This window comes from Pseudomonas sp. MF6776 (genome assembly GCF_016613125.1).
Lineage (GTDB): Bacteria > Pseudomonadota > Gammaproteobacteria > Pseudomonadales > Pseudomonadaceae > Aquipseudomonas > Aquipseudomonas iridis.
This window is the reverse complement of the sequence record NZ_JAENSQ010000015.1, coordinates 57,040-114,710: the sequence shown is the minus strand read 5'-3', so window position 1 is coordinate 114,710 and position 57,671 is coordinate 57,040. Positions and strand designations below refer to the sequence as shown.

49 protein-coding genes, 1 tRNA gene and 3 pseudogenes (2 of these 53 only partly in view) are annotated in these 57,671 nt (G+C 60.3%); 36 read left to right on the top strand and 17 right to left on the bottom strand.

The features are described from left to right. The 5 genes from JJD74_RS18340 to JJD74_RS18320 form a co-directional block, all read left to right on the top strand. Positions 1-149, top strand: partial view of an HlyD family type I secretion periplasmic adaptor subunit gene (locus tag JJD74_RS18340; protein WP_042557032.1) — the 3' portion only. It extends 1,219 nt beyond the left edge of the window; the window shows 149 of its 1,368 coding nt (coding positions 1,220-1,368); the start codon falls outside the window, past its left edge; the stop codon is at positions 147-149. A gap of 256 nt (positions 150-405) precedes the next feature. Next, complete coding sequence (locus JJD74_RS18335; RefSeq protein WP_200616452.1) at positions 406-1,323, top strand: LysR family transcriptional regulator; 918 nt, start codon at positions 406-408, stop codon at positions 1,321-1,323. Positions 1,324-1,514: 191 nt separating this feature from the next. Beyond that, a complete protein-coding gene (locus tag JJD74_RS18330) occupies positions 1,515-3,053 on the top strand; it encodes an MFS transporter (RefSeq protein ID WP_200616450.1) in 1,539 nt (512 codons plus the stop codon). Positions 3,054-3,079: 26 nt separating this feature from the next. After that, entirely contained in the window at positions 3,080-4,150 is a 1,071-nt protein-coding gene (locus JJD74_RS18325; protein ID WP_200616448.1) for an HlyD family secretion protein, read from the top strand. After that, positions 4,147-5,697 carry an efflux transporter outer membrane subunit gene (locus tag JJD74_RS18320; protein WP_200616445.1) on the top strand — a complete coding sequence of 517 codons (1,551 nt, stop codon included), beginning with the start codon at positions 4,147-4,149 and terminating at the stop codon, positions 5,695-5,697. The genes JJD74_RS18325 and JJD74_RS18320 overlap by 4 nt, the downstream gene beginning before the upstream one ends. 53 nt (positions 5,698-5,750) lie before the next feature. Here the strand turns inward: JJD74_RS18320 and JJD74_RS18315 are convergent. Further along, a pseudogene (locus JJD74_RS18315) lies at positions 5,751-6,443 on the bottom strand (slipin family protein); the annotation flags it as partial. A gap of 5 nt (positions 6,444-6,448) precedes the next feature. Further along, positions 6,449-6,652 (bottom strand): annotated as a pseudogene (locus JJD74_RS30860) (NfeD family protein); the annotation flags it as partial. 205 nt (positions 6,653-6,857) lie between these two features. Here JJD74_RS30860 and JJD74_RS31495 point away from each other — a divergent pair. Together JJD74_RS31495 and JJD74_RS18310 are read left to right on the top strand one after the other, a co-directional pair. Further along, a pseudogene (locus JJD74_RS31495) lies at positions 6,858-6,935 on the top strand (aminoacyl-tRNA deacylase); the annotation flags it as partial. Between the two features lie 158 nt (positions 6,936-7,093). Further along, positions 7,094-7,339: a DUF2789 domain-containing protein gene (locus JJD74_RS18310; RefSeq protein ID WP_200616442.1), complete on the top strand. Its 246-nt coding sequence runs from the start codon at positions 7,094-7,096 to the stop codon at positions 7,337-7,339. Positions 7,340-7,342: 3 nt separating this feature from the next. Here JJD74_RS18310 and JJD74_RS18305 read toward each other — a convergent pair whose 3' ends face one another. Both JJD74_RS18305 and JJD74_RS18300 read right to left on the bottom strand, forming a co-directional pair. Continuing rightward, positions 7,343-7,624 carry a type II toxin-antitoxin system RelE/ParE family toxin gene (locus tag JJD74_RS18305; RefSeq protein ID WP_200616439.1) on the bottom strand — a complete coding sequence of 94 codons (282 nt, stop codon included), beginning with the start codon at positions 7,622-7,624 and terminating at the stop codon, positions 7,343-7,345. Beyond that, positions 7,621-7,899, bottom strand: coding sequence for a CopG family ribbon-helix-helix protein (locus tag JJD74_RS18300; RefSeq protein WP_042557040.1), 279 nt, complete (start codon positions 7,897-7,899; stop codon positions 7,621-7,623). The genes JJD74_RS18305 and JJD74_RS18300 overlap by 4 nt, the downstream gene beginning before the upstream one ends. A gap of 202 nt (positions 7,900-8,101) precedes the next feature. On the opposite strand from JJD74_RS18300, the gene JJD74_RS18295 reads away from it, so the two are divergent. The 11 genes from JJD74_RS18295 (at position 8,102) to pgaD (ending at position 22,300) form a co-directional block, all read left to right on the top strand. Then, positions 8,102-8,530 carry a MarR family winged helix-turn-helix transcriptional regulator gene (locus JJD74_RS18295; RefSeq protein WP_042557041.1) on the top strand — a complete coding sequence of 143 codons (429 nt, stop codon included), beginning with the start codon at positions 8,102-8,104 and terminating at the stop codon, positions 8,528-8,530. Further along, complete coding sequence (locus JJD74_RS18290) at positions 8,527-10,590, top strand: FUSC family protein (protein ID WP_047299244.1); 2,064 nt, start codon at positions 8,527-8,529, stop codon at positions 10,588-10,590. Before JJD74_RS18295 ends, JJD74_RS18290 begins: the two co-directional genes overlap by 4 nt. Then, positions 10,587-10,796 (top strand): DUF1656 domain-containing protein, encoded by a 210-nt coding sequence (locus tag JJD74_RS18285; RefSeq protein ID WP_007917703.1) that lies wholly within the window; start codon positions 10,587-10,589, stop codon positions 10,794-10,796. Before JJD74_RS18290 ends, JJD74_RS18285 begins: the two co-directional genes overlap by 4 nt. Beyond that, positions 10,793-11,680 (top strand): efflux RND transporter periplasmic adaptor subunit, encoded by an 888-nt coding sequence (locus JJD74_RS18280; protein ID WP_047299245.1) that lies wholly within the window; start codon positions 10,793-10,795, stop codon positions 11,678-11,680. Before JJD74_RS18285 ends, JJD74_RS18280 begins: the two co-directional genes overlap by 4 nt. Continuing rightward, complete coding sequence (locus JJD74_RS18275) at positions 11,677-13,119, top strand: efflux transporter outer membrane subunit (RefSeq protein ID WP_042557044.1); 1,443 nt, start codon at positions 11,677-11,679, stop codon at positions 13,117-13,119. Before JJD74_RS18280 ends, JJD74_RS18275 begins: the two co-directional genes overlap by 4 nt. A 93-nt stretch (positions 13,120-13,212) precedes the next feature. Next, positions 13,213-13,848, top strand: a complete 636-nt coding sequence (locus JJD74_RS18270; protein WP_047299246.1) for a hypothetical protein — start codon at positions 13,213-13,215, stop codon at positions 13,846-13,848. Between the two features lie 317 nt (positions 13,849-14,165). Further along, positions 14,166-15,671, top strand: coding sequence for a YdgA family protein (locus JJD74_RS18265; protein ID WP_200616435.1), 1,506 nt, complete (start codon positions 14,166-14,168; stop codon positions 15,669-15,671). Between the two features lie 257 nt (positions 15,672-15,928). Further along, the gene (gene pgaA / locus JJD74_RS18260; RefSeq protein ID WP_200616432.1) at positions 15,929-18,409 is read left to right on the top strand and encodes a poly-beta-1,6 N-acetyl-D-glucosamine export porin PgaA; all 2,481 of its coding nucleotides are present in this window, start codon (positions 15,929-15,931) and stop codon (positions 18,407-18,409) included. A gap of 12 nt (positions 18,410-18,421) precedes the next feature. Next, positions 18,422-20,419, top strand: a complete 1,998-nt coding sequence (gene pgaB / locus JJD74_RS18255) for a poly-beta-1,6-N-acetyl-D-glucosamine N-deacetylase PgaB (RefSeq protein WP_047299249.1) — start codon at positions 18,422-18,424, stop codon at positions 20,417-20,419. Between the two features lies 1 nt (position 20,420). Next, a complete protein-coding gene (gene pgaC / locus JJD74_RS18250; protein ID WP_200616428.1) occupies positions 20,421-21,776 on the top strand; it encodes a poly-beta-1,6-N-acetyl-D-glucosamine synthase in 1,356 nt (451 codons plus the stop codon). Next, positions 21,773-22,300, top strand: a complete 528-nt coding sequence (gene pgaD / locus JJD74_RS18245) for a poly-beta-1,6-N-acetyl-D-glucosamine biosynthesis protein PgaD (RefSeq protein WP_042557050.1) — start codon at positions 21,773-21,775, stop codon at positions 22,298-22,300. Before pgaC ends, pgaD begins: the two co-directional genes overlap by 4 nt. A gap of 99 nt (positions 22,301-22,399) precedes the next feature. On the opposite strand, the gene JJD74_RS18240 is transcribed toward pgaD, so the two are convergent. Beyond that, entirely contained in the window at positions 22,400-23,923 is a 1,524-nt protein-coding gene (locus JJD74_RS18240; protein ID WP_200616425.1) for an FAD-dependent oxidoreductase, read from the bottom strand. Between the two features lie 139 nt (positions 23,924-24,062). Here JJD74_RS18240 and JJD74_RS18235 point away from each other — a divergent pair, with 139 nt between their 5' ends. Together JJD74_RS18235 and JJD74_RS18230 are read left to right on the top strand one after the other, a co-directional pair. Then, a complete protein-coding gene (locus tag JJD74_RS18235; RefSeq protein WP_200616423.1) occupies positions 24,063-24,623 on the top strand; it encodes a YbhB/YbcL family Raf kinase inhibitor-like protein in 561 nt (186 codons plus the stop codon). Between the two features lie 352 nt (positions 24,624-24,975). Beyond that, a complete protein-coding gene (locus JJD74_RS18230) occupies positions 24,976-26,397 on the top strand; it encodes an aminotransferase-like domain-containing protein (protein ID WP_200616421.1) in 1,422 nt (473 codons plus the stop codon). Here JJD74_RS18230 and panB read toward each other — a convergent pair. The 9 genes from panB to JJD74_RS18185 form a co-directional block, all read right to left on the bottom strand. Further along, positions 26,382-27,200, bottom strand: a complete 819-nt coding sequence (gene panB / locus JJD74_RS18225) for a 3-methyl-2-oxobutanoate hydroxymethyltransferase (protein ID WP_200616418.1) — start codon at positions 27,198-27,200, stop codon at positions 26,382-26,384. The two genes, JJD74_RS18230 and panB, sit on opposite strands and share 16 nt — an antisense overlap. Positions 27,201-27,242: 42 nt before the next feature. Next, positions 27,243-28,496 carry an ATP-grasp domain-containing protein gene (locus JJD74_RS18220; RefSeq protein WP_042557055.1) on the bottom strand — a complete coding sequence of 418 codons (1,254 nt, stop codon included), beginning with the start codon at positions 28,494-28,496 and terminating at the stop codon, positions 27,243-27,245. Next, a complete protein-coding gene (locus JJD74_RS18215) occupies positions 28,477-29,736 on the bottom strand; it encodes a methylaspartate mutase (RefSeq protein WP_042557056.1) in 1,260 nt (419 codons plus the stop codon). Before JJD74_RS18215 ends, JJD74_RS18220 begins: the two co-directional genes overlap by 20 nt. Positions 29,737-29,738: 2 nt before the next feature. Then, a complete protein-coding gene (locus tag JJD74_RS18210) occupies positions 29,739-31,235 on the bottom strand; it encodes a hypothetical protein (protein ID WP_200616414.1) in 1,497 nt (498 codons plus the stop codon). Then, a complete protein-coding gene (locus JJD74_RS18205; protein ID WP_200616412.1) occupies positions 31,232-32,470 on the bottom strand; it encodes an ATP-grasp domain-containing protein in 1,239 nt (412 codons plus the stop codon). The genes JJD74_RS18210 and JJD74_RS18205 overlap by 4 nt, the downstream gene beginning before the upstream one ends. A gap of 44 nt (positions 32,471-32,514) precedes the next feature. Then, the gene (locus tag JJD74_RS18200) at positions 32,515-32,970 is read right to left on the bottom strand and encodes a cobalamin B12-binding domain-containing protein (RefSeq protein WP_200616410.1); all 456 of its coding nucleotides are present in this window, start codon (positions 32,968-32,970) and stop codon (positions 32,515-32,517) included. Then, positions 32,967-34,208 carry an MFS transporter gene (locus JJD74_RS18195; protein WP_200616408.1) on the bottom strand — a complete coding sequence of 414 codons (1,242 nt, stop codon included), beginning with the start codon at positions 34,206-34,208 and terminating at the stop codon, positions 32,967-32,969. The genes JJD74_RS18200 and JJD74_RS18195 overlap by 4 nt, the downstream gene beginning before the upstream one ends. Further along, the gene (locus JJD74_RS18190; protein WP_047299258.1) at positions 34,201-35,271 is read right to left on the bottom strand and encodes an LLM class flavin-dependent oxidoreductase; all 1,071 of its coding nucleotides are present in this window, start codon (positions 35,269-35,271) and stop codon (positions 34,201-34,203) included. Before JJD74_RS18190 ends, JJD74_RS18195 begins: the two co-directional genes overlap by 8 nt. Positions 35,272-35,336: 65 nt before the next feature. Then, positions 35,337-36,266 (bottom strand): asparagine synthetase A, encoded by a 930-nt coding sequence (locus JJD74_RS18185; protein ID WP_200616405.1) that lies wholly within the window; start codon positions 36,264-36,266, stop codon positions 35,337-35,339. Positions 36,267-36,503: 237 nt separating this feature from the next. Between JJD74_RS18185 and JJD74_RS18180 the strand changes: the two genes are divergently transcribed. The 7 genes from JJD74_RS18180 (at position 36,504) to JJD74_RS18150 (ending at position 43,974) form a co-directional block, all read left to right on the top strand. Continuing rightward, positions 36,504-37,817 carry an MFS transporter gene (locus JJD74_RS18180; RefSeq protein WP_200616403.1) on the top strand — a complete coding sequence of 438 codons (1,314 nt, stop codon included), beginning with the start codon at positions 36,504-36,506 and terminating at the stop codon, positions 37,815-37,817. Between the two features lie 51 nt (positions 37,818-37,868). Next, positions 37,869-39,263 carry an amidase gene (locus JJD74_RS18175; RefSeq protein WP_200616401.1) on the top strand — a complete coding sequence of 465 codons (1,395 nt, stop codon included), beginning with the start codon at positions 37,869-37,871 and terminating at the stop codon, positions 39,261-39,263. A gap of 74 nt (positions 39,264-39,337) precedes the next feature. Then, positions 39,338-40,696 (top strand): OprD family outer membrane porin, encoded by a 1,359-nt coding sequence (locus tag JJD74_RS18170; RefSeq protein ID WP_080963878.1) that lies wholly within the window; start codon positions 39,338-39,340, stop codon positions 40,694-40,696. 129 nt (positions 40,697-40,825) lie between these two features. Next, positions 40,826-42,499 carry a vWA domain-containing protein gene (locus tag JJD74_RS18165; RefSeq protein ID WP_200616398.1) on the top strand — a complete coding sequence of 558 codons (1,674 nt, stop codon included), beginning with the start codon at positions 40,826-40,828 and terminating at the stop codon, positions 42,497-42,499. Positions 42,500-42,528: 29 nt separating this feature from the next. After that, the gene (locus JJD74_RS18160) at positions 42,529-43,110 is read left to right on the top strand and encodes an RNA polymerase sigma factor (RefSeq protein ID WP_200616477.1); all 582 of its coding nucleotides are present in this window, start codon (positions 42,529-42,531) and stop codon (positions 43,108-43,110) included. Then, the gene (locus JJD74_RS18155) at positions 43,107-43,682 is read left to right on the top strand and encodes a hypothetical protein (protein WP_200616395.1); all 576 of its coding nucleotides are present in this window, start codon (positions 43,107-43,109) and stop codon (positions 43,680-43,682) included. The genes JJD74_RS18160 and JJD74_RS18155 overlap by 4 nt, the downstream gene beginning before the upstream one ends. 55 nt (positions 43,683-43,737) lie before the next feature. Further along, positions 43,738-43,974: a hypothetical protein gene (locus tag JJD74_RS18150; protein ID WP_080963882.1), complete on the top strand. Its 237-nt coding sequence runs from the start codon at positions 43,738-43,740 to the stop codon at positions 43,972-43,974. A gap of 76 nt (positions 43,975-44,050) precedes the next feature. Here JJD74_RS18150 and JJD74_RS18145 read toward each other — a convergent pair. Then, positions 44,051-44,127, bottom strand: a tRNA-Arg gene (locus JJD74_RS18145). 441 nt (positions 44,128-44,568) lie between these two features. Here JJD74_RS18145 and gabD point away from each other — a divergent pair. The 3 genes from gabD (at position 44,569) to JJD74_RS18130 (ending at position 48,821) form a co-directional block, all read left to right on the top strand. Beyond that, complete coding sequence (gene gabD, locus JJD74_RS18140) at positions 44,569-46,011, top strand: NADP-dependent succinate-semialdehyde dehydrogenase (RefSeq protein ID WP_042557069.1); 1,443 nt, start codon at positions 44,569-44,571, stop codon at positions 46,009-46,011. A gap of 184 nt (positions 46,012-46,195) precedes the next feature. Continuing rightward, complete coding sequence (gene gabT, locus JJD74_RS18135) at positions 46,196-47,473, top strand: 4-aminobutyrate--2-oxoglutarate transaminase (protein WP_042557070.1); 1,278 nt, start codon at positions 46,196-46,198, stop codon at positions 47,471-47,473. Positions 47,474-47,609: 136 nt separating this feature from the next. Next, complete coding sequence (locus JJD74_RS18130; RefSeq protein ID WP_042557071.1) at positions 47,610-48,821, top strand: response regulator; 1,212 nt, start codon at positions 47,610-47,612, stop codon at positions 48,819-48,821. 133 nt (positions 48,822-48,954) lie between these two features. Here the strand turns inward: JJD74_RS18130 and JJD74_RS18125 are convergent, their stop codons facing one another. Beyond that, on the bottom strand, positions 48,955-49,944 hold the full coding sequence (locus JJD74_RS18125; RefSeq protein WP_047299264.1) for a GGDEF domain-containing protein: 990 nt from the start codon (positions 49,942-49,944) through the stop codon (positions 48,955-48,957). 226 nt (positions 49,945-50,170) lie between these two features. Then, entirely contained in the window at positions 50,171-51,355 is a 1,185-nt protein-coding gene (gene desA, locus JJD74_RS18120; protein WP_200616392.1) for a delta-9 fatty acid desaturase DesA, read from the bottom strand. Between the two features lie 146 nt (positions 51,356-51,501). On the opposite strand from desA, the gene dibA reads away from it, so the two are divergent. From dibA to JJD74_RS18090, 6 genes are all read left to right on the top strand, one after another. After that, positions 51,502-53,421 carry a phosphodiesterase DibA gene (gene dibA, locus JJD74_RS18115; protein WP_042557074.1) on the top strand — a complete coding sequence of 640 codons (1,920 nt, stop codon included), beginning with the start codon at positions 51,502-51,504 and terminating at the stop codon, positions 53,419-53,421. A 204-nt stretch (positions 53,422-53,625) separates the two neighbouring features. Continuing rightward, entirely contained in the window at positions 53,626-53,808 is a 183-nt protein-coding gene (gene oscA, locus JJD74_RS18110) for a sulfur starvation response protein OscA (protein WP_003220508.1), read from the top strand. Positions 53,809-53,956: 148 nt separating this feature from the next. Then, on the top strand, positions 53,957-54,970 hold the full coding sequence (locus tag JJD74_RS18105; RefSeq protein ID WP_042557075.1) for a sulfate ABC transporter substrate-binding protein: 1,014 nt from the start codon (positions 53,957-53,959) through the stop codon (positions 54,968-54,970). Positions 54,971-55,122: 152 nt separating this feature from the next. Next, positions 55,123-55,941 carry a sulfate ABC transporter permease subunit CysT gene (gene cysT / locus JJD74_RS18100; RefSeq protein ID WP_042557076.1) on the top strand — a complete coding sequence of 273 codons (819 nt, stop codon included), beginning with the start codon at positions 55,123-55,125 and terminating at the stop codon, positions 55,939-55,941. 12 nt (positions 55,942-55,953) lie between these two features. Next, positions 55,954-56,826 (top strand): sulfate ABC transporter permease subunit CysW, encoded by an 873-nt coding sequence (gene cysW / locus JJD74_RS18095; protein ID WP_042557077.1) that lies wholly within the window; start codon positions 55,954-55,956, stop codon positions 56,824-56,826. A 3-nt stretch (positions 56,827-56,829) separates the two neighbouring features. Then, positions 56,830-57,671: the 5' portion of a sulfate/molybdate ABC transporter ATP-binding protein gene (locus tag JJD74_RS18090; RefSeq protein ID WP_042557078.1), read on the top strand. The gene runs 148 nt beyond the window's last position; 842 of the gene's 990 nt are visible here — the first part of the coding sequence; its start codon is at positions 56,830-56,832; its stop codon lies beyond the right edge, outside the window.

Genomic DNA, 57,671 nt, shown 5'->3' with positions numbered 1-57,671 from the left:
GCAGCCACCTGGGCACCGATGAGAAGCCGCTGTTGATCATCCCGGGCATGGTGGCGTCGGTGGATATCATCACCGGCAAGAAGTCGGTGTTGAGTTATCTGCTCAAGCCGATCATTCGCGCGCGGGCCGAGGCGTTGCACGAGCGCTAGATCTCCATTGGCCTTAATGGCCTCATCGCTGGCAAGCCAGCTCCCACAGGGTTCTCGGTTGGAACACGATTATGTGTTCAACATCGGGCCTGTGGGAGCTGGCTTGCCAGCAATGGCGTCATTGAAATCACCCCATTTCGCCAATAAGTGACACAAATCGTCACTCACCATTCAGTCCAGACAGGCGCCAACTAACTTTAGGGATGTTTGCTAGCATTGCGCACAGATCAATCCAGATCAGCCAAGAGTGCTCAGCATGCAACTCCCGGACATGAACTTGCTGGTCGCCCTCGACGCCTTGCTCGACGAGGGCAGCGTGGTTGGCGCCGCGCGGCGGATGAACCTCAGTCCGGCGGCGATGAGCCGGACCTTGACGCGGATCCGTGAAGCCATCGGCGACCCGATTCTGGTGCGCGCCGGTCGGGGGCTGGTGCCAACCCCGAAAGCATTGGAATTGCGCGAGCAGGTGCGCGATGTAGTCGAGCAGGCCGCTCTGTTGTTCCGTTCGGCTGACGAAGTGGAACTGAGCACCTTGCGCCGGCGCTTCAGCATCCGCGCCAACGACTTTTTTGTCGGCGTTTACGGCGGCAAGCTCTTCGACACCCTCGACCAAGTCGCGCCGCACTGCGAACTGCGCTTCGTCCCGGAAGGCGATGGCGACGATGAAGCGCTACGCGAAGGGCGCATCGACCTGAGCGTCAGCAACACCCGCCCGGTGACCCCGGAAGTCAAAGTCCAGAACCTGTTTTCCACGCATTTTGTTGGTCTGGTGCGCGAGGATCATCCACTGCTCGACGGCGAAATCACCGCCGAGCGCTACGCCGGGTTCTCCCATATCAGCATGTCGCGCCGGGGCATTGCCCGCGGCCCTATCGATACGGCGCTGAATGCAATGGGCCTGGAGCGGCGAGTGGCGGTGATCGCGCCGAGTTTCCATGCGGCGATGTTCGCTTTGCCGGACTCTGACCTGATCCTGCCGGTGCCCAAGGAAGCGTTGCTGAGTGTGCGGCGATTGGGATTGAAACTGCGCTCATTCGACCTGCCGATCCCGCTGCCGACACTGATGCTGACTCAGGCCTGGCACCCGCGTTTTGACAAGGATCCGGCACACCGTTGGCTGCGTGAAACCCTCAAAAGTTGCTGCGACGAAACCTGGCTCGCTGCCCAACCTTGAAGAGCAAAAGATCGCAGCCTCCGGCAGCTCCTACATTGAAATGCATTCCCTGTAGGAGCTGCCGAAGGCTGCGATCTTTTGATCTTGCATAGTTGCGTCAGGCGCACTTATAACCTGCCAACAAGTCAATTTTCGTCAGCACTAAGCCCGACTAAGATGCTCCGGTATTTTTCCCTCCGGAGTTTGCACTCATGACATCCCTGACGGTCCCGGCGACTCTTGCTGCGGCCAGCCCGGCGACGGCGGTCACGCCCCCGGTGTTCGGGGCGCGGATCATCATCGGGCTGGTCGGCGTGCTGCTGGCGGTGCTGGTGTCGGGCCTCAACGAGATGGTGACCAAGGTCGCCCTGGCCGACATTCGCGGCGCGTTGAATATCGGTTACGACGAAGGTACCTGGCTGGTTGCCAGTTACACCGCCACCTCGGTCGCGGCCATGGCCTTCGCGCCGTGGTGCTCGGTGACCTTTTCGTTGCGTCGCTTCACCCTCTGCGCAATCAGCCTGTTCACCTTGCTCGGGTTGCTTTGTCCGTTCGCCCCGAATTACGAGAGCCTGCTGCTGATGCGCACCTTGCAAGGGTTGGCGGGCGGCGCGTTGCCGCCGATGCTGATGACTGTTGCGCTGCGCTTCCTGCCGGCCAATTTCAAACTTTACGGCCTGGCCGGTTATGCGCTGACCGCCACTTTTGGCCCGGGCCTGGGTACACCGCTGGCCGGGTTATGGACCGAGTACGTCGGCTGGCAATGGACGTTCTGGCAAATCATCGTGCCGTGCCTGATTGCCATGGTGATGGTGGCTTACGGCATCCCGCAGGATCCACTGCGCCTTGAGCGTCTCAAGGCGTTTAACTGGAAGGCCCTGCTACTGGGCTTTCCGGCGATCTGCATGTTGGTGATCGGCCTGTTGCAGGGCAATCGGCTGGACTGGTTCGAATCGAACCTGATCAGCGCGTTGCTGATCTCGGGATCGCTGCTGCTGGTGGCGTTTCTGATCAACGAGTGGTCGCAGCCGATTCCGTTTTTCAAGTTGCAGATGCTCGGTATCCGCAACCTGGCGTTCGCGCTTATGACGCTGGCTGGCGTGTTGATCGTGCTGCAAGCAGTGGTGTTGATTCCGTCGAGCTATCTGGCGCAAGTGCAGGGTTATCGGCCGGTGCAGACCGCGCCGATCATGCTGATCGCGGCGTTGCCGCAGTTGATCGCGCTGCCGCTGGTGGCGGCCCTGTGCAACCTGCGCTGGGTCGATTGCCGTTGGGTGCTGGGGATTGGTTTGAGCATGCTGACGCTGTCCTGTCTTGGTGGGTCGCTGCTGACTTCGGAGTGGATTCGCGACAATTTCTATGTCCTGCAATGGCTGCAGATTTTTGGCCAGCCGATGTCGGTACTGCCGCTGCTGATGCTATCGACCGGCAGCATCCAGCCCATGGACGGGCCGTTCGCTTCAGCGTGGTTCAACACCGTGAAGGGCCTGGCGGCGGTAGTCGCCACAGGAGTGATCGAAGCGCTGACCACATCGCGTCTGCATTTTCACTCGACCATGCTGGTCGACAGCCTCGGCAATTCGCCTTTGGCCGACCGCAGCGACCCGGGCCTCGCCCATCGCCTCCACGAACAAGCGGTGGTGCTGACGTCTTCCGATCTCTATGTGTGCATGGCGGGCGTCGCAGTGACGCTGATCCTGCTGATTTTCTGGCTGCCGACGCGGATCTTTCCACCGCGCGCGCCGACCTGATTGCTGTACTGAAAATGAAGGTTTCCATGACGACTCAAGCAAAGCAAAAACTCGCGGTGGCCCTGGCGGCCACGTTGGCTGTTGGCGTGCTGGTGTATCTGGCGATGCCCGGCCTGTTCGGCAAACGCACTCAGCAGAACACTAACGACGCGTTCGTCTCCGCCGACTACACCCTGGTGGTACCGCGCGTGGCCGGGTTCATCAAGGAAGTGCTGGTGGAAGACAACCAGCAAGTGACGGCGGGGCAGTTGCTGGCGTTGATCGATGATCGCGATTTGCGCGCTTCTGCCGAGGCGGCGGATGCGCAAACCCTGGTCGCCCGGGCGCAGTTGCAGAACGCCAAGGCGACGCTGGAACGTCAGACTTCGGTGATCGCTCAGGCGCAAGCTTCAGTGGTGTCGGCCAAGGCTGAAATGGCCTTCGCCCAGCAAGAATTGAATCGCTACAACCACCTCGCCGGTGTCGGCGCCGGTACCGTGCAGAACGCGCAACAGGCCCGCACCCGCATCGATCAAGCCAGTGCGCGCCTTGACACGGCCAGCGCGAAACTGGCGGCGGAGCGCAAGCAGGTCGACATCCTCGCCGCCCAGCGAGATGCCGCCGAAGGCAGTTTGAAACACGCACAAGCGGCACTGGAAATCGCCAGTTTCGAACTGTCGTACACACGCATCACCGCACCGCAGGATGGCATGGTCGGCGAGCGTGCCGTGCGTGTCGGCGCTTATGTCACGCCGGGCAGCAAACTGCTGGCAGTGGTGCCGTTGAAGCAGGCTTATGTGGTCGCCAATTTTCAGGAGACACAACTGACCGATGTGCAGCCTGGGCAGGAAGTGCAGGTGCGCGTTGATAGCCTGGGTGGCGAAGCGCTGACCGGTCGCGTCGAAAGCATTGCTCCGGCCACCGGCGTGACGTTTGCGGCGGTGAAACCGGACAACGCCACGGGTAACTTCACCAAGGTTGTGCAGAGGATTCCGGTGAAGATCATGCTCGAGCCGGGCCAGCCATTGGCCGAGCGCCTGCGGGTGGGTATGTCGGTGGAGGCGAGTATTGATACGCGTACGGCGGCGACTCCGGTGCGTGAGGTGACTCAGCGATGAATCGAGTTGACCGAACCGACGCCTTCGCGAGCAGGCTCGCTCCCACAATGTGCAATGCGTTCCACCTGTGGGAGCGAGTCTGCTCGCGAAGAGGCAATTTGCAGCGATTGATATCCACAGTCGTGATCGCTGCTGGCCTCACCGCCTGCACCGTCGGCCCCGACTTCCACAAACCCGAAGCCACGCAAATCGCCAACTGGGCAAAACCAGCCAAATCCGCGCCCAGCCAAGCGGTCAGCGAGCCCCTTGACGAGCGCTGGTGGGAAGTCTTCAACGACCCGCAACTGTCGGCCCTGACCCAGCGCGCCGTGCGCAGCAACCTCGACCTGAAACTGGCCAGCAGTCGCCTGCAACAGAGCCGTGCCGCACGTCAGGTCATCACTGCCGAGCGCTACCCGAATACCGCCGCCACCGGCAGTTACGGCCGCAAACGCAACAGCGGCGAAGGCCTGAATGACCCGTCCGGGCACAACGGCGATTCGGCCTTCAACCTTTGGGACGCCGGTTTCTCCGCCTCGTGGGAACTGGATTTCTGGGGCCGCGTGCGCCGGGAAACCGAAGCCGCCGACGCCAACCTCGAAGTCGCCGAAAACGACCGTCGCGGCGTGCTATTGGCGGTGCTCGCCGACACTGCGCAGAACTACATCCAGCTGCGCGGCGTGCAGAACACTCGTGCCGTCACCGAGCAGAATCTCGACGTCGCCCGCCACAGCCTCAAGCTCTCGCAGCTGCGCCTCAATGATGGCGTGGCGACCGATCTGGACGTCGCCGAAGCCGCTGCGCAAGTCGCCGCCATCGAGTCCCGCTTGCCTGCGCTCGAACAGCGCCAGTCGCAACTGATCAACGCGATCAGCCTGTTGATAGGCGAGCCACCGCAGGCTCTGAATAAAGAATTATCCACAGACGCCGCGGTGCCACAGTCGCCTCTCGAAGTTGCTATCGGCCTGCCGTCGCAACTGGCTGAACGCCGGCCGGACATCCGTCAAGCCGAAGCGCGACTGCATGCCGCCACCGCCAACATTGGTGTGGCCAAGGGTGATTTCTATCCGCGCATCACCCTGTCCGGCAACCTCGGTTCGCAAGCGCTGCAGCTCAGTGATTTCGGCTCTTGGGGCTCGCGTGCATTTGGCATCGGCCCGCAATTCAGCCTGCCGCTGTTCGATGGCGGTCGCCTGCGCGGCGTATTGCAGTTACGCGAAGCCCAGCAACAGGAAGCAGCGATCGGCTATCAGCAGACCGTGCTGCGTGCCTGGCACGAAATTGACGATCAACTGACCGCCTACAACGCCAGCCAACGCCGCCGCGACAGTCTCGCCGAGGCCGTACGCCAGAACCAGATCGCCCTGCGCACCGCGCAACAGCAATACGTCGAAGGCGTGGCCGACTTCGTCAATGTGCTTACTGTGCAAGGTGCGTTGCTCGCAACGCAGGAGCAATGGGTGGAGAGTTCGACCGGGGTTTCGCTGGCGATGGTCGGGTTGTATCGGGCGTTGGGTGGGGGATGGGAGTCGGTGTATCCCGCAGAAGTTGTCACCAGTAATCCGTAGAAAAGGCTTTAGCCATCGACAAAAAACCCATGGCGCACAATAGAGGGATGACGTCAGGATTTTCCCGACAAGTCCGCCATGCCCTTGAGCAACTCAATCGGTAGCGGAAAGACAATCGTCGAACTCTTGTCGCCAGCAATCGAGGTCAAGGTCTGCATGTAGCGCAGTTGCATGGCACCGGGCTGGCGGCCGAGCATTTCGGCGGCCTGCATGAGCTTTTCCGAGGCCTGCAGTTCGCCTTCGGCGTGGATTACCTTGGCCCGCCGTTCACGTTCTGCCTCGGCTTGTTTGGCGATGGCGCGCACCATCGACTCATTCAGGTCGACGTGTTTGATCTCGACATTGGCGACCTTGATGCCCCAGGTATCGGTTTGCGCGTCGAGCACTTGCTGGATGTCGATGTTCAACTGCTCGCGCTCGGCCAGCAGTTGATCCAGTTCATGTTTACCGAGCACGGCGCGCAACGTGGTCTGCGCCAGTTGGCTGGTGGCGGAGAGGAAATCTTCGACCTGGATGATGGCCTTCTGCGGATCGAGCACGCGGAAATACAGCACCGCATTGACCTTCACCGAAACGTTGTCGCGGGTAATTACATCCTGCGGGGGCACATCGAGAACCACGGTGCGCAGGTCGACCCGAACCATTTGCTGCACCACCGGAATCAGCAGGATCAGCCCTGGGCCTTTGACCTGCCAGAAACGCCCGAGCTGGAATACCACCCCGCGCTCGTATTCACGCAGGATGCGAAACTCAGCGCGCCGATGACGAACATGATGATCCCGCCCAGGCCAATCACGCCGTAATTGGGCAGCGCGGCTTCGGCAATCAAAAAAACGATACCCAAGGTGATCAGCCATAAGCCGACAGGGCTCATCGGCGGCAATGAGGTGTCGGCGGCGAAGGCCGACCCACTCAGCAGGAGTAACCAGACAAACGCACAACATCGGCTGTTCACGTGACCCTCCGCGAGAATCGTGGGGTGGTTGTTTGAGTCTAGTTGAGCCTCGCGCTGCCTGAATATTGATCAGTGTGCGGATGTGTCCGGTGAGCGGATTTTCCCTCGCCTGCAGCCTGTCGAACTAGACTCAGAGACACGGCGACAACCCTCCAGCGCAACTCCGAGTTGCATCATGCGAATGGCCAAAAAGGTGTAAAGCAGCCTGGTCCGGGCGCATTGCGAATATGACATCGTCGCCCACCGCCACTCGTCCAGCAGCCTGGAGACCGCACGGGTTAGTCCATGCGCAGGTGCGGGAGTTGAGTCGTTAGGTTTTGTACCGGTCTCGCTGACGCTTTCGCGAGCCGGCTCGCTCCCACCGAGATCGAGTTCAACCTGTGGGAGCGAGCCTGCTCGCGAAAATTCTTCCACTCACCGCGTCATTCAAGGACTTCATCAATGGAAAACCCAAACCACAGCCTCCCGTCGCTATTCAAACAACTGGGCCTGGACAACGACCCGGTCAGCATCGACCAATTCATCGCCACCCATTCCCCCCTCAAACCAGAGCTGCATCTGGCGGACGCGTTTTTCTGGAGCAAAAGCCAGGCGGATTTTTTGCGGGACGAGATTCTCGATGATGCGGATTGGGCAGAAGTGGTGGATCAGTTGAATGTGTTGTTGCGTAAGGGACGGGAGAGGTAGTCACTACCCTGGGAAAGGCCACGCCCGCGCTGTATGAACCAGCGCCATTATCCAGATCACATCTGGATCGAGTTGGTAGACGAGACGATAACTGGAGTGGGGGATTATTTCGCGAGTGCCAGAAATGATGCCGGCCGGACCGATTTTGGGGTTTTGGGATATTCGGGAAGCCGCTTCAGTGAAGCGGCGATCCATTTCGAGAGCCGCTTTGGGGTTTTCGGCGTGAAGGTAGTCCCAAATATCTTCACGATCCTGTACTGCATTTTTAGTCCAGATAATCTTCATCCTTGATTTTCTACCCGCCGGCGCCTGGCGGCGAATTGTGCATCAACTTCTTCGTTGGACATGCCTTCACCGGCCGCCATTGCTTCTCGTGCCAGATTGACCTTACGTTGCAAAAAGACTTCGTACTCTCTGGCTTCCTGTTGAGCCTGAACAAACTGACGCATCATTTCTCGCATGATCTGCGACGCGGGACGGTGTGAGGCTTCAGCCTCTGCCATAAATTGGTCGCGCAATTCTGGCTCGAGTTTCATCGTAAAGACGGCATGTTTTGACATCTTGTGTCTCCCTGAAAAAGGTCTTGTACTGACGAGGTATATACATCGTAGGGATCTATATAGGAACTTTGCGGTGCCTCCCTGCGACCAATGGAGAGATTTGTTTCAAAACTTGACTGAATTTCCCCTCCAATGCGATATTGATAGTTAGCAAACTAACAGTATCTATTTTCCCGTGCCCAATTCCCTCGACGCTCTCCAGATGAACATCAGCAGTGCCATGGTGGTGGCCGCCAGGCATTGGCGGAAGATCTGCCAGACCACGCTGGTCAACTATGGAATCTCCGAAGCCTGCGCCGTCCCGTTATTAATGATCGGGCGGCTGGGCGAGGGTGTGCGCCAGGTGCAAGTGGCACAGGCGGCCGGGATGGAGAGTCCGTCGCTGGTGCGACTGCTCGATCAGTTGTGCCACGCCGGCTATGTCTGTCGCACCGAAGACACACAGGATCGCCGCGCCAAGTGCCTGAGCCTGACCGACACCGGTCGTGAGTTGGTGCAAGCGGTGGAAGTCGAATTGGTGCGTCTGCGTCACGAAGTACTCGAAGGCATCGACCAGAGTGATCTGGAGGCTACGCTTCGGGTACTCAGAGCTTTTGAGGCGGCCCATCCGCCCGTGGTGGTTAATTCTTGAACGGTTTTTTTTCAGGCATTCCGCCAGCCCGGGACTGGTTCTACGGGATTCGCACGTTTGCCGCATCGATGCTCGCGCTGTACATCGCCATGCTCATGCAAATGCCGCGTCCCTATTGGGCGATGGCCACGGTTTACATAGTTTCCAGCCCATTTCTCGGGCCGACCAGTTCCAAGGCTTTGTACCGCGCCATCGGTACTTTTCTCGGTGCGGCGGCGGCGGTGTTTTTTGTGCCGATGTTCGTCCAGAGCCCTTTTGTACTGGTGGTCGTCATCGCCTTGTGGACGGGGATTTTGCTGTTCCTGTCGCTGCATTTACGCACCGCCAACAGTTACGCATTGATGTTGGCCGGTTACACGCTGCCGTTGATTGCCTTGCCGGTGGTGGATAACCCGTTGGCGGTGTGGGATGTGGCGGAAGCGCGTACCGAAGAGATTTTCCTCGGCATTGCCGTCGCCGCTGTCGTTGGTGCGATGTTCTGGCCACGTCGCCTTGCGCCGGTGTTCAACGATGCCGTGGGCAAATGGTTCGCCGACGCGTCGACCTACAGCCTGAAGTTTCTCAGCCGCGACGTGCAGCCCGAAGAAGTCACGGCCCTGCGCATGGCGATGGTTGCCAGTTTCAATAGCCTTGAATTGATGATCGGCCAGTTGCCGCACGAAGGCGCGCGGCCGCAAACCGTGCGCAACACCAAGGAACTGCGCGGGCGAATGATCCACCTGTTGCCAGTGATTGATGCCCTCGAAGACTCGCTCTATGCCCTCGAACGACGCACGCCGGAGCTGGTGGAAAAATTCGCGCCGTTGTTGGCCGCGACGCGTGAATGGCTCGACCACAACGACGCCGATCTCGACCGCTGGCAGGCACTCAAGGATCAGCTCGAAGCCTTGCAGCCAAGCGCCGAAGCACTTGAGGACCGCAAGCAGTTACTGTTTTCCAACGCGATTTATCGCCTCGGCGAATTCATCGATTTGTGGCAAGACTGCCGCAGTCTGCAAGACGCAATTCTCTGCGAGCGCCAAGACAGCTGGCGCGCGGTTTATCGCCACTGGCGCCTCGGCCGCCTGACGCCGTTTATCGACCGTGGGCTGATGCTCTATTCGGTGGCGTCGACCATTCTGGCGATCATTGTCGCCTCGGTGCTGTGGATTCTGCTCGGCTGGCCGGATGGCGGCAGTGCGGTGATTCTGGCGGCAGTCGCGTGCAGCTTCTTCGCTTCGATGGACGACCCGGCGCCGCAGATTTACCGGTTCTTTTTCTGGACCGGCATGTCGGTGCTGTTCGCCAGCCTGTACCTGTTTTTGATTCTGCCGAATCTGCACGATTTTCCGATGCTGGTATTGGCGTTTGCCGTCCCGTTTATTTGCGTTGGCACCCTGACGGTACAGCCGCGTTTCTACCTCGGCATGCTGCTGACGCTGGTTAACACCTCGTCGTTCATCAGTATTCAGGGTGCTTACGATGCGGACTTTTTTGCCTTCGTGAACTCCAACCTGGCGGGGCCGATCGGCCTGCTGTTCGCGTTCATCTGGACACTGGTGGCGCGTCCGTTCGGTGCCGAGCTGGCAGCCAAACGGCTGACCCGCTTCAGTTGGAAAGACATTGTCGACATGACCGAGCCGGCCAGTCTCGCTGAACACCGCAAGCTGGGCGTGCAGTTGCTTGATCGGCTGATGCAGCACCTGCCGCGTCTGGCGCTGACTGGCCAGGACACCGGCATTGCCATGCGCGAAGTGCGCGTGGGCCTGAATCTGCTCGACCTGCTCGCCTACACACCGCGAATGACCGGCATACCGAAGGCACTATTGCAGCAAGTGGTTAGCGAGGTCGGCGGGTATTTCCGCGCTTGCCTCAAGGCTGGCGAACGCCTGCCGGCTCCGAGCCCTTTGCTGATGACCCTGGACCGCACCCGCCGTGCGCTCAATGGCCACGGCGACGAAGAAACCCGGCTACACCTGTTGCACGCCCTGAGCGGTTTGCGTCTGGCATTGCTGCCCGGCGTTGAATTCGTTTCCAGCGCCGAGCCCGAAGAACCGCTGCCCGATGGAGCGCCCCTATGATCGGTGATCTGGACATCAGCGGCATTTTCCTGCCGACCCTGCTGGTGTTGATGGGCATCACTTATGTGCTGTTTTTGCTGGTGCATGCCGTGCTCACGCGCGTGCACTTTTACCGTCTGGTCTGGCACCGGGCATTGTTCAACGTGGCGCTCTACGCCGTGCTTTTGTACGGCGTGGACTCACTCAGTCGATACCTGATGACATGAAAAAACCGTTTTTGACCATCGGTCGCGTGGTACTGACCCTGCTGATCGTGACTTTTGCCGTTGTCCTCGTCTGGCGCATGGTGATGTATTACATGTTCGCGCCGTGGACCCGCGACGGCCACATTCGCGCCGACATCATCCAGATCGCCCCGGACGTTTCCGGGCTGATCCAGCAGGTCGAGGTGAAGGACAACCAGTTGATCAAGCGTGGCCAGGTGCTGTTCAGCATCGACCAGGATCGTTTCAAACTGGCGCTGCGTCAGGCCAAGGCCGCGGTCGCGGATCGCGAAGAAACCCTGGCGCAAGCGCAGCGTGAAGCCAAGCGAAACCGTGGATTGGGTAATCTGGTGCCGGCCGAGCAACTGGAAGCGAGCCAGTCGCGTGTCGCCCGTGCGCAATCGGCGCTGGCCGAAGCGCTGGTGACGGTGGACAGCGCGCAGCTCAACCTTGATCGCTCGGTAATCCGCAGCCCGGTGGATGGCTACGTCAACGACCGTGCGCCGCGGCCTCAGGAATTCGTCACCGCCGGGCGTCCGGTGTTGTCGCTGGTCGACAGCAACTCCTTCCACATTGACGGCTATTTCGAAGAGACCAAACTCGACGGCATTCATGTCGGCCAGTCGGTGGATATCCGTGTGATTGGCGACCGTGCGCGGCTGCGCGGGCATGTCGAAAGCATCGTCGCCGGCATCGAAGACCGCGACCGCAGCAGCGGCAGCAACCTGCTGCCAAACGTCAACCCGGCGTTCAGTTGGGTGCGGCTGGCGCAGCGGATTCCGGTGCGCATCGCCTTCGATGAGGTGCCGGCAGACTTCCGCATGATCGCCGGGCGGACCGCCACGGTGTCGATTATTGACGACAGGAAACAGGAGCCCGAGCAATGAACAAGGCCCTGATGATCGCCGGGTTGGGCGTGATGCTCTCGGCCTGTCAGATGGTCGGGCCGGATTATCAGGTGCCCGATGAAGCGGCCGTCCAGCGCAAGGATTTTCAGGGCGAGCTGGCGGTGGCCGGTAAACCGGTGGTCTCGGCGCCGGTGCCGGCTGACTGGTGGCGCCTTTATAAGGACCCACGTCTGGATCAACTGGTGCAGCAGGCCATGGCCTCCAACACGGATCTGCGCGTGGCGGCGGCGAACCTGTCGCGGGCCCGCGCGCAGGTCGATGAAGCCGAAGCGGCGGGTGGCTGGAGCGCTGGCGTAAAAATGGGCGCGCAGCGTTTGCAGGAATCCGGTCAGGCATTCCTGCTTCCGGAAAAAGTCCCGGTCGATAACGTCGGCGATATCGGCATCAGCGCTTCTTATCAATTCGATCTGTGGGGCACCTTGCAACGCGGCATCGAAGGTGCGAAGGCCAACGCCGATGCCACCCAGGCAGCAGCTGATACTGCGCGAATCACGTTGGTGGCTGACGTGGTTCGCGCCTATACCCAGGTGTGTGCGGCGAATGAGGAGCGGGAAATCGCAGAGCACTCTCTCGATCTGCAAGCGCAAAGCACCACGTTGACCCAGCGCTTGCGCGATGCCGGACGTGGCGACGAAACCCAGGTCACCCGCTCGCAAACCCAATTCAAATCTCTGCGCGCTGACCTGCCGCGTTACGAAGCGGCGCGTCAGGCTGGACTGTTTCGTCTGTCGATGCTGCTGGCCAAACCCGTCGATCAATTGCCGACGGGCACAGCGACCTGCGCCGAGCTACCGAAAATCGCGCAATTGGTGCCGGTCGGTGATGGCGCCGCGTTGCTCAAGCGCCGCCCTGATATTCGTCAGGCCGAGCGGCGGCTGGCCGCTTCGACCGCCGGGATCGGTGTTGCCACTGGCGAGTTGTACCCGGACATCAGCATCGGCGCGACGATCGGCACCGTCGGCCTTATCGACGACCTGGGCGACCCATCGACCAATCGTTGGGGCTTCGGTCCATCGCTGAGCTGGAAGGTGCCGACCAACGGTGCCCGCGCACGCATTCGCGAGGCCGAAGCGTCTACGCAAGGCGCGTTGGCGCATTTCGACGGCGTGGTGCTCAACGCCATTCGCGAAACCCAGACGGGTCTGGCTCAGTACACTGCCTTGTTGCAGCGCCGTGATGCACTGGCCGATGCCGAGCAATCGGCGAAACTGGCTGCAGACCAGACGCACCGCTTCTTTCAGGCCGGCCGCGAGTCGTTCCTCGCCGACCTGCAAGCGACCCGCACCTACACGGATGTCACCGCGCAACTGGCCGCTGCCAACACTCAAGTCGCCATGAGCCAGATCGATTTGTTCCTCGCCCTCGGCGGCGGTTGGGAAAGCGGACGAACGCAAGCCTCGAGCCCGAGCAAACCCTGACGCCGTAGCTATGCTTGAAGTGTTGAAAGGGCGCCCCGTGCAAAAGCGTCCCTTCAGCGCACATTGCTAGCGCTGGTCTAGGGGAAACCAATAATGAAAAACCCTTACGCTCTCGGCTTCTGGTGCTCGTTGGCAGCGCTGGTGCTGCTTTCGGCCACCTATTTCTACGGCATCATGCTGGCCCACCAGATCGACAAGGCGATGATTTTCCTCGACAGCGCCGTGGCGTTGATCGCGGTGATGGCAATCGTCGTGGTGGCCTGGGCGTCTGTGCAGGTTCAGCGAGTCAAGAAACGACAGCTCGAACGAGGCAAGACCCTGGTGCTGATCTGGGACACCAAAGTCGCCCTGCGCCGGGTCGAAACCGTGTTCGACCGGTATTTCTGGGGCAGCTATTGGCAACCCGGGCGTACCTTCGCCGAGGTCATGGGCGAACTCACCGGCACGCCGCTGGAAAAAAGCCTCGAAGCGCTGAAGAAGCAATGCCTGGAACTCGACAAGCAATTCGACGACGAGGGCTGGCATTGGCTGAACAATGCCCGTGAACTGTCCGATGTCGCCACGGCCATGGCCCGTGAGCGCTATCAACTGGATTACTGCGACCCGCGCGCCGATGGCCCGAGTGGCGCGGTAATCGATCGGGACTTTGAAGTGCTGGTGTATACCTGGACTGCGCGGTTGAAGAGCTTTGATCATCAGCTGGATGAGATTGAGGTTCAGTATTCCTGATCTTCTGTGAATCACCTGGCCTCATCGCTGGCAAGCCAGCTCCCACAGGTTTTTGTGGTGTTCACAAGTTTTGTGATCACCCAAGGCTCTGTGGGAGCTGGCTTGCCAGCGATGGCGTCTGCAAAAACAGCGAAACTCTTCCAGCCTGCCCACTGTCCACACGCCCCATAGACACTCTTTCACCTTTAAACATTGGGCCGTCTTCCGCGCCCGGTGCTAATCTGCACCGCTAATTCAAGCGGAGTCGAGCCGTAACCCGGTCACGGGTTCAGGGAAGACGACCACACTTTCAGCCACGGAAATCGATCAGGTCATTCATGAATAAATCAGCAGGCGTGCTACTCGGAATTGTTGTTGCCATTGGCGCGATCAGCGCAGGCGGGGCCTGGTACACCGGGACCAAGATCGAAGGCGTACTGAACAACGCCGTCACCAACGCCAACAAAGAACTGCAAACCGCGATGGCCGGCTCCAACGGCACGGCGTCGCTGGAACTGGTGTCGCTGGAGCGCCACACGTTCACCAGCACCGCGCACTATCGCCTCAAAGGTGAAGGTGAGTTGTTTGGCGATGCGCCGGTCGAGCTGCTGTTTGTCGACCACATCGAGCACGGCCCGCTGCCATTCTCGCGTCTGGTGTCGCTGAAGTGGCTGCCGGTCATGGCCACCAGCAACTACGAGCTGGAAAAGAACCCGGCCACCGAAAAATGGTTCGCTGCGACCAAGGGTGCAGCACCGCTCAAAGGCGTGACCAACATCGGCTACGACGAATCCACCACCAGCACCATCGACCTGCTGCCGCTGGAAACCGCACTGGATGCGCAATCGAGCCTGAAATTCTCCGGCCTGACCATGAATATCTCCGCCAGCGCTCAAGCGCAAAAGGTCAAGGCTGACGGCTATATGGACAGCCTGAAACTGGTCACCGTGGCTGAAGACCAGGCGCCCGTGCAGATCGAACTCAACGGTCTGACCCTGGCCAGCAACCTCGCCAAGAGCAGCTACGGCTACTACACCGGCGCCAACACCCTGGAACTGACCAACAGCAAGACCACCTTCGGCACCAAGCAATCTGTGCTCGGCGTGAAGGGCTTCGAGATGAAGAACCTCACCGAAGAAAGCGGCAGTAATGCGTCCGGTCGCGCCGATTACAAGGTTGACGAAGTCACCCTCAACGACAAGAAAATCGGTTCCGCCAACCTGGCATTCAGCCTGAAGAACCTCGACATCCCGTCGACAATGTCGTTGATGCAGATCTATCAGACCAAATTGCAGCCTTACGAAAAAGCCGCTGCCGAAGCTGCAGAAGCAGGCTTGCCGGCGCCGGAACTGAACCTGACCGAAGCTGAATCGGCTCAGGTCAAAGCCGATCTGCAAAAGCTGCTGGCGGCCGGTCCGCAAGTGGCGCTGGAAAATCTCTCGCTGAAAACCGCCAATGGTGAAAGTCGCGCCAATCTGGTGATCGACCTGACCAAGCCGCAATCGATGGACCTGCCGCCGGATCAACTGGCCAAACAGCTGATCGCGTTGCTCGATCTTAATATCGTCGTGTCCAAGCCAATGCTGATCGATCTGCTCAGCGTTCAGGCGCAGCTTGATGGTCAGACCGACGCCAAAGCCATTGTCGATCAGGCCAGCGGTGCGGCCGACATGTTCTCCGGCATGGCCGTTGGTTCGCAGTTCGCGACCGTAGAGGGCACCAATGTCGTGACCAAGCTGCATTACGCCGCCAATCAGGTGGAATTCAACGGCCAGAAAATGACCGTCGAGCAGTTCGTCGCCTTCCTGATGAGCAAGTTCGCGGGCGTCACGCAAGTGCAGTAATACAGCGTCCTTAATAGCAACGCCCGGCCTCTGTCTTGCACAGGCGCCGGGCGTTTTGCTGTCTGGTATTCGGGTTTTCAGCGCTCCGGGAGCAAGCTGCCATCACGATTCTGAACAATTATTGTGTTCCGAATTTTGCTCCGCGCTTGCGTGCAAACTGCCTGACCAAGCTTGGCCTAGCCGTTGTTGGCTTGGCTCCGTTACGAATGGGCAAGGAGGGCATTGCGACCCGGCTAGCCATGTAAGGATGCTGACGAATGCCGCGTATTGATGTTCCCGTATTGCATCGTGGTTTACGCCCTTTGTTCCGCGTAGCGTTGTGCAGCCAACTACTTTGGCCGGCACTCGCGTTTGCCGATACACCCTATGACGAAATGGTGCGCGACGCCCGTGCCGGGCAAACCACGCCTGCGCTGACGGTGCTGCGTCAGGTACCGCCGGGCCAGGCGACCACCGGACAGATCAGCGATCACCTGCAAATTGCCAGTTGGGCCGGGCTCGACGCCGAAGTGGTGCAGGTCTATGAAACCCAGGGCCGCGGCCGCGTGCTGCCGATTCAGGCGCTGACGGCCACTGCTCGCGCCTATCGCAACCTTAAACGTTGGGATCAGGCGACTCAGGTCTACAACAAGGCCTTGGCCCTGGAGCCAGACAACGCCGACCTGCAACTGGGCCTGGCCCTGACTCAGGCTGACGCCGGCGAACCCGATCAAGCCGTAACTCGCGCCAAAGCGCTGGTCGCCGCCAAGCCTGATGATCCTTCTCGCCGTTTGGCACTGGGCTACGCGCTTAGCCGTGCCGGCAAGCAATATGACGCGCTGTTCGAATACGATCAGGCTTTCATCCGCGCTGGACACAAACCGGAAGTCGCCCGCGAATACGTGGTCGCGCTGCAAAAAGCGCGTCTGCCGGAACCGGCACTGCGCCTGGCCTACCAGCGTCCGGGTCTGATCGATCCGGTCACCCTGCGCCGCCTCGAGGGTGATCTGGCTGCCGAACGCGTGCGCCTCGCTGAACTCGCGACCCGCAGCGAAAAAGAACGCTACGTGATCGCCGATCGTGCCTTGGCCGATTACGACAAACTGCTCGCCACCTGGACGCCCGACGCCAGCGCCAAAGACGACGTGACCCGCTGGCGCATCGACCGCATGGGCGCGCTCAAGGCCCGGGCGCGGACCGCCGACATCATCAGCGAATACCAGAGGCTGCAAGCCGAAGGCGTGAAGATTCCCACCTACGCCCAGCGCTGGGTGGCGGCAGCCTATCTGGACCAGCGCGAGCCAGAGATAGCCTCTGATCTGTATCGCCAGGTGCTGTCGGCGCCGGACGCCGATGTCGGTGATCGTCTGGAGGACACCACGGCGCTGTACTACTCACTGCTGGAAAGTGATCGCGCCGACGAAGCGCGCAAAGTCGCCGAAGACCTGGCCAAGTCTCAGCGTCCACGCGTTGAACTCAAGGGCTTGCCAATAGGCAACCCGAACGATGAATGGATGGACGCCCAGCAACTCGCGGCGCAGGCCGGTATATATGGCTCCGACCTGCCCCATGGCGAAGAGCGTTTGCAGACGCTGGTCGATCAGGCGCCGGGCAACCTCGGTTTGCGCCTGGCTCAAGCCGACCTGTACCTGGCCCGCAACTGGCCACGTCGCGCTGAAATCCAGCTCAAGGACACCGAAAGCATGGTGCCGCGCGACATGGGCCTGGAAGTTGCTCAGGCCCGCACCGCCATGCAGTTGCAGGAATGGCGGCAGATGGATGCGCTGACCGACGATGTGGTGGCGCGTTATCCGGACAACCGTCAGGTACAGCGTCTGGCCCGTGAGCGTGAAGTCTACGACATGTCCGAACTGCGCGTCGAAGCCTATGGCGGCAAGGCCAATGGCGGTGGCAGCGGCGATGCTGGTGCGGTCAGTGGCAGTCGCGATTTCGGTATCCAGACGACGTTGTACAGCCCGTCGATAGACGAGGACTGGCGCGTGTTCGCCGGTGCCGGTTATGCCACTGGCGACTTCGCCGAAGGCACCGGCCATCACCGCTTCCAGCGCGTAGGTCTGGAGCGTCGCACCCGCGACATGACCCTCGAAGCCGAAATCTCCAATCACGATTATGGCTTCGGCGACAAACAGGGGGCGCGTCTGGCGATCGCCCGCGACATCAATGACAACTGGCAGTACGGCGGCAGCCTCGAATACCTGTCGGCGCAAACGCCGTTGCGCGCGCTCAACAGCGACATCAAGGCCAACGGTGGCAGCGGTTTTATTCGCTGGCGCGCCAACGAAAGCCGCGAGTGGCGGCTGTCGGTGAGCCCGTCGCACTTCAGTGATGGCAACAACCGCGTCGAAGCCTTGCTCACCGGTCGCGAAGGCGTCTACAGCGCGCCGAACGTGCAAGTCGATGCGGGCCTGGAAGTCGGCACCAGCCACAACTCCAAATCCGATGACGTGCCGTACTTCAACCCCAAATCCGACTTCAGTGTGATGCCGCTGATCAACGTCAATCACGTGCTCTACCGCCGTTATGAAACCTCCTGGAGCCAGCAGTTCCAGGCGGGTGCGGGTACGTACAGCCAGCGTAATCACGGCACCGGCGGCATGGCGTTGCTCGGCTACGGCCAGCGTTATGCCTGGAACGACGTGTTCGAGGTGGGCGGTTTGTTCAGTGTGATCAACCGGCCCTATGACGGCGATCGGGAGACCGATCTGCGTCTGCTCGTCGACCTCACTTTCCGCTTCTAGAAGAGTTTGAAGATGCCTTTTATTTCGCGTTTCATCCTTCTGCTGGGAGCGCTGCTGGTCAGCGCTTGCGCCCAGCAAGCCCCGGCCTTCACGCCGCCTTCCGAGCGCCCGGTGGCGGCCAGTGAAAAACCGTGGCCGAAGAATCACGTGCTCGGCATTGCTTATCACGATGTCGAAGATCTTGATCCCGACCAGGCCGTGGTGGCGGTGCGCACCGAGCGCATGATCGAACAGCTCGCATGGCTGCGGGAGAACAACTACAAACCGGTCACGGTCGACCAGATCATGGCCGCACGCAAGGGCGGACCTGAGTTGCCGCCGAAGGCGATCCTGCTCAGTTTCGACGATGGTTATTCAAGCTTCTACACCCGCGTGCTGCCAGTGTTGCGCGCCTATAACTGGCACGCGTTGCTGGCGCCGGTCGGCACCTGGATCGACACGCCGCTCAACCAGCCAGTGGATTTTGCCGGTACGCCGCGAGCGCGCTCCGACTTCCTGACCTGGGAGCAGGTACGCGAGATCTCCAGATCCGGGCTGGTGGAAATCGCCGCCCACACCGATGCCAACCACAAGGGCATTCTCGCTAACCCGCAGGGCAACCTGCAGCCTGCCGCCGCGACCCGACGCTACGATCCGCTGACCAAACGCTATGAATCCGAGGCCGATTTCCGGGCGCGGATTCGCACTGACGTCAGCAATATCTCGGAAAAAATCCGCAAGGCCACCGGTTACAAACCGCGGGTCTGGGTTTGGCCATACGGCACGGCGGACGGCACTTCGCTGACAGTGGTGGGCGAGGAGGGCTATGAAATGGCCCTGACCCTCGACGACGGTCTCGACGCCCTCGACAACCTGATGAGCAGCCCGCGCTTCCTCGTCGCCTCCGATCCTGACGGCACGCATTTCGCCAACAGCGTTGTCTCGGTGCAGTCGGATTTCGCCATGCGCGTGGTGCACGTGGATCTGGACAACGTCTACGATCCGGACCCGGTGCAGCAGGACATCAACCTCGGCAAACTGGTGCAGCGCATGGCCGACATGGGTGCCAACACCGTATTCCTGCAAGCCTTCGCCGATCCGCAGGGCGACGGTCTGGTGCACTCGCTGTACTTCCCTAACCGCCACTTGCCGGTGCGTGCGGATATTTTCGACCGTGTGGCCTGGCAACTGCGCACCCGTGCTCACGTGAAAGTCTTCGCCTGGATGCCGGTGCTGAGTTTTGCTCTCGATTCGAAATTGCCGCGTGTGATGAGCTGGAACCCGGAAACCGGTACCACCTCGGTTGCTCCTGATCAGTACAAACGCCTGTCGCCGTTCGATCCGGAAGTACGGCGGATTATCGGTGAAATCTACGAAGACGTGGCGCGCCTGACTTCGGTCGACGGCATCCTTTACCACGACGATGCCGTGTTCTCGGACTTCGAAGACGCCGGCCCGCAAGCATTGAAGGTATACGCCGCAAACGGCTTGCCGGGTTCGATCGCGGCACTGCGTGATGACCCGGCGGCGATGCAGCGCTGGACGCGCTTCAAGAGTCGTTACCTGATCGATTTCACCAACGACCTCACCGCCAAAGTCCGCGCCATCCGAGGGCCGCAAGTGCAGACCGCGCGCAACATCTTCGCCGAGCCGATGCTCAATCCACACAGTGAAGAATGGTACGCACAGAACCTCGATGACTTCCTCGCGACCTACGACTGGACGGCGCCGATGGCCATGCCGCTGATGGAAAAACAGACTCAGGAACAGTCTGGCCCATGGCTGGAAAAGCTGGTGCAAACCGTCAGCAAACGCCCCGGCGCGCTGAACCGCACGGTATTCGAATTGCAGGCCCGCGACTGGACGAAAAAGGATCAGGCCGACATCGATGGCGCGCATCTGGCGGACTGGATGGGCCGCCTCAAGCGTCAGGGCGCGACGAGTTTTGGCTACTACCCGGACAACTTCCTCGACAACCTGCCGGACCTGAAAACCGTAAGGCCTGCACTCTCCAACAAATGGAACCCATGACATGCTGGATAGACTGTTAGCCCTGCTTGTTCTGGCGCTCGTCCTCGGCGTACCGCTGGGGCTGATCTTCCTGGTCACCGGGCAGTTCCTGATGGACTTCGTGTTTTTCTACCCGTTGTTCATGTCTGGCTTGTGGATTGCCGGTGGCCTGTATTTCTGGCTGCACTGGGAGCGGCACTGGCCGTGGAAGGACGACACGCTGCCGCCGTCACTGGAAGGCGAGCCGCTGATCTCGATCCTGATCCCTTGCTACAACGAAGGCGAAAACGCCGCCGACACCATCCATGCGGCGCTGGCCCAGCATTACCCGAACATCGAAGTCATTGCGATCAACGACGGCTCCAAGGACAACACCGCCGAAGTGCTCGACCGGCTGGCCAAGGAAGACCCACGGCTGCGGGTCCTGCACCTGGCGGAAAACCAGGGCAAGGCTGTGGCCCTGCGTATGGGCGCGATTGCCGCGCGCAGTGAGTATCTGGTGTGCATCGACGGCGATGCGCTGCTGGCGCCGAACACGGCGGCCTATCTGGTGGCGCCGATGCTCGATAACGCACGCCTTGGCGCGGTGACCGGCAATCCGCGGATCCGTACGCGTTCGACGCTGGTCGGGCGGGTGCAGGTCGGCGAGTTCTCATCGATCATCGGACTGATCAAACGCACTCAGCGCGTGTTCGGACGGATCTTCACCGTGTCCGGCGTAATCGTCGCGTTCCGCCGCACGGCGCTGAACCGGGTGGGCTACTGGAGCCCGGACATGATCACCGAAGACATCGACATCAGCTGGAAACTGCAACTCGATCACTGGAGCATCTTCTACGAGCCCCGCGCCCTGTGCTGGATTCTGATGCCGGAAACCCTCGGCGGCCTGTGGAAGCAGCGGTTGCGCTGGGCACAGGGCGGCGCCGAAGTGCTGTTCAAAAACATTCGCGGCATCTGGCAATACCGCCACCGTTACCTGTGGCCGCTGCTGTTCGAATACTGCCTGTCGACCGGTTGGGCGTTCACCTTCCTGCTGTCGGTGATCTTCTGGGGCGTCGGCAAATTTGTGGTCATGCCAGAAGCCATCGCGGTGGACCACCTGATGCCGCCGGCATTTACCGGGTTGCTGCTGGCGTTTGTGTGTCTGGTGCAGTTTGCGGTCAGCATCGTCATCGACCGCCGCTATGAACCGGGGCTGGGCCGCACGATGTTCTGGGTGATCTGGTACCCGTTGGTGTTCTGGTTGATCAGTCTGCTGACCACGCTGGTCAGTTTCCCCAAGGTGCTGTTCGGCCAGCATCAAAAACGTGCGCGTTGGGTCAGCCCTGATCGGGGCATCAAACCGATCGGCGACGACGAAGAGGAAGTCATCAAATGAAAATCATCAGGACTCGCCAGCGGCCAATCCTGGTCGTGATCGACGTTATCCTCACGGTGGTGGCCTGGGTCGGTCTGCTGCTTTTGCTGATGCGCGGGCTATGGCCGCTGCTAGAAACCCACGCCGGTGCGCCGCGCATCGACAGCTCGGCGTTCGATGCGCTGGGCACGTTGCAGATTTACCTGTGGATCGCTGTGGTCAACGCCGTGATCCTGATTGCATGGGCGCGTTATCAACAGCGCAAAAGCAGAAGCTTCGCTCAGCGTCGTTTGCCGTCACCGGTGATCGACGATGCAGGGCTGAGCAAGAGTTTCAAACTTTGCGATGACAGTCTGCAGAAGCTGCGCACGCCCGGGGTGATGACCATCCACAACGATCAGGAAGGTGACATCAGTCATGTGGTGACGCATTTCTGGCCAATGACACAAGCGCAGTTGCCATCGCCACTGGCACCGCTGGAGCATCCTCGAGTGATCTTTTTGCACGCCGAAGACGACGATAATCGTGAGCCGCTGACCCGCTAAATGAACTGAAGCCCCTGTAGGAGCTGTCGCAGGCTGCGATCTTTGGATCTTTTAACGTCAAAAGATCGCAGCTTGCGGCAGCTCCTACAGGGATCGTGTTTACTCGCGGATCAATTGCCACGCCTCTTCAATGGATAGCGGCTGCTTCATGCGCTCGGCCAGCATCGCCATCGCCCGTTCTTTTTCGCAGGCCACTGCCGCGACAACGATACCGTTTTTGCCGAACAGGCCGATGAAGGGCGGCTGCTCGGGTTCACCCATGAATTCGACCTCATCCCATTGCTCGGTATGGCCGAGATATTCGTAGTTCTTGCCGAAGTGCCACGTCCAGAAAAACGGCACATCCAAGTAGTGCTCATTGCCACCGAGCATGTTTGCGGCGGCGATTCGCGCGTGTTGTTGGGCCAGGCGCCAGTGCTCGATGCGCAGTGGCTGGCCTCTCAACGGAAACGTGGCGATATCGCCAATCGCCCATAGACCTTCAGCCACCCGCATACCGTCGTCAACACGCAGTGATTGATCCTTTTCCCTGGGCAATGACGCGAAAGCTTCTGTGGCCGGATGCACACCGACGCCGGCCACCACCAGATCCGCCGAAAGCCGCAAACCATTGTCGAGCAACACTGCCTCGACCTTACCGCTGCCGGTGATCTCCTGCGCCTCATACTCGGTGACGAACTTCACGCCGTTTTCTTCGTGCAAGGCGCGGATGGCTTTTCCCACAGCGTCGCCGAACTGAGCGGCGAAAGGGACCGCGTGGCGAGCGAGGACGGTGACGTCGAGACCATGCTGGCGCAGGGCCGAGGCACATTCGAGGGCAATGAAACTGTCGCCGATGATCACTGCGCGCTGATCGGGTGCGGCGGCGTTCATGATCTGTTCGGCCTGGGCTTTTGAGCGCAGGAGGAACACCTGCGGCAGATCCGCGCCGGGCAACTCCAATGGATTGGGCTCGCCGCCGGTCGCCAGCACGGCTGCATCGTAATTCACGGTTTGGCCATCGCGCAGGTGAAGGGTTTTTGCTGCGGCGTCGAGCGAACTGATTTCGCCTTGAATGCGCTCGATGCGCTGCTCTTTATAAAAATCTTCATCGCGCAGCGGTGGGGTTTCTTCCGGCGACATTTCCCCGGCGAGGACAAATTTGCTCAGCACCGTGCGGTCGTAACCGGCGTCAGGTTCGCGGTCGATCATTTTGATGCGCCCGCCGAAACCCTTTTCCCGCAGCGCCGCCGCGCACGCAGTACCTGCCGCACCGGCACCGACAATCACGAACGTGCGTGTATCGTCAGCCGGCGGGATGTGCGGATCGGCGATCGGCTGGTCATCCACCCAAACCTCATCGCCGCGCACCTCCAGCGGGTAACGCTTGAGGCTGTCGAGAGCGGGCGGTTCGCACAACGCACCGTCTTCAGCGCGAAAGGCTGCCTTGTGCCACGGGCAGATCAGCCGCCCGTGACACAACGCGCCGTCAGCCAAAGGCGCGCCGGCATGCGGGCATTCACCCTGAAACGCTCGTAATTCGCCGGCGGCACGCAGCAACACAATCTTGCAGTCGCCGATTTTCACTTCCAGACCACGATCTTCAGGAACATCGGCGAAACGGGCGACACGGTGCAGAGACATGTTCGGCTTCCTCGCGGGGATTTCTCTTTCGAGTTTGCAGCGCAGTGCGAGGTTCAGCCATTTGCTACTGCCAAGGCACGAACGGTACAGCTATAGTTTGCAAGCCGACGACGGCCCAACTGCACAAGGTGCTCCCGGAATGACCCGATTGACCTCTCTCAACCCTTGGCTGGCGGCCATTGCCGTCGCCCTTTGCGTGCAGTTTCCGGCGCATGCCCAGGAGCGCTTCACTCTCAGCATCCCGGGTGTGTCCGATAACCGTCTGTTCACTTCGGCAGCGGCCAGTGATGCGGCCGGTTGCGGCGGCAAGAACCAGTCACCGGCGCTGAGCTGGAACGCCGGCCCTGCCGGGACCCTGAGCTACGCGATTGTCATGCACGACCCGGACGGCCAGAAAGGCCTGGGCGTCGATCACTGGATTCACTACGGCATCAAATCCACGACTCACCAGATTGCCGCAGGTGTCGGCGCCAAATCCGCTTTCGAAGGCGTCGGCGGCACCAACAGCAAGGGCAACACTCATTACATGGGACCGTGCCCACCGGTGGGCGACAGCGCGCATCACTACATCATCCAGCTCTACGCCCTGGATCTGGCCCCGGATGCCTTGCCTGCCGGTTTGACCCGAGCCGAACTGATGGAAAAAATCAAAGGCCATGTGCTGCGCAACAGCAGTGCGGTGCGGCGTTACCATCGCTGATAGGGGCTGGCCAGCTGCGCGTTCCGTCCGGGATGCGCGGTTACCCTTGGCATCGGCCGATGAAAGCGAGCACTATCGGCGCTGTTCCTGACGGTCGACGCCGGGCAGGGCGCTTACCCTATGGATGACACGCGTGATTCATCCAGCGGGAAACTTGCGGAACAACCCGCAGGTCCCAGATAACGACTTCACCCCTTCGCAACGTCCATTGCTGATGATGTTTTAAAACTGCGGGCATCCGTTCGATGCCCGAGCGTTGGCATGGATGGCCGAGTGCAAGTGTTTCCCCCGTGGTTCCGACCGCGCGTGGCAAGCGCAGTACCTAACGCACCAGGATTTAAAGCGATTGAGCATGAACCCAAATAAAGATTCGACATTTGCCTATCAGGCCGTTTACCGCTATCTCGTCGAACTGATCGAAGCCGCGAGCCCTGAGGGAGAACAGAAGCTGCCGTCGTTGCGACAATTGGCGCAGCGCTTGAATGTCTCAGTGTCCACGACCAAATACGCCTATTCCCTGCTGGAAGACCAAGGGCGTATCTACGCTCGGCCGAAGCTTGGCTACTACACCCGCGCCATGCCATCGGCGCTGCTCAACGAAGGTTCGCCGAACCTGCTCGACAACGTGTTCTCCAACGCTCGGCAACCGGGAATGCTGGCGCTGAGCAGTGATGCCCCGGCCATGCTGCTGTCGCTGGAAAACCCGTTGTTGATGACCGAACGCGAACTGACGCGCCAGTACCCGCGCTCGCATGCGCCGCTGTATCAACCGTTCGGCGAAACCGAATTGCGCAGTGTACTGGCCGATCGTTATACCCGTTCGACGCGTTGCTACTGGCGTGCCGAACACGTTTACATCGGTTCCGATCTGCGCAGTGTGCTTGATTTGTCCCTTGAGGCGTTGAAGTTGACCGGCACTGTGGCGCTGGTGGAATCGCCGTGTTCGTGGGCGATTTTGCGGCAACTGCACGCGGCGAAAATCCGCGTCATCGAGGTGCCGCTGGATGACGATGGCCGCTTTGACTTGCTCAAAGTCCAGGCGTTGTTGCAGAGAGAACCCATCGCTCTGGCGGTGTTGTCCTCCACCGTGAACATTCCCCACGGCAGTCTGATGCCTGCCGAGGACAAGCAAGTGATCTGCCGCTGGCTGGCGGAGCGGCGCATCTGGCTGTTCGAAAATGACTGCTATGGCGAATTCAGCTTCGTTCCTGCAGCCGCGCGCTACCGTGACTTTGCCGACCCGGAACGGCTGCTGGTGTTTTCCACGTTCGACAAGATCATCGGTTCGGAGGCGCCGTATGGCTTTGTGCTCAGTCGCTTTCAAGGACCCGAGCTGCATCGGCTGTTTCTGGAGCGAGCCTTTCGTTTGTCGCCGATTCGGCAAAAAGCGATTGCCAAGCTCTACACCACACGGCGCATCGACCAACACACGCAGATGTTGCGCAGCATGCTGATCGACCGCATGCAGCGCATGAAAGCCATGCTGCACGAACACACGGAGGGTCAGTTACGCATTGTCGCCCCGCAGGGCGGCGCGGCGTTCTGGATCGAGGCCACGCGCCCGGTGAACATGCGCCGGGTATTTGAGCGCTTGTTGGCCAAACGCATCGTGATTGCTCCCGGCGAAATCTTCAGCCAGCAGGGGGCGTGGCGGCATCATTTGCGCCTGAGCTACACCATCGACTGGAGCAAGGACATCACCCACGCGCTGAAAATGCTGACTCAGGCCATTCAGGATGAAGGGTCGATGGCTGGCGCTCAGTTGATGCCATAGCAATGCCGGAGTTCGGGGAATGTGCCCGCGCGGACTTCGTCGGCGAACGCCTCGCACGCCACGCGGATCTGCGCGCCAACATCGGTGTATTGCTTGACGAAGCGCGGTACGTGATCACCCCCCAGCCCTAGCATGTCCTCGGTCACCAGCACCTGACCATCGCACGCCGGTGAAGCACCGATGCCGATGGTCGGCACGGGTGAAAAATCGCTGATCCGGCGCGCCACGCCTTCGGCCACGCCTTCGAGCAACAGACCGAACGCTCCGGCCTCAATATGGGCGCGCGCATCGGCTTCGAGGTTCATGGCGCCTGCTTCATTCATGCCCTGGGCCTTGAAGCCACCCATGGTGTTGACGTACTGCGGCATCAGGCCGACATGGGCCATCACCGGGATGCCGCGTTTGACCAGAAACTCCACGGTTTCGGCGAACACCGCGCCGCCTTCGAGCTTGACCGCATCGCAACCGGTGCGCGCCATCACCTGCGCGCAGTTGCGGTAGGCCTGCTGCGGCGATTCCTGATAACTGCCAAACGGCATGTCGGCAATCACGCAGGCCAGTTGGGTGCTGCTGACCACAGCGCGGGTGAAAACGATGGTTTCCTCTAGGCTCATGTCGAGCGTTGAGCTGCGGCCAAGTCCGACCATGTTGGTCGAATCACCCACCAGGATGAAGTCGACAACGGGGTCCATCAGTCTGGCCATCCAGCTCGTATAGGCAGTCAGGGAGACAATTTTCTGTTGCCCCTTCATCGCGACCAATTGAGGAACGGTAAGTCGTTTGGTTCGGGTATGCAGGCTCATGGCTCTCTTCCTTGTTAAGCCCCGTGGTCGGGGCGTCAGTGATTACAACCAATCCCTTTCCCATCCACGCCATGCGTCGTAATCAGCGTCGATGCGTTCGCTCTGTGGGTGCAGCAGAAACACTGCAGCCGGTGAGCTGTTCAGGTCTACGGTGGGGGCAATCCTTGCCCCTTCGGCGAAGCGGAACCTGGCGTTGTGAAAACTCGGCAAGGCTTCCAGGCGCTGGCGCACATGCTCCTGCGCAAACAGCCCGTGGCGGTGAGCGATCAGGTTCATTCCCCGCGCGTGTTGCAACAGCTGATAACGTTTTGGCCACTGCGCCAGACGCGCCGGGTCCAGATAACTGAGGCAGGTCAGGGCCACCTGATCGTTGCCGGTGGCCGCGTGCAGGGCGGGCGGACAGGCCAGTCCGGACAGGCGTGCACCGGTTTCCAGCAGGCGCGGGCCATTGCCGGTCAGGATCAACTCGGTGTGCGCCGGGCCATGCACGATCCCCAACGCGTCGAGCACGCCTTGCACATACTCAATCAGTTGCGGCAGCTCGCGGGCGTCCGCCGGCAGCAGGTCCTCGCGGTCATAGATCTTGCGGCCGTCGGCGGCGAAGGTCTTCGAGCATTTCCAAACGTCGGTTATCCAGTGCTCGCCCGCGTGGCTGACGGTGTTGATCACGTATTCGGCGCCTGTCAGGTATTCCTGCAGCAGTACCGCTTTATTGTTGAGCATCATCAGATTGGTGGCGCCGAGGATCGACTCGATGGCTGCTTCCAGCTGCAGCGCATCGTGGCAGATGAACACGTTGTCCGAGCCGGCACTGTCCAGCGGTTTGGCCACTACCGTTTCGCCGCCGCGGGCCTTGAACCAGACCAGCGCCCGCTCCAGCGAGCTGGTGCGCAACTGTGCCGCCACCGGCAACCCGGCCTCGGCCACGCGTTCAGCCATCAATGACTTGTCGCGACGCGCGGCGGAGGTCGCCGGATTATTGCCGGGCAGGCCCAGGCGTGCGGCCAGCAAGTCCGCCAGTTCTACGCCGAATTCGCTGCCAGTCAGCACGGCGGCCGGGTGATAGGCGGCGAGTTTCAGCAACAATGCTTCAAGGCCTTCTTCGGCGACGCTGAAGTCCTCGATGAACAATTCTTTCGGGCAGCTCGCGGCAAATGCGGCCGGCATGTGCGCGCGTGAACGCACATGGAGCAGAGGCCGCTGTCCGGCCAGTGAGCGGGCCAGCAGGGCGCCGGTCGAATAAGCGTCGACCAGAATCAACGGCGCGGCGCTGGAATCAATGCAAGGGTTGGTCATAACGGTTCACCGTGTAATGCAACATCTGAAACAGCTCGGACGAGCTGATGCCGGGGCCGTCCACTGACCAGCCACTGCTGCGAGGCAACGGCAAACTGCCGGTGTTGCCCCAGCGCAGCGCGCCTTGATCGTCGATACGGGTGGTGGCGCGCCCCGGGTTGTCCGGGTGCAGGCAGTAGGGAATGTCGAGCAAGCCGCGCGCGAAGGCCTGCACCAGTGCCACGCCGATGTCGGCGTGCAGATTGAGTACGGTCTCCACCAGTCGCCGCGCTTCGAACAGCGTTTGCTGGTAATAGCCGGCGCTGCCCGCGTCAATCGTCGGGAGGTCGCCGGCGGCGACTTCGGCGGCCATGCGCAAGGCATCAAGGTTGTCCTCGACCGAGGGAATCTGCCGCGATTCGGCGATGGTCTTGACGATCAACCGCTCGCAACCTGCAGCCTTGGTCAGCCGCGCACTGTCGCAAATCAAACGCCGCGCGCCGTGGCTGGAGGTCGGGAACACGCCCATGTACGAATACACCACGACATGCCAATGATCGCCGTCGAGATACCGGGCGGCCAATTCGCGCAATGCCTGCAACGCGCCGAAATCCTGTTCCATCGACGTGCCTTGGGCGTAGCTCAACGAGACGCTGCGCACCCCGTGCTGACGGAAAAACAGGGCTTCCAGCAAGGTCATGGCGATAAGCAGCGAGGGCGGGCACAACTGCCCCAACAGACAGCCGCCGAAACTCTCGATATGCGCATGCTCGGTCGCGCCCGCCAGCACCTGACAGCTCTGCGCCCAGGCACTGACCGCCTCGGCCAACGGCAGACGGCTGTAGGGCATGCAGTACGACACCGGGCCGCCCTCCGTGGCGTCCAGACCCAATGCTGCCAAGCGCTGAAAAACGTTCTGCGGTTTGGCCGTGCCGTGGCGGATCTGAATCGGGAACTCCGCGCTGTACAGTCCGGCGAGCATGCCGCGCACCGCTTCGATTGGATGGCTGATGATCGGAAACCCGTTCATCGGCGCCGAACTGTTCAGGCACTGCAAAGCACTCTGGTAATCGCCGACCCGGGTATAGCTGTCGAGCGTGATGGTGCCGATGGCCGCGCAGGGCAGGGCGGCGACGCTCGCCAGCCCCGCGCGCATCTGGCTGAGTGCGCCAAAACCCATGCGCGGTTGCACCACCAGCTCATCGCGGGCGCGGGCGCGCTCGATGAACTGTTGAAAATGGCCGCCGTTGAACGCCGTCATGCTTAGCGTCCCGAGACCAGTTCAACCACGGTTTCACCGGTCGCCGGGTCGTAGCGACTGATGCGCCCCTTGTGCGGATCACCGGCGCGCACCCGCGCGATCAGCGTGACGTCGCTGTCGAAATCGATGCGTTGATGCGCATACAGACTGCGCAACGCCGGCAGCGGCAGGCCGCTGACCTCGCTCAGCCACTGACCGAGGGCCGGATCGTTATGCTCGCCAGCGAGCACCCGGTGCAGATTTTCGAGATCGGCCAGACGCTGCGGATGGCATAGCCCGACGAAGCTGGAGAACTCGCGGCCACGATCAACGAACGGCGCAAACTGCATACACACCAATTGCATTTCATTGAGTCCGAACGCCTGCTCGGCGAAGCGCTCGGCGAGCGTGCGACGCGCCTGCATGCCCTGCGCATCGACATAGGCCGACATGGCCAGATCGATCAGGCGCTGGGGCATTTCTTTCTTGCGCATGAGCGCCTGTGCCAGCTCCAGGTATTCGGCAATCCCCTGGTTGTAGCTGCGACCTTGCACGTACTCGGCCTTGAGCCCGCGAAAGTGCGCCATCAACATCGGGTTGGCGCAATCGGATTCGGTGAAGCTGAATGCCAGTTCTTCGAAGCGAAAATCGAGGAATTCGGTGATCAGTTCCCAATGATCCTCGACCTTGTAGCTGACCAGATCGTAAATGCTGATGAACGCTGGATCGGCGTTGTCGTCACCGCAGGCGACGCGTCGTTCCTCGCGTTGCTGATCGAAGCCTTCGCCGAACAGTTCGATGAAATAGCTCTGGGCCACGCCATCCAGCGCTTGCAGCAACCCGCGAAAGCCCTGCCTGCGGCATTCTTCGACATCCAGCCCGAGACGCTGCGCCAGACGCATGATCCAGGTGAAATAGTGCTTCTGCTCTTTGCGCGAATCACCGGTGACCACTGCATCGACGCCGCCCTGCCACCACGCGGCGCGACCATAGAAATCCGCCACGGCGAGGTTGCAGCTGTTGCAGAAGGTCGGGCGACCGTCGCCAGCGGTGCGGTGGCCGTTCATCAATACGTCGAAACGGTTCATCGCCTGTACATCGTCGGGGAACGGCAGATGCCGTTCGAACGGGCGAATCTGGCGGTGATCGACCACCAGCATTTCTACCCGCGGATCATCGAACAGGTGCAGCGCGCGGTAGACCCGATCAATGTTGGCCATCACCGCATCCGGTACGCCGGCATGGCGCATGTTGGCGATGCGCAACTGAAAGGTGCGGCCATGCAGGATCGACAGCTGTAACTGCGTGGCGCGCAGCATGGCTACGGTGTACGAGCTGTCTTTGCCGCCGCCGTAAGCGACCATCAATTTGTAGCCGGTCAGCCCGTCGAGACCACCCGCAGCGTCAATCAGACGCTCGCCGAGGATAGCCACGGCGCGACGTTCGTCGGCGCGCAAATAGTGGTTGAGCTGACCTAGCAGGGGTTCGTCGTTCAAGGTTTGGGAAGTGGTGGAGTTCATACCGGTTCAGCCCGAAATTGGAATGCCTGAGTGGTGTGGCGGATATCGTTTTCAGTGGCCACTTCGCTGCCGCCGACAAAAATGAAGCGTCCGCTGTGCAGGGCGTCGTAGCTGCCGCCGGCCTCGAGAATCTGCCCCGGCTCGGGCAGCAATTCGCGCCACAGATTGGGCACGGTTTCGCGCAACGAATCGGCTTGCACTACCCGGCACGGCAGGGCCGCGGGTTTCGGGATCACCAGCCAGCCGCCGCTTGGGTCGTGGCTGACGGCGGGCACCGGCACTTGATCGCCGGCGAGGCGGCGCAACCAATGCTCGTAGAGATTGACCCCGAACACTTTGTTGATCAGGTGCGGGACTTCGCTGCCGCCGACCCGCGCACCGATTTCGAGGAACACCAGCGAGTCGTCCGGTTCGACGAAAATTTCCAGGTGGAACGCCGTGCAGCGCAGATCGAGGGCACGCATGATCTGTTGGCTGAAAGCCTCGATTCGCGCGCGCAGGGCCGATGCCTGGACGATCACCGAACCCAGCGGCTGCGCCTTGGCGAAATCCAGGCAACTGTTGATATAACGCGACACCACCTGAAACGGCACGCTGCCGTCGACATCGACGAAGCCGTCGATGTGGTAGGTCTGGCCGTGCATGAAGCCTTCGATCTCATAGCGCGATAGGTCGATGCTATTGAGCAGCGTGCGCAGGGCGGTCTCGTTTTCGACCTTTTCCACGCCCATGCTCGCGGCACCGTCCACCGGTTTTACGATCAGCGGGAAACCGATTTCCCGGGCGAAATCCACGGCCTGTTGCACCGACTCGCAACGCGCAAACGGCGGCACCGGCAGGCCTTGGTTTTGCAGGATTTCCTTCATGCGTGCCTTGTCGCGGTAAACCGCCACTTCGTCCGGACCGTGACCGGGAATGTTCAGGGTCTGGCGCACGCGCGCAGCGATTTCCAGGGTGAACTCGGAGAGGGCAATCAACTGATCGACGGGGCCGACGCGTTCGATGACTTCCTGCACCGCGCCGAGCAGTTGCTCGTATTGGTTGACGTCAGCGACCTGTACCTGATGAGCGATATGCTGCGCCGGGGCGAGTACGCCGTCGGCGCCGAGTGCATCGACCACGTAGCTGATCCGGTGTTGTTGATGGTCGAAGAAATCTTCGTAGCGAGTCAGTTCGTTGTCCCAGCGGCGCCCATCACGAAAGCGCGGCCAGCGGTTGACGATAACGATGTGCATCGTGGTAATCCTTTGAATGGGCGAAGTCAGCCGTGGTCGGGGGTTCAGCCCCAGGACGCCACGCTGTTGGCGAGTACGGAGTCGGCGTCGGGCTGTGCGTGCACCGATCCCAGATAGCGGCTGAAGGTGTCGATAGCGTCGGGGCCGACGAACACCTGGTTGTAACCGGCATCGATCAAAGATTGCCGGACTGCCAGGGTTTCATCTTCGGAAGTGGTCAGCTTGCCGCCGATCACGCAGGGCAGGTGCGGGTGTAGCCGGCGCACCTGGCGAATCAGCTCAAGGCCTTGCGAGTAGCCGTGGCCATTGACGCTGCTGACCACCAGCAACTGCGTGGGGCGCTGTTGCAATGCACTGAGCACCGTGCCCACCGGCGTGCAGCTGCCGAGGTTCTTCACGTTCAAACCGTGCTCGCCCAGCCACAGTTGCAGGTACACCAGATTCCACATGTGCGAGTCGGACTCGACGGTGGCGAGCAGACAGTGCGGCAGAGTTTTCATTGGGATGCCTCCATGGCGAGCGATGGACCTTCGAGGGCGAGGCGAAACCGCCGGGTGGTCAAAATAAACAGCAGAGTGCCGGGCACGGTCAGCACGAGTGCCAGCACCAGAATCAGCACCTGCACGCCGTAGACGTGGCCGACGCTGGCGGTGAGCAAGCCACCCAGCGGATAAGAGAGCAGGTTGACCAGATAAAACGGCCCCATGACTTTGCCCAGATGAGCGCTCTCGATCGCCTTGATCCGCTGCGTGCGGTTGAACACGTTGAACAGCGCGCATCCGGCCATTGCCAGCAGGAAACTCAGGGCATACAGCAACACACCGCTGGCCACACCCATGCAGATCAGGCCCAGACACAGCAAGGCAAAACCCAGTGCACCGAGTCGATAAATCGACATGCGCGCCAACAGTCGCGGCACCAGAATGAAGTTCAACAGACCCAGCGCGCCGGCCCCTGCATTCATCAGACCAAACACGCCGTCGGCGGCGCTGAACACGCCGCTGATGACGAACGCGTTGGCGCTGAGCACGGCAGCGAATGCCAGATTGATGCTGAAATTCAGCCCGGCCAGCGACAGCACTGGCGGGTTGCCAAGCAACAGGCGCCAGCCGAGCGCGAGATCCTTGAACACGCTGGTCGGGCGACTGACGGAGCGCGCCGTCGGCAAGCCTCTCCAGAACAGCGCCGCAGCAAACAGTGCGACTGCCGCCAGCCCCAGCAGCCAGCGCTTGTCGGCATACATCGCCAACCCGGCGGCGAGTGCCGGGCCCAGCGCCATTGCCAGCAGCTCCATGTTTTGCACCAGCGACTGACAGTGGGCAAGGCGTTCAGGGCCGGCGATCAGCGGCACGCTTTTTTCAACCGCCATGCGCACCGGCGCCATCAGCACCGACAATACGATGCCGTTGCCGATCAACGCCCAGATCATCCATTGCGGCTGATACCAGCAGATCCCCAGTGTCACGGCGAGGCTCAGTCCCCGCGCAGTATTGGCGCCGCGAAACAGCAGGCGCCCGCCAAACCGGTCAGCCAGCAACCCGGCGAACGGATAGGCAATCAGTGCCGGCAGCCACTCCAGTGCAAACGCGACACCGGAATAGCGCACGTTGCCGGTGAGCTGGAAAATCATCAACGGCACGGCAAACAGCACGGTCTGCTCCGCCAGCAAGGCACACAGCAACCCGGCACCAAACCAGCGAATCGCGCTATTGCGTGCAGCGCTGCTGATGTCATGCATGCTCGCGGTCCCAGACGGTTTCCAGCTCGCGCAGATAAGGCAGCACGTATTTGCAGAAACGGCGCATTTCGTCGCGGGTTGGCCAGCCAGAGAAAATGAACTCGCTGACGCCGACTTTCTTGTATTCGAACAAGTATTCGGCGACTTCCTGATAGCTGCCGACCACGCACAATGCCGGACCGCCACGATAGGCCACGGCACCCGACCAGAGCATCGGCGACAGCCAGTCGTGTTCAGCTTTGTCGGCAAGGCGGAACGAGGTTTTCACCGCTTCAGAATCGCAGCGTCCGACGAACTCACGCACCCATTCGCGATGCTGTTCGTCCGGGTTTTCCATCATGCTCTCGACCGCGGCCAGCGCTTCGGCGCGGGTTTCGCGGGCGAGTACGTGCATGCGAATTCCCACCGAGCAACCGGACTGCAAAACCGTGCGGGCGGCCTCGGCAATTCCTTGCGGCGTATCGCCGTAACGCAGCCAGCAATCGCTGTGCTGGATGGCGATCTGCTGGGCAACGTCCGAGGCGCCGCTGAGATAAATGCGCGGACGCTCGGCGTCCTTGAACGGCAACCCGAGCTGGGCTTTTTCGATGCGGTAGTGCTTGCCGTGGTAGGTCAGCGGTGATTCGCCGCTCCAGAACCGATTGAGGATGTCGAGGAATTCGCCGGTGCGCTCATAGCGTCCGTCGTGCGCTACGAAGTCGCCGTAATAGGCTTGCTCGTCCGGGGAAATGCCGGCGACCAGGTTCAGCGAGATACGCTTGTCCGACATCCACGACACGGTGTTGACGATCTGCGTGAACAGGGTCGGCGGCACCAGCCCCGGACGGTAAGCCAGAATGAATTTGACGCGATCGGTCTCACGCACCAGCGCGCCAATCATCGGCAGCGGATCGGGCATGTGGTAGCTGATGCCCATCAACAGCGAGTCGATACCCAGCTCATCGGCTTCCTTGGCGAAATCGACGATCCCGGCGAAGTCGAGGGCGCCGGTGTCGTATTTTTCCGAGGCCTTTTGCTGACCGCTATCGAGCGGCGAGCACCAGTGAATACGCAGTGCAGACATTGTGTTTCTCCATGGCCAAGCCTGCCGCCGCGAGAGCGGAGCAGGCCTTGCGAGTCAGGTCCGGATCAGAACAGGAAGCTGGTACCGACCGTGCGGTCGAACAGCGCCACATCGCGGATGCGTCGCTTGCCACAGATGAACTTGAGCAGACGCTCGATGCCCAGACCGCCACCGGCGCTCGGGTGCAGCAAGCCGCGCCGGGCGACTTCCAGGTAGTTGGCGAACGGCTGCAGGTCCATCGACAGCTCGTTCATGCGGTAAACGATCTGCTCGTACTCGAACTCACGCTCCGCGCCGGACAGGGCTTCGCCATAGCCATCGGGATAGATCAGGTCGTAGTTGTTGTAAGTGCCGCGCTTGCCCGGGGTTTCGCGATCATAGAACTCGCGACGGTAGTTGGTGACGAAAAACGGCGTGTGCGCTTTGGCCGACATGATCTTCTCGAAGTCGTCGCCATGCTCGGCGCGCAACGCGTCGGAGCTGTAGATAGGGAACGCTGTGGCGAAGTGCGGCAGTTGCCGGCCGAGCTGGGACAATTCGGCGGCGCAGTGCTGATTGACCTCGCTGAACACATGCTTGATCAGGCCTTCGATGAGGGCCATGACCTGATGCATGTCACCGTTGCGGATCTCGAAATCGAACTGCGAGAACTCCAGCAAGTGGTTGTCGGAATCCTTGATCTCGGGTTTTTCCAGACGGATGTTCGGCGCGACAATAAAGATCTTGTCGTGGCCCTTGGCGGTCAGCGCCAACTGCTTGTGGAAGATCATGCTGGCGGTCAGTTTCAGGCGCCGTTCTTCATATTGCAGTTCAGCGGGATACACCGCGTGATTCAACGGATCAGTGATTGGCGACATCAGGATCGGCATCAACTGTTTGAAGTCGCGTTCGAGCAAAAACTGTTGCAATGCCTGTAGGACACGTCCCCGGATGATGGCAATGGATTCTATGTCTGGATTAGCAAAATCGGCGAAGTTACTTGTAATTTCTTCCATGATGGGCCAGATATTCAGGGAGTTAGGGAGGCCTGATTATTGTTTAATCGGAAGAAAACTCAATGTACAGATTTCGGCTAAAAAGCAGCACAGAGCCTCGGTTTTGTTGTTCGCATGGCCTTTTGCGTGGACGATATCGCGCTGTTGAAATTGATCAATTGGCGCACCTGGGGGCAGTTCGTTCGGGCCCTCGTTGGCAGGCGTCGTTCTCTATATCTGTCAATTCAGAGTTTGCCCATGACTGCCCTGACCGGTTCGCGATCCCATCGGTTTTCCAGGTCTGACTACAAGACCTTGGGCCTTGCCGCCCTCGGTGGCGCACTGGAAATCTACGACTTCATCATCTTCGTGTTTTTCGCACTGACACTCAGTCAGCTGTTCTTTCCGCCAGAGATGCCGGAGTGGCTGAGATTGCTGCAGAGCTTCGGCATTTTTGTCACTGGCTATCTGGCACGACCGCTCGGCGGAATTCTGATGGCGCACTTCGCCGATCAGTTGGGGCGCAAGCGCGTGTTCAGCCTGAGCATCCTGATGATGGCGTTGCCCTGCCTGCTGATCGGCATCATGCCGACCTACGCTCAGATTGGTTACTTCGCACCGTTGCTGCTGTTGCTGCTGCGTGTGTTGCAAGGCGCCGCAGTCGGTGGGGAAGTGCCCAGTGCCTGGGTGTTCGTCGCCGAGCACGCACCGGCGGGTCATCGCGGTTATGCGCTGGGTTTCCTGCAAGCCGGACTGACCTTTGGCTATTTGCTCGGGGCGCTGACCGCGACCCTGCTGGCGCAAATATTCACCCCTGCCGAAATTCTTGATTACGCGTGGCGCTTTCCGTTTCTGCTCGGCGGATTGTTCGGCGTGATCGGTGTCTGGCTGCGTCGCTGGCTGAGCGAGACGCCGGTGTTCATGGCTTTGCAGGCGCGCCGTGAGGCTGACGCCGAACTGCCGTTGCGCACCGTGATGCGCGAGCATCGGCACATGTTGTTGCCGGCGATGATTCTGACCTGCGTGCTGACTTCGGCAGTGGTGGTGCTGGTGGTGATCACCCCGACGGTCATGCAAAAAAGCTTCGGCATGAGCCCCAGCCATACATTCGCCCTGAGCAGCCTCGGTATTGTCTTCCTGAATATCGGTTGTGTGATTGCCGGGTTGATCGTCGACCGGCTCGGCGCCTGGCGCACAGTCATGTTGTACAGCGTGCTGCTGCCGGTTGGCGTGGCTCTGCTTTATGGCTGCCTGATCAGTGGTGGTTCTTGGCTGGGGCTGGCGTATGCACTGGCGGGATTGAGCTGTGGTGTGGTCGGCGCGGTGCCGTCGGTGATGGTTAGTCTGTTCCCCGCACACATCCGCGTCTCGGGCATTTCGTTTACTTACAACATTGCCTATGCACTGTGGGCGAGCACCACGCCGTTGTTGTTGATCGGGCTGATGCCGTGGAGCCCGTGGGTGTGCGTGGCGTACAGCCTGGTGATGGGTGCGGTGGGCGTTGCCTGCGCTGCGTATTTCGGTGGGCGCAATACGGTTCAAACCAGCCATGCGCTGGTTGCCGAGCGCTAGGGAAGACAATTTGCAGCATGCGCACTATGGGTTTGCACGGACGGCTATTCGATGACCGATTTACATGACTTGTCGGCGGCACAACTGCTGGCCTTGTTTGCCAGTGCTGAGTTGTCGCCGCTGGAATACTACGATCACCTGCTGGCGCACATCGAGCGCTGGGAGCCGAGCATCAATGCGCTGTACGCGTTCGATCCGCAGCGCGTACTCGATCAGGCGCGCGCGTCGACTGAACGCTGGAGCCGTGGAACCCCGCGCGGCATGCTCGACGGCATCCCGGTGACACTCAAGGAATTGATCGCCACTGAGGGCGATTGCATCCCCCAAGGCTCGCGTGCCACGACGTTGATCGCGGCGTCTGCCGACGCGCCGCCGGCCGCGCGTTTGCGTGAAGCCGGGGCGATCATTCTGGGCAAGACCACGGTGCCGGATTTCGGCATGCTGTCGTCCGGGCTGTCGAGTTTCCATGGCATCACGCGCAACCCGTGGGACACCACGCAAAACCCCGGCGGCTCGAGTTCCGGCGCGGCGGCTGCGGCGGCGGCTGGTTATGGTCCGCTGCATGTCGGCACCGACATCGGCGGCTCGGTACGCCTGCCAGCAGGCTGGTGTGGATTGGTGGGGTTCAAGCCAACGCTTGGACGGATCCCGATTGATCCCTATTACACCGGCCGTTGCGCGGGACCGATGACCCGCACCGTGGATGATTGCGCGCTGATGATGCGTTATCTGGCACTACCGGATGCACGCGACGCTACCAGCCTGCCGGCGCATGCGCTGGACTGGAACCTGCAGGCACCGTCGATGCAGGGTCTGCGCATCGGGCTGATGCTCGACCCCGGCTGCGGCTTCCAGCCTGAACATGAAGTGTGTGAAGCGGTGCGAGATGCCGCGCGAATGTTCGAGGCCCATGGCGCGCAGGTGGACTTGATCGGGTCGCTGATGGATCGACAGTTGCTCGACGGCCTCGATGATTTCTGGCGCGCCCGCCAGTTGTCGCAACTGCAAAGCTTGAGCACGGCGCAACGCGACAACGTCTTGCCCTACATTCAGGACTGGGCAGCACCGGCGGCCGGGATGAGCGCGGTGCAAGCGGTCGAAGGTTTCAATCAGACCTTTGAAATCCGTCGTCGCTGCGCGCAATTGTTCGGCAACTTCGACTTGCTGTTGTCGCCGACCAATCAGGTCAGCAGTTTTCCCGCTGAATGGCCCTCGCCCGGCAATGACCCGCGCCAGCCTTTCGAACACATCGTGTTCACGCTGCCGTGGAATATGGGCGAGCAACCGGGCTTGTCGATCAACTGCGGGTTTACATCCGGGGGTATGCCGATCGGCCTGCAAATGGTTGCACCACGGTTTGCCGATCAATGGTTGTTGCAGTGCGCCAAGGCTTACGAAGGCTGGCGCGGCCCGATCAAACACTGGCCGTCTGCGCCGCTCCGCTGATCCCGACAGTTGTCGCAGGCCGCTCAAACGCCAGGCGCGTGGGCGGCGTGCACTCTTTTTACAGGCACTTTTCCATGCAATCACATGTACGTCGGGCGTTGCTGCCGATGCTGCTCATCGCCCAGCCTGCTTATGCCGGTGAACCCGTCGCAGCACAGGATCAAGCGACCGGGCTGATCGATGGCAGCCACCTCAACCTGAATTTGCGCCACTACTATTCCAACCAGCACACCCGGCGCAGTACCCACCTGGTGATCAAAAAAGCAGGCGTCGCACAGCCCACGCGCCAGCGCGACACCTGGGTGCAGACCGCGATGCTCAATTACATCTCTGGCTACACCGAAGGTTGGGTGGGCTTTGGTGTCGACGCCTCGCTGTTCAGCGCAGTGACCCTCGAGCGTGGCCACGGTGCGGTGGCCAATGGGGGTGACCGGGTGCTGGTCGACAGCGATGGCGACGCGGTCCCGAGCTGGAGTCGTCTGGGTGTCGGCGACGTGAAACTGCGAGTGTCGAGCACCGAACTCAAGGCCGGGCGGATGCTCACGGAAAACCCGATCCTGCGCTACAAGGACAATCGTGCCTTGCCGTCGACCTTTCAGGGCATTGGCCTGAACAGCAACGAACTCGACTGGCTGGCGCTGCAAGCGGGCAGCTTCGAGCGCGCCATCCCGCGTACCGGCACCGGCAGCGAACGCCTGACTACCACCTTCGGCAATCGCGCCTACAGCGGTTCACGTATCAGCTATCTCGGCGCGACAGCCAAAGCGCCCTACGGTCTGACATTGAGCGCTTATGGCTCGCGGTTCGAGGACATGTGGCAGCAATACTATCTGGGCGCGACTCACGTTACGGGGGATCGCGCCAACCTCGCGCTGAAAACCAGCCTCAACTACTACCGCACGCGCGATCAGGGTGAACAAAACCTGGGCTTCATCGACAACCACGCCTACAGCCTGGCAATCACCGCCGCCCATGGCGCGCACGCTCTGACTACGGCGTGGCAGCAGGTGTTCGGCGACGAATATTTCGACTACGTGTGGGAGTCCACAGGCAACTACATGGCCAACTCGCTGTACTCGGACTACAACGGCCCGAACGAAAAGTCCTGGCAGCTGCGCTATGACTTCGACCTCGCCAGCTACGGCGTGCCGGGCCTGACCACCAGCTTGTGGCACGCCAAGGGCTGGGGCATTGATGGCACCCACTACAGCGGCGACCGCGACGGACGCAACACTGGCTACAACGTGCGCGGGCTGGAGGGTGCCAAGCACAACGAAAATGGCTTGATGCTCGCCTACGTGGTGCAGTCTGGCACCCTGAAAAACACGGTACTGCGCAGCATCGTCTATAACCACCGCGCGAGTGGCGGGCAGATCGACGGCAGTTACGACGAGTTCCGTCTGGTGGCGAATGTACCGCTCAGCCTGTTTTAAATGCGCCGAGAACGCCGCGCAGTCTGCGGCGTCATCCACAGCAGAAATATTTCAACGGCGTTAACCCGCACGCAACGGACGGCCCGTCTCAGTGGATGAATGATCAATTTCATCCCGAGGTCAGCCCCCATGTCTCTTCCTCTTTTACGTCCTGTAGTGGTCGGTATTTTGCTGGCCATCGGCGGTTGTGGCGTTTCTTCCAAACCTGATTCCGCTGCTGCACCGGCTCAGCCTGAAGCCTTGGTGCAACATGAAGCGATCATGGCTGATGGCGCCATGGTCAAGCGCAGCGTTCATCCGGCACCCATTGCCGGTTTTGCTGCAATGCCTGCCGGGGAACGTTATCCACAAGGCTATCGCGATGAACAGCGTGAGCAATATCAAACGCTGGCCGACAACCCCATCCACAGCGTCGCCGAAACCCCGGTCTCGACCTTCAGCGCGGACGTGGATACCGGCGCCTACGCCAATGTCCGTCGCCTGCTCAATCAGGGACGCCTGCCGCCGGAAGGCGCGGTGCGACTGGAGGAAATGGTCAACTATTTCCCTTACGACTACGCATTGCCCAGTGACGGCTCGCCGTTTGGCGTGACCACCGAGCTGGCAGCATCGCCGTGGAATCCGCACACGCGCTTGCTGCGCATCGGCATCAAGGCGTCCGACCGTGCGGTTGCGCAATTGGCCCCGGCCAATCTGGTGTTTCTGGTCGACGTGTCCGGCTCGATGGACCGCCGCGAAGGGCTGCCGATGGTCAAAAGCACGCTGAAATTGCTGGTTGACCAGTTACGCGATCAGGATCGGGTTTCGTTGGTGGTGTATGCCGGTGAATCCAGAGTGGTGCTTGAGCCCACATCCGGACGAGAAAAAGCGAAGATTCGCACGGCCATCGAGCAATTAACTGCGGGCGGCTCCACCGCTGGGGCGTCAGGCATCGAACTGGCCTATCAAATGGCGCAACAGGGATTCATCGCCAAAGGCATCAACCGCATCCTGCTGGCCACCGACGGCGACTTCAACGTCGGCGTCAGCGACTTCGACAGCCTTAAACAAATGGCTGTGGATAAACGCAAAACCGGAATTTCCCTGACCACCCTGGGTTTTGGTGTGGATAACTACAATGAGCACTTGATGGAACAACTGGCCGATGCCGGCGATGGCAACTATGCCTACATCGACAACCTGCGCGAGGCGCGCAAGGTGCTGGTGGATCAACTCGGCTCGACCCTCACCGTGGTGGCGAAAAACGTCAAATTGCAGGTGGAGTTCAACCCCGCGCAAGTCAGCGAGTATCGCCTGCTCGGCTATGAAAACCGTGCGTTGAAGCGTGAGGATTTCAGTAATGACAAGGTCGACGCTGGCGAAATCGGTGCAGGACACACGGTGACGGCGCTGTATGAAATTGTTCCGGCAGGCGAGAAGGGCTGGCTGGAGCCGCTGCGCTACGGTAAATCTGAGAAGGCTGTTTCCGAGAAGAGCGGGGAATTGGCGATGTTGCGTGTGCGTTATCAACAGCCCGAAGGTGGGAAAAGTCTTTTGATCGAGCGGCCGATTGCCAATCAGGTTGTGCCAGCCAGCGAAGATTTGCGTTTTGCTGCGGCAGTCGCCGCGTTTTCCCAGCAACTCAAAGACGGTCGCTATACCGGCGATTTCAACCTGAAGGACACCGAAGCGCTGGCCCGTGGTGCCCGTGGCGATGATCGTTTCGGTCTGCGCAACGAGTTTGTGCAACTGGTCGAACTGGCGCAGAGCCTGCGCACTTCAACCGCATCGAATGCGCTGCCCACTGAGCGACGGATTGAATAGTGAGTCGTCTGAAAGGCTTCATCAGTCAGCTGTTTGCTTCGCCGGACAGCCCCACCGCCAGCAGCGATGAAGCGCTGCTGGCGCGTTATCGCGAGGGCGACGGCGCGGCGTTCGAGATCTTGTACGCCCGCCACCGTCAGGGTTTGTATCGGTTTCTGCTCGGTCTGAGTGGCAAACCCGAACTGGCCGATGAAGTCTTTCAGGAAACCTGGCTGAGCCTGATCCGCAGCGCCAGTCAGCCACAAGGACGGGCGACCTTTCGTACATGGCTGTTCCAGATTGCCCGCAATCGCCTGATCGACCACTGGCGCAAACATGGTGCCCGGCAACCGCTGCACGACAGTTACGATGAGCAAATCCACGCGGTCAGCGAGGAAGCCACCGACCCCGAACAACTGCTGAGTCTCAGTCGTGACAGTCAGCGCCTGGAAAACGCCCTGCAGATGCTGCCCACCGATCAACGCGAAGTGTTCCTGCTGCGCGCCCACGGCGACCTCGACCTGGCGCAAATCGCCAGCCTCACCGAAACGCCGCTGGAAACCGTCAAAAGCCGCTTGCGCTACGCCCAGCAAAAACTGCGTCGGCTGCTGGCCGAGGAGGTACTGACATGACTGACGCCCGCCAGACACCCGAAGATTCGGTGATTAAACATGTGCGCGAGCAGCACAACGCTGAACCGCCAACGCACCTTGATGCTTTCATCCTCAATGCTGCGCACCGCCACACCCCGCCGGCTAAGCCTGGTCTGTGGCAGCGCTGGCTCGACGCCTGCCGCAAACCGCGCTGGCAAGTGGCGTTCGCCAGCCTCGTCGGCGTGGCACTGATGCTGTCGTTGGTGCAACGCGCGCCCGAGCCGCAAGCGCAATTTGACTTCGCTCCGGCCGCCAAACCCGCGGCACCAATGGCTCGCAAACAAGCCCCCGAAGCATTGTCCGCCCCAGCTCCCGCGCCGATGGCAGAAATGGCTGCGCCGATGCACAGCGAAGCGTTCAGCGCCGACGAAGCCAAAACCAGCAAACGCGCGGCCGCCCCGGCCAACGGTCTCGATGAACAACTGCGCGAAGTGCTGCGCCTGCGTGAATCCGGGCAATCACAAGCCGCCGACAGCCTGTTCAACAACCTGCACAAACGCTACCCAAACGCCGACCTCGACGCCCGGCTCAAACAAATCCAGAAGAACTGACTGCCTGTGCGCCCAGCCATTTGGCATTGCCCCGCAAAACGCGCACTATCGGGCCATAGCTGAAGCGCTGGAGAACACCGTGGCACCAAAAATCGACCGCATCGCCCAACTCCTCAATTGCCCGAAAAAGGGCGAAGAGATGCGGCGCGCGATTACTGAAGCGCGTAAGGAGTTTCTGCTGAGTCAGCAGGAAGAAGACGTGCTTGAGGAAGAGGACGTATTTGAGGAAGAGGTTGGGGAGGAAGACGACGAGGATGAGGATTACGATGAGTTTGACTGGACGACGGAGTAACGTTGCGTCCGAACAATTCAGCGCCCACAAAAAAGCCCCGGACCATCACAGTCCGGGGCTTTCTCGTTTTGATTCATGGTGCACCAGGCGGGATTCGAACCCACGACCACTGCCTTCGGAGGGCAGTACTCTATCCAGCTGAGCTACTGGTGCAGCGGGCGACATCATACCTAGGTCGGCTCGGGGCGTCCATGCTGGGTTTCGGCACCCTTTGTCAGTGCGCGTGTCGGAATAAAACGCTGCATTCCATAAAGCGGTAACGTCCTGCAAAACCCTCGCTTGGCGCTTTGGCGGGGCTGATCTATGGTTTTCCTGCGGCAGGGGTTTTTGCGCGTTGATCTGAAAATTTCCACAAACACGCCGTTTTTGTTCTTTTTTTCGAACGCCCTATTGTCCTTTAAACCCTTTGCTCCTACGATCCGTTTGAGATTTCAAACGCCCGTTGATTGGGTGTTGAAGCGCAGGTGTTCCGAAGCGTGCACTATTTTTGCGCCTCACCCGGTTACTGATTTCCCTGACGGCAGCCTTGCGAGGCGCCTTTCTACAATCATAATTTGCTCCGCGCAGGCCGCGGTGCTGTTAAGGAAAGCCGACATGCAGCTTAAAGACACCCAGTTGTTCCGCCAGCAAGCCTTCATTGATGGCGCTTGGGTCGATGCGGACAACGGTCAGACGATCAAGGTCAATAACCCGGCCACTGGCGAAATCCTCGGCACCGTGCCGAAGATGGGCGCTGCCGAAACCCGCCGTGCCATTGAAGCCGCTGACAAAGCGCTGCCGGCCTGGCGTGCACTGACCGCCAAGGATCGTGCGAACAAGCTGCGTCGCTGGTTCGAACTGATCATCGAGAACCAGGACGACCTCGCTCGCCTGATGACCCTCGAGCAGGGCAAGCCGCTGGCCGAAGCCAAGGGTGAAATCGTTTATGCCGCTTCGTTCATCGAATGGTTCGCCGAAGAAGCCAAGCGCATCTACGGTGACGTGATTCCGGGTCACCAGCCCGACAAGCGCCTGATCGTTATCAAGCAGCCAATCGGCGTTACTGCGGCCATCACCCCGTGGAACTTCCCGGCAGCGATGATCACCCGTAAGGCCGGCCCTGCGCTGGCTGCCGGTTGCACCATGGTGCTCAAACCAGCTTCGCAAACCCCATTCTCCGCATTCGCTCTGGCTGAACTGGCTCAGCGTGCCGGCATTCCTGCGGGCGTGTTCAGCGTGGTGTCCGGCAGCGCCGGTGACATCGGCAGCGAGCTGACCAGCAACCCGATCGTGCGCAAACTGTCCTTCACCGGCTCGACCGAAATCGGCCGTCAGTTGATGGCTGAATGCGCCAAGGACATCAAGAAAGTGTCGCTGGAGCTGGGCGGCAACGCGCCGTTCATCGTGTTCGACGATGCGGATCTGGATAAGGCCGTCGAAGGCGCGATCATTTCCAAGTACCGCAACAATGGTCAGACCTGCGTCTGCGCCAACCGTCTGTACATTCAGGATTCGGTCTACGATGCGTTCGCCGAAAAGCTGAAAGTGGCAGTAGCCAAGCTGAAGATCGGTAACGGTCTGGAAGACGGCACCACCACTGGCCCGCTGATCGACGAAAAAGCCGTGGCGAAGGTGCAAGAGCACATTGCTGACGCGGTAGCCAAAGGCGCAACCGTATTGGCTGGCGGCAAGCAAATGGAAGGCAACTTCTTCGAGCCGACCATCCTGACCAACGTGCCGAAAAACGCGGCAGTGGCCAAGGAAGAGACCTTCGGTCCGCTGGCGCCGTTGTTCCGCTTCAAAGACGAAGCCGAAGTGATCGCGATGTCCAACGACACCGAGTTCGGTCTGGCCTCTTACTTCTACGCTCGCGATCTGGGCCGTGTGTTCCGTGTGGCTGAAGCCCTGGAATACGGCATGGTTGGCGTCAACACAGGCCTGATCTCCAACGAAGTCGCACCGTTCGGCGGCATCAAGGCCTCGGGCCTGGGCCGTGAAGGCTCCAAGTACGGCATCGAAGATTACCTGGAAATCAAATACCTCTGCCTGGGCATCTAAGCCGGGAAAGGGATCGCTGCAAACGCAAAGGGCACGAGAGCGCTGTCCCTTTGCGTGTTTCAAACCGGAATTTTCTCTGCGGCCGGGAACGCCGTGGCAGTCGATCATCGCATGCTGCCACCGTCGCTTCCTCCCGCTTAATCCTTGAACCACGCCGCCCGATGAGCGGCGAATGAGGACTGTAATGAGCAAGACTAACGCTGAACTGATGGCCCGCCGTACCGCTGCTGTACCCCGTGGTGTTGGCCAGATTCACCCGATCTTCGCCGAATCCGCGAAGAACGCTACTGTGACTGACGTTGAAGGTCGTGAATTCATCGACTTCGCCGGCGGTATCGCCGTGCTGAACACCGGCCACGTGCACCCGAAAATCATCGCCGCCGTGACCGAACAGCTAAACAAGCTGACTCACACCTGCTTCCAGGTGCTGGCCTACGAGCCGTACGTTGAGCTGTGCGAAAAAATCAACGCCAAGGTGCCTGGTGATTTCGCGAAGAAAACCCTGCTGGTCACCACCGGTTCCGAAGCGGTAGAAAACGCCGTGAAAATCGCCCGTGCTGCCACTGGCCGCGCTGGCGTGATCGCCTTCACTGGCGCTTACCACGGTCGCACCATGATGACCCTGGGTCTGACCGGTAAAGTCGTGCCTTACTCGGCCGGCATGGGCCTGATGCCAGGTGGCATCTTCCGCGCGCTGTACCCGAACGAACTGCACGGCGTGAGCATCGACGACTCGATCGCTTCCATCGAACGCATTTTCAAGAATGACGCCGAGCCGAAAGACATCGCCGCGATCATCATCGAGCCTGTACAGGGCGAAGGTGGTTTCTACGTTGCGCCGAAGGAATTCATGAAGCGCCTGCGTGCCCTGTGCGACCAGCACGGCATCCTGCTGATTGCTGACGAAGTACAAACCGGCGCTGGCCGTACCGGTACGTTCTTCGCCATGGAACAGATGGGCGTTGCTGCCGACCTGACCACCTTCGCCAAATCCATTGCGGGCGGTTTCCCGCTGGCCGGTGTGTGTGGCAAGGCTGAATACATGGACGCCATCGCACCAGGCGGCCTGGGCGGCACTTACGCCGGTAGCCCGATCGCTTGCGCCGCTGCTCTGGCAGTGATGGAAGTGTTCGAAGAAGAACAACTGCTGGATCGCTGCAAAGCGGTCGGTGAGCGTCTGGTCACCGGCCTGAAAGCCATCCAGGCCAAATACCCGGTAATCGGCGAAGTCCGTGCATTGGGCGCGATGATCGCCGTTGAGCTGTTCGAAAACGGCGACAGTCACAAGCCGAACGCTGCCGCTGTAGCGTCCGTTGTGGCCAAGGCTCGCGACAAGGGCCTGATCCTGCTGTCCTGCGGCACCTACGGCAACGTGCTGCGCGTACTCGTACCGCTGACCTCGCCGGACGAGCAACTGGACCAAGGCCTGGCGATCATCGAAGAGTGCTTCTCCGAGCTCTGATCACCCGGTGTGACCTGATCGACAAAAAACCCGCTTTGGCGGGTTTTTTTATGCCCCTGAAACACATCGGCTGTTTTAGCGCTGTATCGAATGGCCATCATTGGCTAAGGTTCAAGTATTGCAAGGGAGAGCGTGCATGACTGCCGTTGATTTACCCGCCGTACCCCGAGTGCTGATTGCCGAGGCTGATCCGTGGTCCCGGGACCTGCTCGAACAAGTGTTGCTGAGCGTGCGTTGTGATGCGCGGCTGGATCTGTGTGCCGATGGCAAACAAGCGATATCGATGCTCAGTGAAGTGCCGTATGACTTGGCTATCGTCGATTGGGAACTGCCCGGCGTCGATGGTTTGAATGTGCTGCGCAGTGTGCGTCAGCGCAAACGTAATCCGCCGCTGCCGTTCATTTTGATGAGCAGCCGCAACGACAGTGCCAGCGTGCGTGAGGCCATACTGCTGGCGCCGACGGCGTACCTGACCAAACCCCTGAACATGGAAAGCCTGACCGAGCGTTTGCAGGGTTTGCTGTTGAATGCCGGGGAAGAAGTGTTCTGTGAAGTGCCAGTACTGGCGCCTGGCATGACCTTGTCGGTGTTCCTCGAGCGACGCCGTGAGCAGGCCGACGGCGCGCCGTTGATGATGGATGTGCAGGTAGCGGTCAAGCGCAGCCTCAATCCCGGTGGTCTCGATCTGACGCAGCTGCAACAGGAATTCCGTACCGATCCGCAGATTACCGCGGTATTGATTGCGGCGGCCAACAGCGCCGGGCAACACCATGGTGCACCGGTGCAAACTCTGGCGCAGGCACTGCAGCGGCTTGGCACGGGGCAGAGCATGAATCTGATTCTGGGGCTGGCGCTCAAACGCAGCGCCCGGCTTAGCGATCCCTGTCTGGCGGACTACGCCGAACGTTATTGGAACCTGTCGCTGCACACCGCTGAATACGCGCGCACGCTGGCGCGGTTGCTCGATCTGGATCAGGAGCGCTGCTATTGCGCGGGCATACTGCATCGTCTCGGTGATCTGGCTTTGCTGCGCTGTTTGCAAGAATGGAAACAGGCGGGCGGTGAGCTGGACGATTTTGAGGAAGTGGGTGAAGCGTTGGCGCAATTTGGCGCGGCCTACGGTTCGGCGCTACGCACTCGCTGGCGACTGCCGCTGGAGTTGCGTGAGTTGATTGCCTCGGTCTACCAGCTCGGCGGTGGGGTGTATTCCCGCGAGGCGCTGGTGATGAACATGGCGGCGCAGATGGCTCACCTGACCGAGCATGAAGGTATCGAGGCGTTGGCGAAGAGCCGGACCGCGCGGTTGCTCAAGATCGGTTTGCCAGAGTTGATGCGGATGCGCAAATAGCCTGGTTACAGATCCCTGTGGGAGCGGGCTTGCCCGCGATGGCGTCGGGGGCAGGCAACATTTTTGTTGAATGTGCTGGCCTTATCGCTGGCAAGCCAGCTCCCACAGGTTTTGTGGCGTATTCAAATAAAAGCTATGCAGAAATAATCCGGTTCTTGCCCTGACGCTTGGCCTCATACATCGCCGCATCTGCTCGGGCGAAGAGGCTGTCGAGGCTTTCGTCGCTTTCGGTCAGGCTCGTCAGGCCCTGGCTGACGGTGATACCGAACGTCTGGCCGTCCTGACTGAAGCTCAAACGCTGAATCTCCTGTTGCAGCCGCTCGGCGACTTGCAAGGCCATGTCAGGGGCGCAGCCCGGGAACACCGCGGCAAATTCTTCACCACCTATTCGCCCGAACAAGTCTCCCCGTCGCAGCGAGGCGCGGCCACATTCGGCAATGGCTTGCAGCACGCTGTCACCTTGAGGGTGGCCGTAGGTGTCGTTGATGATTTTGAAGTCATCGATATCCAACAACAGAAATGCCAGCGGCGAGCCTTGCAGCCGCGCCTCTTCGAACTCGCGATTGGCGCATTCGAAAAAGTGCCGGCGGTTGCTGCTCTGGGTCAGCACATCGGTGGTGGCCAGGCGTTGCAATTCGGTTTCCATCTGCTTCTTATCGGTGATGTCTTCGGCGATGCCGACGATGATCACCGGTTGCCCGGGCTCGTCCTGACGATTGATGAAGCATTTGTCGCTGAGCCAGCGCACCTGCCCGTCAGCGGCGATGATCCGGTACTCGCGATCTTCCACTGCGCCTTTGTGCAGGACTTCGGCGAGGCTGCGTTCAGCGTAATCCAGATCGTCGGGATAGATGCTGTCGCGCCACTGGTTGTAATCAGCCAGCAGAAGCCCTGCCGAACGACCGAAAATCCGCTCATAGGCCGGGCTGACGTACAGCACCTGACGGGTTTCCCAGTTGAATGCCCAGAGCACAGCGTTGACGCTGACCAGCAGCGAGCTGAACAGTTGTTCGCGTTCGCTCAGACGAGCGACTTCGCCCTGGGCGTGCATTAATGCCATGAGTGTTTGCGCGGCCTCGGGCCACTGCGGGAGGGATGAGTCTTTTTGGTTGTTATTGACCATCGGCACAATTCTCAGAGGGCGTGCCGCGTTGACAACAACGGCCACACCTAAGCCCGCCGGAATGGCGAAGTCTTTGAGATAGGGGATTTTCGGCGAAGTTCCCAACGGTAGTGGGGTTCTGCTAGGCGGTAATGACGACGCGCTTGATCAATGCAAACGCGTCGTCAAATTTGCGGTGGCGTCGCCACCGATCGGGGATAGATCCCCGATCCACATGGGCAGCCGATCAGGCTGTGGCTGGGCGCAACGAGTAGGTTTTCAGCTGGTCGGCGAACTCGCGCAGGGATTGAATTCCGCTGGCCTCGGCTTCGTGGATCCACTCTTTGATGGCGGCGAGCATGTCGTGGCCATTGGAGCTGGTCTTCACCCAGATCTGCTGCAGGGCCAGGCGTTTTTCGTAAATGACCTTCAGCGCGTGGCTGTGTTCGAGCATGCTCTGGATGCGCGCGTGGTGGCGATCTTCCAGCAGGCTGGTTTCCCGCGAGAGCAGGCGTTTGGCTCGATGGAACTGGTGACGCACCGAGTGATCGACTTTGTCCAGCTCCTGCTTGACCAGCGGGCCAATGACCAATTTGCGGTACTGGGCCATGATCTGGAAGCGGTTGTTGAGGATCGCCATGGCGGTGTCCATGTCCAGATTGCCCTTGCCTTCAACGCGATGGGCAATTGGGGCTACACGCTGAACCTTGGCCAGACGCAGAAAACTGAAGACTTTGATCCACGCCCAGCCGAGGTCGAATTCCCATTTCTTCACCGACAGCTTGGCCGAGTTCGGGTAGGTGTGATGGTTGTTGTGCAGTTCTTCGCCGCCGATCAGGATGCCCCAAGGCACCAGATTGGTTGCCGCGTCGCGGCATTCGAAGTTGCGATAACCGACCGCATGGCCCAGACCGTTGATGACGCCGGCAGCCCACACCGGGATCCACATCATCTGGATCGCCCAGATGGTGATGCCGATGGTGCCGAACAGCAGCAGGTCGATGACGCCCATCATTGCCACGCCCAACAGCGGGTAACGGCTGTAGACGTTGCGCTCGATCCAGTCCTCGGGGCAGTTCTTGCCGTAGATGCGCAGGGTTTCCGGGTTCTGCGCTTCGGCGCGGTACAGCTCGGCACCGGTACGCAATACCGTGGACAAACCCTTGATGACCGGGCTGTGCGGGTCATCGTCGGTTTCGCATTTGGCGTGGTGCTTACGGTGGATGGCGGTCCACTCGCGGGTGTTCTGCGCCGTGGTCAGCCACAGCCAGAAACGGAAAAAGTGCTTCAGACCGGCATTCAGCTCCAGGGAGCGATGGGCCGAGTAGCGGTGCAGATAGACCGTGACGCCGACAATCGTCACGTGGGTCATCAGCAGGGTGACCGCGACCAGAGACCAGGCCGACAAGCCAAGAAAACCTTCGTACCACATAGGCTATAGGGCCCTCGATAAAGATAAAAACAGCCGATGCATTATCACTAAGCACACAGATAAAACCAGTCGCGCTTTCAGATAAGAGTTAGCTGGATGTTTCTTGACCTATAATCCCACTTTTTTGTAGGGACATGGACGGCCGAATGTCTGCCACTTATCGCGATGCCTTGCGTGCAGCGCTGCTCTATCTCGTACTCGCGGCGGTCTGGCTGCAAGGTACTGGTTATTTATTAAACAATTTCTTCGATAACTCGGTCCAACTCGCACGATGGCAACTGATCAACGGTTATGTCTTTGCGGCGGTCAGTGCCGGTCTGATTTTTCTGGCGCGGGCGCGGTTGTATGAGTGTCTCGGGATAGGTGCGAGGTTGCGTGAACGTCACGCTGATCGTGAGCGCTTGCGGCAAGCGGCGGCTGTGTTCGACTGCACTCGCGAAGGCGTGTTGGTCACCAACCATCAGGGGCTGATCGTGCACGTCAATCGTGCGTTCATCGAGATCACCGGTTATCTGCGCGAAGAAGTGCTCGGCCAACAACCCAGTCTGTTCAAGTCCGGCCATCATCCGCCGGGCTTCTATCAGGCGATGTTCGCTACGCTGGAATCGCAAGGCGAGTGGAGCGGCGAGATCTGGAACCGCCGCAAAAGCGGGGAGATTTATCCCCAATGGCAAACCATCCGCGTCATTCATGATGACCAGGGCCGGATCAGTCATTTCGTAGCGGTGTTTTCCGATATCAGTGCGATCAAGCATTCCGAGCATGAGCTTCAGCACCTTGCCCACCACGATCCGCTGACCGATCTGCCCAACCGTCTGTTATTCAGCGATCGTACCGAACAGGCCCTGGCGTCGGCGCAGGCCCACAAGCGCGGCTGTGCGCTGCTGTTGCTCGATCTGGATCACTTCAAGATGATCAACGACAGCCTCGGGCACAACGTTGGCGACCGTTTGCTCAAAGCGGTGGCGATTCGTTTGCAGGAGCTGTTTGGACCCGGCGTCACCGTGGCGCGACTGGGGGGGGACGAATTCGCGGTGTTGGCAGAAAGTTGTCCACAGCCCGGCCAGGCGGCGGCATTCGCTCAGCGTATTCTCGATGCCCTGAAGGAGCCGGTCGGTATCGACGGCGATGAGTTATTCATCAACGCCAGCGTCGGCATCAGCCTGTTCCCCAGCGATGCGCTGAGCGCCGACCAGTTGTTGCGCAACGCCGACGCGGCGCTGTTCAAGGCCAAGAGCAGCGGGCGCAACGGTTATGCCTTGTACACCGAAGAGCTCACCGCTCACGCCCAGCAACGGGTCGAAATTGCCTTCGAACTGCGCCGTGCGCTGGAGCAACAGGAGTTGCGGGTTTATTACCAACCGGTGCATGACCTTAAAACCGGCCGTCTGATCGGCGTTGAAGCCTTGGTGCGTTGGCAGCATCCGCTGCGGGGGCTGGTGTCGCCGGCCGAATTCATACCTATTGCCGAGCGCACCGGGTTGATCGTCGACATCGATGCCTGGGTGATGCAGCAGGCTTGCCGGCAGATGTGCCAGTGGCAGCAGGCCGGGAGGGAGCTGTCGTTTGTGGCGGTGAATGTGTCGTCGCGGTTGTTTGCCCGGCGCGAACTGTACCAACAGGTGGCGCAAGTGCTGCGCGAGACCGGGCTGGATCCGGCGTATCTGGAACTGGAAGTGACCGAAAGCGCGGTGATGGACGATCCGGAGGTGGCGCTGGAGCAAATGCATCGCTTGCGTGAATTGGGTGTTCGCCTGGCGATCGATGATTTCGGCACCGGCTATTCGTCGTTGCTGCGGCTCAAGCGCTTGCCGGTGCAAAAGCTCAAGATTGATCAGGGATTTGTCGCCGGTTTGCCGTGGGATGAGGATGACATAGCGATCGTCCGGGTGATCATCGCGCTGGCGCGGAGTATGGGCATGCAGGTGCATGCCGAAGGAATCGAGCAGGTTGAACAGGCGGCGTTTTTGCTGGAGCAGGAATGCGATCTCGGGCAGGGATATTGGTTTGGGCGGCCGGTGCCTGCGCTGGAAATAGATTGGGCGCGGGCCCCGTTAATTGCTTGAGGATCAAAAGATCGTCCGATCGGGATCGGACGATCTTTTTGCTTCTACAGCAAACCAGCCCATATCTGTATTTATAGTTTTTTCTGGTTATATAAACATTCTTAAATAGTCTTTTTAAGAATATCCGCGTCTCTCTTATATTGCTCCCACGCCGAACGCAGTGCCGCCCACTGCCAGGCATATCCCATTCAAAGGAGCAGCACCATGAGCGCATCCCTTCGCAGCGTTGACGGTCAGGACGAAACCACGATCTTGCGTGAAATCCAGAGCGCCCTGCGCGATCTGCGTTTCGGCGCGGTGGAGATCACTGTGCACAACGCTCAAGTGGTCCAGATCGAACGCAAAGAGAAATTCCGTTTGCAGCAGCCGGGCAACAAGCCGAGCTAAAAAGATCGTCCGATCGCGGCCCGAGCCTTCGGCAGCTCCTACAGGGGGCTGTGTGCTGGAGCTGGCGAAGGCGGCGATCTTTCAGCGGGACCCGATTCCAGCAGTACATAAGAAAAAGCCACCACGCAGAATTCCAGGAGCTTTCACCATGTCGTCGATTCGCCGTTACGCTTTGGCCGCCCTGGCCAGCGCTGTGTTTGCCGGTTCCGCGGTTGCCAAGGATTACGAACTGCTCAATGTGTCGTATGACCCGACGCGCGAGCTGTATCAGGACTACAACGCCGAATTCATCAAGTTCTGGCAGAAGGACCATGCCGGCGACACCGTGAAAATCCAGCAATCCCATGGTGGTTCGGGCAAGCAGGGCCGCGCTGTGATCGATGGCCTGCGTGCCGACGTCGTAACCCTGGCCCTGGCCGGTGACATCGACGAAATCGCCAAACTCGGCAAGACCCTGCCCGCCGACTGGCAGAAGCGTCTGCCGGAAGCGAGTACGCCGTACACCTCGACCATCGTGTTCCTGGTGCGTAAGGGCAACCCGAAAGGCATCAAGGACTGGGGCGATCTGGTCAAGAACGACGTCTCGGTGATCACCCCGAACCCGAAAACCTCCGGCGGTGCGCGCTGGAACTTCCTCGCGGCCTGGGCCTATGGCCTGAAAGCCAATGGCGGCAGCGAAGAAAAAGCTAAAGAGTACGTGCAGACCCTGTTCAAGCACGTACCGATTCTCGACACCGGCGCTCGCGGCTCGACCATCACTTTCGTCAACAACGGTCAGGGTGACGTGTTGCTGGCCTGGGAAAACGAAGCGTTCCTGGCGCTGAAAGAAGACGGCGGCGCCGACAAGTTCGACATCGTCGTGCCTTCGTTGTCGATCCTGGCTGAACCACCGGTGGCTGTGGTCGACAAAAATGCCCAGAAGAAGGGCAACGAGCAGATCGCCGAAGCTTACCTCAAGCACCTGTACAGCCCGGCCGGTCAGGAAATCGCCGCGAAGAACTTCTATCGTCCTCGTGACAAGGACGTGGCTGCCAAGTACGCCCAGCAGTTCCCGAAACTGGAACTGGTGACCATCGACAAGGACTTCGGCGGCTGGAAAACCGCGCAACCGAAATTCTTCAACGATGGTGGCGTGTTCGACCAGATTTATCAGGCGCAGTAATCTCACTCTAACCAGCCTGATGTTTGGGCACATGACATGTGGGAGCGAGCCTGCTCGAAGGCAGTGTTACAGGCGACAGGAATGTTGACTGATACTCCCTCTTTGCGAGCAGGCTCGCTCCCACATTGATGCGTTTTTAACCAGGGACTTTTATGTCGCGTCGTATCTCCCCCGTCATACCCGGCTTCGGGCTGACGCTGGGTTACACCTTGGTGTACCTCAGTCTGATTGTGCTTATCCCGCTGGCGGCGATGTTCGTCCACGCCTCGCAGCTCACCTGGGATCAGTTCTGGACGATCATTTCCGCCCCCCGCGTGCTGGCAGCCTTGAAGTTGAGTTTCGGCACCGCGCTGTGCGCTGCGATCATCAACGGCATCATCGGCACATTGCTGGCGTGGGTGCTGGTGCGCTACACCTTCCCCGGGCGCAAGGTGATCGACGCGATGATCGATCTGCCGTTCGCCCTACCAACGGCGGTAGCCGGTATTGCGCTGACCGCACTGTATGCGCCGGCCGGTCTGGTCGGGCAGTTCGCCGCAGACCTCGGTTTCAAAATCGCTTATACCCCGCTGGGCATCACCCTCGCGCTGACGTTTGTGACGCTGCCGTTCGTAGTGCGTACGGTGCAACCGGTGCTGGCCGACATTCCCCGTGAAGTCGAAGAAGCCGCAGCATGCCTCGGCGCGAAGCCATGGCAGGTGTTCCGCCACATCCTGGTGCCGGCATTGCTGCCCGCCTGGCTGACCGGTTTTGCCCTGGCCTTTGCCCGTGGTGTCGGCGAGTACGGTTCGGTGATTTTCATCGCCGGCAACATGCCGATGAAAACCGAGATCCTGCCGCTGCTGATCATGGTCAAACTCGACCAGTACGATTACACCGGCGCCACGGCCATCGGCGTACTGATGCTGGTGGTTTCCTTTGTCCTGTTGCTGCTGATCAACCTGCTGCAGCGGCGCATCGAAACCCCATAAGGAGGCGCGAACATGTCCCAATCGTCTATTGCGGCCGCTTCCTCGGCCAACGCTGCACGCCGTGGCAGTGCCACATCGCGCAGAATCCTGATTGGCCTTGGCTGGCTGATCTTTTTCCTGTTTCTGTTACTGCCGTTGTTCATTGTGGTGTCGCAAGGTTTGAAGAACGGCCTCGGCGCATTCTTCACCGCGATCTTTGAGCCGGATGCACTCTCGGCACTGAAGCTCACCGTGTTCGCCGTGCTGATTTCGGTACCGCTGAACCTGGTGTTCGGGGTCAGCGCCGCGTGGTGCGTGAGCAAGTACTCGTTCCGCGGCAAGAGCATGCTGGTGACGCTGATCGACCTGCCGTTCTCGGTATCGCCGGTGATCGCAGGTCTGGTCTATGTGTTGATGTTCGGCGCCCAGGGCTTCTTCGGGCCGTGGTTGCAGGATCACGACATTCAGATCGTTTTCGCCCTGCCGGGCATCGTGCTGGCGACGATTTTCGTCACCGTGCCATTTGTGGCTCGCGAGCTGATCCCGCTGATGCAGGAACAAGGCACTCAGGAAGAGGAAGCCGCGCGTCTGCTCGGCGCCAATGGCTGGCAGATGTTCTGGCACGTCACCGTCCCCAACATCAAGTGGGGTCTGATCTATGGCGTGGTGCTGTGTACCGCGCGGGCCATGGGTGAGTTCGGTGCGGTGTCGGTGGTGTCCGGGCATATTCGCGGGGTGACCAACACCTTGCCGTTGCACGTCGAGATCCTCTACAACGAATACAACCACGTGGCCGCGTTCGCCGTGGCGAGCCTGTTGCTGATCCTGGCGCTCTTCATCCTGCTGCTCAAGCAGTGGAGCGAAAACCGTATCAACCGCCTGCGCGCCAGCGCCGCGGAGGAATAATTCATGTCGATCGAAGTGCGTAACGTCAGCAAGAATTTCAACGCGTTCAAGGCGCTGGACAACATCAGCCTGGATATCCACAGCGGTGAGCTGGTGGCGCTGTTGGGCCCGTCCGGCTGCGGCAAGACCACCTTGCTGCGCATTATTGCCGGTCTGGAAACCCCGGATCAGGGCAACATCGTCTTCCACGGTGAAGACGTTTCCGGCCACGACGTGCGTGATCGCAACGTCGGTTTTGTGTTCCAGCACTACGCGCTGTTCCGCCACATGACCGTGTTCGACAACGTCGCCTTCGGCCTGCGCATGAAGCCGAAAAACCAGCGCCCGAACGAAAGCCAGATCGCGGCCAAGGTTCATGAGTTGTTGAACATGGTGCAACTGGATTGGCTGTCGGATCGCTACCCGGAGCAACTGTCCGGTGGTCAGCGCCAACGTATCGCCCTGGCCCGTGCCTTGGCGGTTGAGCCGAAAGTGCTGCTGCTCGACGAACCGTTCGGTGCCCTCGATGCCAAGGTGCGTAAAGAGCTGCGCCGCTGGCTGGCGCGTCTGCACGAAGACATCAACCTGACCTCGGTGTTCGTGACCCACGACCAGGAAGAAGCGATGGAAGTCGCCGACCGCATCGTGGTGATGAACAAGGGTGTGATCGAGCAGATCGGCTCGCCGGGCGACGTTTACGAAAACCCGGCCAGCGATTTCGTTTATCACTTCCTCGGTGATTCGAACCGCTTGCTGTTAAGCGACGACAATCACGTGCTGTTCCGTCCGCACGAAGTGTCGTTGTCCAGGCATGAGCTGGAAGATCACCATGCCGCCGAGGTGCGTGATATCCGGCCGCTGGGCGC

Bases quoted from the DNA above. Each gene is read 5' to 3' on its own strand.
- JJD74_RS18335 (WP_200616452.1), top strand. From the start codon at position 406: ATGCAACTCCCGGACATGAACTTGCTGGTCGCCCTCGACGCCTTGCTC.
- JJD74_RS18330 (WP_200616450.1), top strand. From the start codon at position 1,515: ATGACATCCCTGACGGTCCCGGCGACTCTTGCTGCGGCCAGCCCGGCG.
- JJD74_RS18325 (WP_200616448.1), top strand. From the start codon at position 3,080: ATGACGACTCAAGCAAAGCAAAAACTCGCGGTGGCCCTGGCGGCCACG.
- JJD74_RS18320 (WP_200616445.1), top strand. From the start codon at position 4,147: ATGAATCGAGTTGACCGAACCGACGCCTTCGCGAGCAGGCTCGCTCCC.
- JJD74_RS18310 (WP_200616442.1), top strand. From the start codon at position 7,094: ATGGAAAACCCAAACCACAGCCTCCCGTCGCTATTCAAACAACTGGGC.
- JJD74_RS18305 (WP_200616439.1), bottom strand. From the start codon at position 7,624: ATGAAGATTATCTGGACTAAAAATGCAGTACAGGATCGTGAAGATATT.
- JJD74_RS18300 (WP_042557040.1), bottom strand. From the start codon at position 7,899: ATGTCAAAACATGCCGTCTTTACGATGAAACTCGAGCCAGAATTGCGC.
- JJD74_RS18295 (WP_042557041.1), top strand. From the start codon at position 8,102: ATGAACATCAGCAGTGCCATGGTGGTGGCCGCCAGGCATTGGCGGAAG.
- JJD74_RS18285 (WP_007917703.1), top strand. From the start codon at position 10,587: ATGATCGGTGATCTGGACATCAGCGGCATTTTCCTGCCGACCCTGCTG.
- JJD74_RS18280 (WP_047299245.1), top strand. From the start codon at position 10,793: ATGAAAAAACCGTTTTTGACCATCGGTCGCGTGGTACTGACCCTGCTG.
- JJD74_RS18275 (WP_042557044.1), top strand. From the start codon at position 11,677: ATGAACAAGGCCCTGATGATCGCCGGGTTGGGCGTGATGCTCTCGGCC.
- JJD74_RS18270 (WP_047299246.1), top strand. From the start codon at position 13,213: ATGAAAAACCCTTACGCTCTCGGCTTCTGGTGCTCGTTGGCAGCGCTG.
- JJD74_RS18265 (WP_200616435.1), top strand. From the start codon at position 14,166: ATGAATAAATCAGCAGGCGTGCTACTCGGAATTGTTGTTGCCATTGGC.
- pgaA (WP_200616432.1), top strand. From the start codon at position 15,929: ATGCCGCGTATTGATGTTCCCGTATTGCATCGTGGTTTACGCCCTTTG.
- pgaB (WP_047299249.1), top strand. From the start codon at position 18,422: ATGCCTTTTATTTCGCGTTTCATCCTTCTGCTGGGAGCGCTGCTGGTC.
- pgaC (WP_200616428.1), top strand. From the start codon at position 20,421: ATGCTGGATAGACTGTTAGCCCTGCTTGTTCTGGCGCTCGTCCTCGGC.
- pgaD (WP_042557050.1), top strand. From the start codon at position 21,773: ATGAAAATCATCAGGACTCGCCAGCGGCCAATCCTGGTCGTGATCGAC.
- JJD74_RS18240 (WP_200616425.1), bottom strand. From the start codon at position 23,923: ATGTCTCTGCACCGTGTCGCCCGTTTCGCCGATGTTCCTGAAGATCGT.
- JJD74_RS18235 (WP_200616423.1), top strand. From the start codon at position 24,063: ATGACCCGATTGACCTCTCTCAACCCTTGGCTGGCGGCCATTGCCGTC.
- JJD74_RS18230 (WP_200616421.1), top strand. From the start codon at position 24,976: ATGAACCCAAATAAAGATTCGACATTTGCCTATCAGGCCGTTTACCGC.
- panB (WP_200616418.1), bottom strand. From the start codon at position 27,200: ATGAGCCTGCATACCCGAACCAAACGACTTACCGTTCCTCAATTGGTC.
- JJD74_RS18220 (WP_042557055.1), bottom strand. From the start codon at position 28,496: ATGACCAACCCTTGCATTGATTCCAGCGCCGCGCCGTTGATTCTGGTC.
- JJD74_RS18215 (WP_042557056.1), bottom strand. From the start codon at position 29,736: ATGACGGCGTTCAACGGCGGCCATTTTCAACAGTTCATCGAGCGCGCC.
- JJD74_RS18210 (WP_200616414.1), bottom strand. From the start codon at position 31,235: ATGAACTCCACCACTTCCCAAACCTTGAACGACGAACCCCTGCTAGGT.
- JJD74_RS18205 (WP_200616412.1), bottom strand. From the start codon at position 32,470: ATGCACATCGTTATCGTCAACCGCTGGCCGCGCTTTCGTGATGGGCGC.
- JJD74_RS18200 (WP_200616410.1), bottom strand. From the start codon at position 32,970: ATGAAAACTCTGCCGCACTGTCTGCTCGCCACCGTCGAGTCCGACTCG.
- JJD74_RS18195 (WP_200616408.1), bottom strand. From the start codon at position 34,208: ATGCATGACATCAGCAGCGCTGCACGCAATAGCGCGATTCGCTGGTTT.
- JJD74_RS18190 (WP_047299258.1), bottom strand. From the start codon at position 35,271: ATGTCTGCACTGCGTATTCACTGGTGCTCGCCGCTCGATAGCGGTCAG.
- JJD74_RS18185 (WP_200616405.1), bottom strand. From the start codon at position 36,266: ATGGAAGAAATTACAAGTAACTTCGCCGATTTTGCTAATCCAGACATA.
- JJD74_RS18180 (WP_200616403.1), top strand. From the start codon at position 36,504: ATGACTGCCCTGACCGGTTCGCGATCCCATCGGTTTTCCAGGTCTGAC.
- JJD74_RS18175 (WP_200616401.1), top strand. From the start codon at position 37,869: ATGACCGATTTACATGACTTGTCGGCGGCACAACTGCTGGCCTTGTTT.
- JJD74_RS18170 (WP_080963878.1), top strand. From the start codon at position 39,338: ATGCAATCACATGTACGTCGGGCGTTGCTGCCGATGCTGCTCATCGCC.
- JJD74_RS18165 (WP_200616398.1), top strand. From the start codon at position 40,826: ATGTCTCTTCCTCTTTTACGTCCTGTAGTGGTCGGTATTTTGCTGGCC.
- JJD74_RS18155 (WP_200616395.1), top strand. From the start codon at position 43,107: ATGACTGACGCCCGCCAGACACCCGAAGATTCGGTGATTAAACATGTG.
- gabD (WP_042557069.1), top strand. From the start codon at position 44,569: ATGCAGCTTAAAGACACCCAGTTGTTCCGCCAGCAAGCCTTCATTGAT.
- gabT (WP_042557070.1), top strand. From the start codon at position 46,196: ATGAGCAAGACTAACGCTGAACTGATGGCCCGCCGTACCGCTGCTGTA.
- JJD74_RS18130 (WP_042557071.1), top strand. From the start codon at position 47,610: ATGACTGCCGTTGATTTACCCGCCGTACCCCGAGTGCTGATTGCCGAG.
- JJD74_RS18125 (WP_047299264.1), bottom strand. From the start codon at position 49,944: ATGGTCAATAACAACCAAAAAGACTCATCCCTCCCGCAGTGGCCCGAG.
- desA (WP_200616392.1), bottom strand. From the start codon at position 51,355: ATGTGGTACGAAGGTTTTCTTGGCTTGTCGGCCTGGTCTCTGGTCGCG.
- dibA (WP_042557074.1), top strand. From the start codon at position 51,502: ATGTCTGCCACTTATCGCGATGCCTTGCGTGCAGCGCTGCTCTATCTC.
- oscA (WP_003220508.1), top strand. From the start codon at position 53,626: ATGAGCGCATCCCTTCGCAGCGTTGACGGTCAGGACGAAACCACGATC.
- JJD74_RS18105 (WP_042557075.1), top strand. From the start codon at position 53,957: ATGTCGTCGATTCGCCGTTACGCTTTGGCCGCCCTGGCCAGCGCTGTG.
- cysT (WP_042557076.1), top strand. From the start codon at position 55,123: ATGTCGCGTCGTATCTCCCCCGTCATACCCGGCTTCGGGCTGACGCTG.
- cysW (WP_042557077.1), top strand. From the start codon at position 55,954: ATGTCCCAATCGTCTATTGCGGCCGCTTCCTCGGCCAACGCTGCACGC.